Annotated in this window: 58 protein-coding genes (2 of these 58 running past the window's edge); 39 read left to right on the top strand and 19 right to left on the bottom strand. The window is 51.1% G+C overall.

Features of this window, described 5'->3' with window-relative positions; genetic code table 11:
* The 17 genes from C1712_RS10940 to C1712_RS10865 form a co-directional block, all read right to left on the bottom strand.
* Positions 1–1,512, bottom strand: partial view of a recombinase family protein gene (locus C1712_RS10940; RefSeq protein ID WP_180963134.1) — the 5' portion only. The gene continues 186 nt to the left of window position 1, outside the view; only the first 1,512 of its 1,698 coding nucleotides appear in the window; it begins with the start codon at positions 1,510–1,512; its stop codon lies off the left edge, out of view.
* An 84-nt stretch (positions 1,513–1,596) separates the two neighbouring features.
* Positions 1,597–1,776 (bottom strand): hypothetical protein, encoded by a 180-nt coding sequence (locus tag C1712_RS10935; protein ID WP_102269143.1) that lies wholly within the window; start codon positions 1,774–1,776, stop codon positions 1,597–1,599.
* Positions 1,777–1,956: 180 nt separating this feature from the next.
* Positions 1,957–2,160 carry a hypothetical protein gene (locus C1712_RS10930; RefSeq protein WP_219718865.1) on the bottom strand — a complete coding sequence of 68 codons (204 nt, stop codon included), beginning with the start codon at positions 2,158–2,160 and terminating at the stop codon, positions 1,957–1,959.
* 183 nt (positions 2,161–2,343) lie between these two features.
* Complete coding sequence (locus tag C1712_RS13060) at positions 2,344–3,069, bottom strand: sigma-70 family RNA polymerase sigma factor (RefSeq protein ID WP_245858150.1); 726 nt, start codon at positions 3,067–3,069, stop codon at positions 2,344–2,346.
* A 202-nt stretch (positions 3,070–3,271) separates the two neighbouring features.
* On the bottom strand, positions 3,272–3,544 hold the full coding sequence (locus tag C1712_RS13055) for a winged helix-turn-helix domain-containing protein (RefSeq protein WP_245858148.1): 273 nt from the start codon (positions 3,542–3,544) through the stop codon (positions 3,272–3,274).
* A 498-nt stretch (positions 3,545–4,042) separates the two neighbouring features.
* A complete protein-coding gene (locus C1712_RS10915; protein ID WP_180963133.1) occupies positions 4,043–4,678 on the bottom strand; it encodes a phosphatase PAP2 family protein in 636 nt (211 codons plus the stop codon).
* Between the two features lie 89 nt (positions 4,679–4,767).
* Positions 4,768–5,361, bottom strand: coding sequence for a CDP-alcohol phosphatidyltransferase family protein (locus C1712_RS10910; protein ID WP_102269141.1), 594 nt, complete (start codon positions 5,359–5,361; stop codon positions 4,768–4,770).
* An 85-nt stretch (positions 5,362–5,446) separates the two neighbouring features.
* Positions 5,447–6,163 (bottom strand): PAQR family membrane homeostasis protein TrhA, encoded by a 717-nt coding sequence (gene trhA / locus C1712_RS10905; protein ID WP_102269139.1) that lies wholly within the window; start codon positions 6,161–6,163, stop codon positions 5,447–5,449.
* Complete coding sequence (locus C1712_RS10900) at positions 6,164–7,390, bottom strand: hypothetical protein (protein ID WP_102269137.1); 1,227 nt, start codon at positions 7,388–7,390, stop codon at positions 6,164–6,166.
* A gap of 38 nt (positions 7,391–7,428) precedes the next feature.
* A complete protein-coding gene (locus tag C1712_RS10895; protein ID WP_102269135.1) occupies positions 7,429–9,426 on the bottom strand; it encodes a DegV family protein in 1,998 nt (665 codons plus the stop codon).
* 60 nt (positions 9,427–9,486) lie between these two features.
* Positions 9,487–9,624, bottom strand: coding sequence for a hypothetical protein (locus C1712_RS12785; protein ID WP_180963131.1), 138 nt, complete (start codon positions 9,622–9,624; stop codon positions 9,487–9,489).
* 13 nt (positions 9,625–9,637) lie between these two features.
* Positions 9,638–10,474, bottom strand: coding sequence for a DegV family protein (locus C1712_RS10890; protein ID WP_102269133.1), 837 nt, complete (start codon positions 10,472–10,474; stop codon positions 9,638–9,640).
* An 83-nt stretch (positions 10,475–10,557) separates the two neighbouring features.
* Positions 10,558–11,562 carry an NAD-dependent epimerase/dehydratase family protein gene (locus C1712_RS10885; RefSeq protein WP_102269132.1) on the bottom strand — a complete coding sequence of 335 codons (1,005 nt, stop codon included), beginning with the start codon at positions 11,560–11,562 and terminating at the stop codon, positions 10,558–10,560.
* A 94-nt stretch (positions 11,563–11,656) separates the two neighbouring features.
* Positions 11,657–12,148 carry a hypothetical protein gene (locus C1712_RS10880; protein ID WP_102269130.1) on the bottom strand — a complete coding sequence of 164 codons (492 nt, stop codon included), beginning with the start codon at positions 12,146–12,148 and terminating at the stop codon, positions 11,657–11,659.
* A gap of 123 nt (positions 12,149–12,271) precedes the next feature.
* Positions 12,272–12,952 (bottom strand): MgtC/SapB family protein, encoded by a 681-nt coding sequence (locus tag C1712_RS10875; RefSeq protein WP_102269128.1) that lies wholly within the window; start codon positions 12,950–12,952, stop codon positions 12,272–12,274.
* A 44-nt stretch (positions 12,953–12,996) separates the two neighbouring features.
* The gene (locus C1712_RS10870) at positions 12,997–13,617 is read right to left on the bottom strand and encodes a lysophospholipid acyltransferase family protein (RefSeq protein ID WP_180963130.1); all 621 of its coding nucleotides are present in this window, start codon (positions 13,615–13,617) and stop codon (positions 12,997–12,999) included.
* A 133-nt stretch (positions 13,618–13,750) separates the two neighbouring features.
* Entirely contained in the window at positions 13,751–14,815 is a 1,065-nt protein-coding gene (locus tag C1712_RS10865) for a glycosyltransferase family 2 protein (protein WP_102269123.1), read from the bottom strand.
* Between the two features lie 182 nt (positions 14,816–14,997).
* On the opposite strand from C1712_RS10865, the gene C1712_RS10860 reads away from it, so the two are divergent.
* On the top strand, positions 14,998–16,404 hold the full coding sequence (locus C1712_RS10860; RefSeq protein ID WP_219718862.1) for a phospholipase D family protein: 1,407 nt from the start codon (positions 14,998–15,000) through the stop codon (positions 16,402–16,404).
* 73 nt (positions 16,405–16,477) lie between these two features.
* Here C1712_RS10860 and C1712_RS10855 read toward each other — a convergent pair whose 3' ends face one another.
* Together C1712_RS10855 and C1712_RS10850 are read right to left on the bottom strand one after the other, a co-directional pair.
* Positions 16,478–17,545 carry a sensor histidine kinase gene (locus tag C1712_RS10855; RefSeq protein WP_102269120.1) on the bottom strand — a complete coding sequence of 356 codons (1,068 nt, stop codon included), beginning with the start codon at positions 17,543–17,545 and terminating at the stop codon, positions 16,478–16,480.
* Positions 17,542–17,898: a winged helix-turn-helix domain-containing protein gene (locus tag C1712_RS10850; RefSeq protein ID WP_245858144.1), complete on the bottom strand. Its 357-nt coding sequence runs from the start codon at positions 17,896–17,898 to the stop codon at positions 17,542–17,544. Before C1712_RS10850 ends, C1712_RS10855 begins: the two co-directional genes overlap by 4 nt.
* Positions 17,899–17,964: 66 nt before the next feature.
* Here C1712_RS10850 and C1712_RS10845 point away from each other — a divergent pair, with 66 nt between their 5' ends.
* The 38 genes from C1712_RS10845 to C1712_RS10665 form a co-directional block, all read left to right on the top strand.
* Positions 17,965–18,432: a helix-turn-helix domain-containing protein gene (locus C1712_RS10845; protein ID WP_083662738.1), complete on the top strand. Its 468-nt coding sequence runs from the start codon at positions 17,965–17,967 to the stop codon at positions 18,430–18,432.
* Between the two features lie 69 nt (positions 18,433–18,501).
* On the top strand, positions 18,502–18,666 hold the full coding sequence (locus C1712_RS12780) for a hypothetical protein (protein WP_015535538.1): 165 nt from the start codon (positions 18,502–18,504) through the stop codon (positions 18,664–18,666).
* Positions 18,667–18,811: 145 nt separating this feature from the next.
* Positions 18,812–19,660 carry a ParA family protein gene (locus tag C1712_RS10840; RefSeq protein ID WP_102269115.1) on the top strand — a complete coding sequence of 283 codons (849 nt, stop codon included), beginning with the start codon at positions 18,812–18,814 and terminating at the stop codon, positions 19,658–19,660.
* Positions 19,614–20,588 carry a ParB/RepB/Spo0J family partition protein gene (locus C1712_RS10835; protein WP_102269113.1) on the top strand — a complete coding sequence of 325 codons (975 nt, stop codon included), beginning with the start codon at positions 19,614–19,616 and terminating at the stop codon, positions 20,586–20,588. The genes C1712_RS10840 and C1712_RS10835 overlap by 47 nt, the downstream gene beginning before the upstream one ends.
* Positions 20,589–20,868: 280 nt before the next feature.
* Complete coding sequence (locus C1712_RS10830) at positions 20,869–25,098, top strand: SpaA isopeptide-forming pilin-related protein (RefSeq protein WP_102269111.1); 4,230 nt, start codon at positions 20,869–20,871, stop codon at positions 25,096–25,098.
* 141 nt (positions 25,099–25,239) lie between these two features.
* Positions 25,240–25,530: a hypothetical protein gene (locus C1712_RS10825; protein WP_245858143.1), complete on the top strand. Its 291-nt coding sequence runs from the start codon at positions 25,240–25,242 to the stop codon at positions 25,528–25,530.
* On the top strand, positions 25,523–25,765 hold the full coding sequence (locus tag C1712_RS10820; protein WP_102269110.1) for a hypothetical protein: 243 nt from the start codon (positions 25,523–25,525) through the stop codon (positions 25,763–25,765). The genes C1712_RS10825 and C1712_RS10820 overlap by 8 nt, the downstream gene beginning before the upstream one ends.
* A complete protein-coding gene (locus C1712_RS10815; RefSeq protein ID WP_102269108.1) occupies positions 25,762–26,385 on the top strand; it encodes a hypothetical protein in 624 nt (207 codons plus the stop codon). The genes C1712_RS10820 and C1712_RS10815 overlap by 4 nt, the downstream gene beginning before the upstream one ends.
* A complete protein-coding gene (locus C1712_RS10810; protein ID WP_083662737.1) occupies positions 26,382–27,020 on the top strand; it encodes a DUF7007 domain-containing protein in 639 nt (212 codons plus the stop codon). Before C1712_RS10815 ends, C1712_RS10810 begins: the two co-directional genes overlap by 4 nt.
* On the top strand, positions 27,020–27,976 hold the full coding sequence (locus C1712_RS10805) for a hypothetical protein (RefSeq protein ID WP_102269853.1): 957 nt from the start codon (positions 27,020–27,022) through the stop codon (positions 27,974–27,976). The genes C1712_RS10810 and C1712_RS10805 overlap by 1 nt, the downstream gene beginning before the upstream one ends.
* Entirely contained in the window at positions 27,973–28,518 is a 546-nt protein-coding gene (locus tag C1712_RS10800) for a hypothetical protein (protein WP_102269106.1), read from the top strand. Before C1712_RS10805 ends, C1712_RS10800 begins: the two co-directional genes overlap by 4 nt.
* A complete protein-coding gene (locus C1712_RS13275; protein WP_425436029.1) occupies positions 28,451–28,837 on the top strand; it encodes a hypothetical protein in 387 nt (128 codons plus the stop codon). Before C1712_RS10800 ends, C1712_RS13275 begins: the two co-directional genes overlap by 68 nt.
* Before the next feature lie 18 nt (positions 28,838–28,855).
* Positions 28,856–38,269 carry an LPD11 domain-containing protein gene (locus C1712_RS13040; protein ID WP_102269102.1) on the top strand — a complete coding sequence of 3,138 codons (9,414 nt, stop codon included), beginning with the start codon at positions 28,856–28,858 and terminating at the stop codon, positions 38,267–38,269.
* 11 nt (positions 38,270–38,280) lie between these two features.
* The gene (locus C1712_RS10785) at positions 38,281–38,616 is read left to right on the top strand and encodes a DUF3848 domain-containing protein (protein WP_102269100.1); all 336 of its coding nucleotides are present in this window, start codon (positions 38,281–38,283) and stop codon (positions 38,614–38,616) included.
* A 69-nt stretch (positions 38,617–38,685) separates the two neighbouring features.
* On the top strand, positions 38,686–39,018 hold the full coding sequence (locus C1712_RS10780) for a DUF6664 family protein (RefSeq protein WP_087168727.1): 333 nt from the start codon (positions 38,686–38,688) through the stop codon (positions 39,016–39,018).
* A gap of 131 nt (positions 39,019–39,149) precedes the next feature.
* Positions 39,150–40,121 (top strand): DUF3991 and TOPRIM domain-containing protein, encoded by a 972-nt coding sequence (locus tag C1712_RS10775; protein WP_102269098.1) that lies wholly within the window; start codon positions 39,150–39,152, stop codon positions 40,119–40,121.
* Complete coding sequence (locus C1712_RS10770; RefSeq protein ID WP_102269096.1) at positions 40,118–40,309, top strand: DpnD/PcfM family protein; 192 nt, start codon at positions 40,118–40,120, stop codon at positions 40,307–40,309. Before C1712_RS10775 ends, C1712_RS10770 begins: the two co-directional genes overlap by 4 nt.
* Positions 40,310–40,450: 141 nt before the next feature.
* Positions 40,451–40,564: a DUF3789 domain-containing protein gene (locus C1712_RS10765; RefSeq protein ID WP_015535520.1), complete on the top strand. Its 114-nt coding sequence runs from the start codon at positions 40,451–40,453 to the stop codon at positions 40,562–40,564.
* On the top strand, positions 40,561–40,890 hold the full coding sequence (locus C1712_RS10760; protein WP_058967064.1) for a plasmid mobilization protein: 330 nt from the start codon (positions 40,561–40,563) through the stop codon (positions 40,888–40,890). Before C1712_RS10765 ends, C1712_RS10760 begins: the two co-directional genes overlap by 4 nt.
* A 26-nt stretch (positions 40,891–40,916) precedes the next feature.
* Entirely contained in the window at positions 40,917–42,329 is a 1,413-nt protein-coding gene (locus C1712_RS10755; protein ID WP_245858137.1) for a relaxase/mobilization nuclease domain-containing protein, read from the top strand.
* 6 nt (positions 42,330–42,335) lie between these two features.
* Positions 42,336–43,148 carry a PcfB family protein gene (locus tag C1712_RS10750; protein WP_102269092.1) on the top strand — a complete coding sequence of 271 codons (813 nt, stop codon included), beginning with the start codon at positions 42,336–42,338 and terminating at the stop codon, positions 43,146–43,148.
* Between the two features lie 6 nt (positions 43,149–43,154).
* Positions 43,155–44,078 (top strand): hypothetical protein, encoded by a 924-nt coding sequence (locus tag C1712_RS10745; protein ID WP_075877501.1) that lies wholly within the window; start codon positions 43,155–43,157, stop codon positions 44,076–44,078.
* 14 nt (positions 44,079–44,092) lie between these two features.
* Positions 44,093–44,290 carry a hypothetical protein gene (locus C1712_RS10740; protein ID WP_075877500.1) on the top strand — a complete coding sequence of 66 codons (198 nt, stop codon included), beginning with the start codon at positions 44,093–44,095 and terminating at the stop codon, positions 44,288–44,290.
* Entirely contained in the window at positions 44,277–46,100 is a 1,824-nt protein-coding gene (locus tag C1712_RS10735; RefSeq protein ID WP_102269090.1) for a VirD4-like conjugal transfer protein, CD1115 family, read from the top strand. Before C1712_RS10740 ends, C1712_RS10735 begins: the two co-directional genes overlap by 14 nt.
* Positions 46,084–46,437, top strand: coding sequence for a hypothetical protein (locus C1712_RS10730; RefSeq protein WP_015535514.1), 354 nt, complete (start codon positions 46,084–46,086; stop codon positions 46,435–46,437). Before C1712_RS10735 ends, C1712_RS10730 begins: the two co-directional genes overlap by 17 nt.
* Before the next feature lie 73 nt (positions 46,438–46,510).
* The gene (locus C1712_RS10725) at positions 46,511–47,347 is read left to right on the top strand and encodes a VirB6/TrbL-like conjugal transfer protein, CD1112 family (protein WP_102269088.1); all 837 of its coding nucleotides are present in this window, start codon (positions 46,511–46,513) and stop codon (positions 47,345–47,347) included.
* 16 nt (positions 47,348–47,363) lie between these two features.
* Entirely contained in the window at positions 47,364–47,579 is a 216-nt protein-coding gene (locus C1712_RS10720) for a hypothetical protein (RefSeq protein ID WP_058967056.1), read from the top strand.
* Positions 47,580–47,583: 4 nt separating this feature from the next.
* On the top strand, positions 47,584–47,997 hold the full coding sequence (locus C1712_RS10715; RefSeq protein ID WP_102269086.1) for a PrgI family protein: 414 nt from the start codon (positions 47,584–47,586) through the stop codon (positions 47,995–47,997).
* A complete protein-coding gene (locus C1712_RS10710; protein ID WP_102269084.1) occupies positions 47,990–50,347 on the top strand; it encodes a VirB4-like conjugal transfer ATPase, CD1110 family in 2,358 nt (785 codons plus the stop codon). The genes C1712_RS10715 and C1712_RS10710 overlap by 8 nt, the downstream gene beginning before the upstream one ends.
* A complete protein-coding gene (locus C1712_RS10705; RefSeq protein ID WP_075877495.1) occupies positions 50,344–50,748 on the top strand; it encodes a DUF6075 family protein in 405 nt (134 codons plus the stop codon). The genes C1712_RS10710 and C1712_RS10705 overlap by 4 nt, the downstream gene beginning before the upstream one ends.
* Positions 50,749–50,774: 26 nt before the next feature.
* Entirely contained in the window at positions 50,775–51,527 is a 753-nt protein-coding gene (locus C1712_RS10700) for a DUF6674 family protein (protein WP_075877494.1), read from the top strand.
* Between the two features lie 18 nt (positions 51,528–51,545).
* Complete coding sequence (gene srtB, locus C1712_RS10695) at positions 51,546–52,334, top strand: class B sortase (RefSeq protein ID WP_075877493.1); 789 nt, start codon at positions 51,546–51,548, stop codon at positions 52,332–52,334.
* A 33-nt stretch (positions 52,335–52,367) separates the two neighbouring features.
* A complete protein-coding gene (locus C1712_RS10690; RefSeq protein ID WP_075877492.1) occupies positions 52,368–54,176 on the top strand; it encodes a CHAP domain-containing protein in 1,809 nt (602 codons plus the stop codon).
* A 51-nt stretch (positions 54,177–54,227) separates the two neighbouring features.
* On the top strand, positions 54,228–54,497 hold the full coding sequence (locus tag C1712_RS10685) for a TnpV protein (protein ID WP_268874594.1): 270 nt from the start codon (positions 54,228–54,230) through the stop codon (positions 54,495–54,497).
* A 157-nt stretch (positions 54,498–54,654) separates the two neighbouring features.
* Positions 54,655–55,302: a TetR/AcrR family transcriptional regulator gene (locus C1712_RS10680; RefSeq protein WP_087235873.1), complete on the top strand. Its 648-nt coding sequence runs from the start codon at positions 54,655–54,657 to the stop codon at positions 55,300–55,302.
* 135 nt (positions 55,303–55,437) lie between these two features.
* Positions 55,438–56,034 (top strand): MptD family putative ECF transporter S component, encoded by a 597-nt coding sequence (locus tag C1712_RS10675; RefSeq protein ID WP_075877490.1) that lies wholly within the window; start codon positions 55,438–55,440, stop codon positions 56,032–56,034.
* Positions 56,034–56,753, top strand: coding sequence for an energy-coupling factor transporter transmembrane component T (locus C1712_RS10670; protein ID WP_075877489.1), 720 nt, complete (start codon positions 56,034–56,036; stop codon positions 56,751–56,753). The genes C1712_RS10675 and C1712_RS10670 overlap by 1 nt, the downstream gene beginning before the upstream one ends.
* Before the next feature lie 11 nt (positions 56,754–56,764).
* Positions 56,765–57,671, top strand: partial view of an ABC transporter ATP-binding protein gene (locus C1712_RS10665; protein WP_075877488.1) — the 5' portion only. The gene runs 578 nt beyond the window's last position; only the first 907 of its 1,485 coding nucleotides appear in the window; the start codon lies at positions 56,765–56,767; the stop codon falls past the right edge of the window.

Below are 57,671 nucleotides of genomic sequence, written 5' to 3'. Positions count from 1 at the left end.
CAGCGTGTGTAAAAGTGTCTCCGTCAGCTCTGTAATGTCTGTGTAGTGTTCAACCAGTTCGGCAAATTCCTTAGCATTTCTTGTCTGTTTGCTGTAGCCGGAAAGCAAATTTTGAAGTTCACTGTATCGAGATTTCAAGGTTGCCGCTTCCGCTTCATACACTGCAGAAAGGCTTGCATACCGTTCATCAGAGATTTTGTGGTAAAGAACATTGTCCTCATAAAGTCGTTGGATCAGAGTATCAATTTCAGAAAGCCTTCGCTTGCAATTTTCAGCCTCTTTCTGGAATGACGATTTTTCGCCATCCCATTCCTGTTCTGACAGCCGCATCAGGTGAGCCACATACAAATCTTTATCCGCAGCGGCCAGTGTTGCATGACGGTGAATGTCTCCCAAAAGGATTTCATTTATCTGCTCCAACGTAATATAGTGATTGGAGCATTCCTTTCCGCCATACCTGCGGTGGGTGTTACAGCAAAAATGTCCTTTGGATTTTCGTCCTGTCCTGCGGGAATACACCATACGGGTACGGCAGTCATTGCAAATTAAAAGCCCCCGGTACATATTATCTGAATTTTCCCATGTCGGACGCTGCTTGACACTGATACGCGCCTGAACCGTATTGAAGGTAGCTTCATCAACTAACGCCTCATGGGTATTATCCACTGTAATCCAATCTTCTTCAGGTCTTGGCACAATTCTCTTATCTTTGAAAGAACGTGTCTGATAACGACAGCTTACCAGCTTGCCCAGATAAATGGGATTACTCAAAATCTGATACACTGTTGATTTCGCCCATGCGTATGGGTGCTTAACCTGTGCATTTGCCACGTATTTTCCGTACTTGTCGCATAGGAAAGCCCGTGGTGTAGGAACCTGTTCCGCCTCCAGCGTTTTGGCGATGTGATAACAGCTTACTCCTTCCAACGCCATACGAAACATACGTTTCACAATGGGCGCGTGTTCGCTGGGAATCAAATGATGTCTGTCATCCGGGTCTTTACGATACCCAAAAGCCGGGTAGCCTCCGGTATATTCTCCGTTCAGCGCTTTGGTTCTGAAAGCGGACTTCACTTTCTTGCTGCAATCTTTGGCGTACCACTCGTTAATGATATTTTTGAACGGGGCAAACTCATTGCTGCCTTTGCTCGTGTCCACATCATCATTGATAGCGATAAACCGTACATCATATTCAGGAAAAATCACTTCGGTGTAATAGCCTGTTTTCAGATAGTCACGACCGAGGCGGGATAAATCCTTTACAATGATTGCAGCGACCTTGCCGTCCTCTGCCAGTTTCATAAGACGCTTAAAGTCAGGACGTTCATAATTTGTACCGGAATACCCATCATCCACAAAAAACTCGCAATTTGCAAAGCCATGTTCTTTTGCATATTGGCTCAACATTGTTTTCTGTGTCTGAATACTGGCGCTGTCTCCGCTGTACTCGTCATCTCTGCTAAGTCTGCAATATAAAGCGGTAATTCTGATCTGTTGTTTTAATCTGCTCATAACCATCCTTTCCAACAACAGACCCAGTTGTTCGCACCTCTATTATATCGCATTCTCACAGAAAACACAGCAGCCTGCGGAAATTTAAGGTCTGTTAGTCATCCTTTCTTCCATAACTTTAGTTTCCAGCATTTGCAGAATCAATTTCTGCGGGGAATCCTTGCTTCGGGGATTACCAAAGGAAGTAACTTGAAATTTCACTTTCCCGATATGCTTCGCATAAGGTTCCGCCAGCTTTGCACCTGAAACTTCGATACGCCCCATAAAATCGCCTCCTTCTTAAATTTATTGGGTTTTCAAAAGCACATGAATAGGCCGGACCCATACTATAAAAAGTACAAGTCCGGCTCATTGTATCTGATTTCGATTTTACTTACCGTATTTGCCACGCCCCCCGGCAGCTCTGAATATACAAAGCGGGGTTGCTATAGGCTGCGGTTAGCTTCACCGCATCATAGCCCCGCATATGCCGCCGCTTTGCCAAAGCAAACGCACACCGCAGGGACTTCCCTTCAAGTCTGTGAGGGATTGTGAAAAAGTACCATTATGATCTGTGCTGTCATCGCGCCCAGCCTGCCACAGCCAGGTCAATGAGTTACGTTGATCGCTCGGACAGCCTGATTCATCACCTCCCTGGCTGCCTGTCATTGCGCCGCCCCATTTGCCGCTCGAAACACAGAATGACGTACCTATAGCAACGTATATTCAGTTGTCAAAGAGCAGCGAGGGTACGGCAGTTATGACATTTCACAGTTTGGGATGGACCGGAGCATTGCTGTCTGGCCGCACCCATCGGGCTTGTCCGCCGAATATGTCCCTCTATTATTCATTTCATTTTTGAGGCTTATTTTCGGGGGCTTCCTCCATTTTCTCCAAAATTTTTTTCAGACGTCGGAGTCCACGCTGTATTCCTTCATGCACGGAGCTGACAGCAGAACCTTCACTTTTGGCAATCTCTGATAAGCTCATTCCCAGCAGAAAATGTGAAGAAATACGATTGCGCTGTTTCTCTGGCAAATAGGCCAGAGCTTTATACAGCTTTTCGTTTTCTTCCTTCTGCTCGAAAATATCGGCAGGTGTCAGAACAATTACCAGAGCGTCCCGCTCAACATTTGCATCATAGTCCAGTGAGAAATAAGCCTTATGTCGGTATGTACGCAGGGCATAGGCAGCCTCGTTCAGCTTGTATTGATAAAGCAAATCAGCCACTTCGTCCGGTACTTCCACAATAGTCTCTGTTCTATAAAACGGGTAATAATCCCGCAGATTGATCTCTTTCATAGGTATCCTCCAATTTCGATTTTTAAGTTGGTTACTGGCAAAATCGAAATCAGAGGGAGGGGAGCGGCAACGTGTAAAAATGCTGCCATATTCCTGAAAAACGAGCACAAAAAAGCGCACCCATACGAATACGAGTGCACGACGAATCGGGATGTGCGGAAAAATATCAAATTTTGTCGAGTTAAAAAATGCCGCAATCCATATCACTTGGATTACGGCATATAAGGCATTATATAAAACACAACATTTTAGCTGTCCGGTATCTTTTGGCAGCATCCGCACATCCCTTCCCACGAAAGAGGCACAGAAGGTTTTATTATAATCAGCCTCCTTTGAGGAAAGATTATAGGGAACAGATTGCTTGAATTTTTCCTAAAGTATCCTGTTTTCGTTCAGGCTCATCGCAAATTGCGACAATTATTAACAGGACATATAACAAAACAAGGCCGTTAGGAAAGATTTTTTCCTAACGGCCCTATTATGGAAGTGCGAATTTATAGCCTATTCCGGTAACGCTTTTGATATAGTCGGAATCGTCTGGTCGTACTTTTAACTTTTTCCGAAGGTTACTTACATGATTATTGATTGCTTTCCGGGAATAGTAGGTATAATCCTCATTCCATACCAAATCCATGATAAGTTCATAAGTAAATACCCGATTTGGATTCATAATGAGCAACGCAAGAATGTCAAACTCTTTTACGGTTAAATATATTTCCTGCTCGTGAACAGTTACAAGTCGTTGTTCCAAGCAGACGTATAAATCGCCCTCCCGAATTTCGGTAAGAGGGTTGACTTGCTGCCAGCTATACTTTAAATGTGAGGACAGAACATCAACTTTTATCTTCTCTGTACTTTCAAGAAGGGTTTGAATAAGTTCCCTTTGTTGCTTTTTATTAAGCAGGAGAAGCAATTTTTCACCGATTTGTTTACCAGTTTCAGATATATCCAGTACAACTAATTTCCCATAAGATCACCTCTTTGAATATGTTTAATAGTTTTCATAATGTCTTTCGTACTATCGAACATATTTTTACTTTCAGTGTTCCATTCGTTTGGTAACATTCTCCTAACAAAATCAAACACTACAGCAAACATAAAAAAATAATTCCAGAGATGCCAAAGAGCTTTCCGCCGAACAACACTGCAATCAACGTATAGACCGGCGGGAGTCCCACAGAACTGCTTACCACCTGAGAAAATAATTTTCTCTTATGCAGAACTGCCTTTTTGATGAACCTCTTTGAGGTTAGCTCCAGTCGCTCGAACTTCTTTTACTTCTTCTTTCCCATAGGCAAAGTAATAGGCAAACCCACAGATTGGCAGAGCGACAAGTATATCCACTAGAGAATGCCATTCTCCATCCCTTGGTAGAAAAATGCCTGCTGTGCCATGCGCACGCCATAACCGCAGATGACCCAATTACATGGAGAGAGGGACACACATTTGTATTGGTATCAAACTGATAAAAACCTTCTATAAACCACGTAAGCAGGTTGTCATGTTCAAATGCCACAGGGCGCAATTCCTGACAGTTCGGGAATACCATATAGATGAGTATAGCCGCAGAGTAAGATAACATGATAAGCTTCATTAGTCTTTTGAACGACTCTACATCATATAAAAGGGTATAAAGATGAATGCCCACCAAAAAGGCAAACCAAAACAAATATGGAATCAAAAAATATTCGCAAAACGGGATGGCGTTGTCTAAAGAACAGGAAATTGGGTAATAGCTTTCACGAATCCACAAACGCTCCACCACCATAAAAAGGAGGCCGAATGCAGGCCAATACAGCAACAATATCAAATGCCGGTATTCCGGTGTATTCAGTTTAGAAAATTTGAAATGTCGATAATCCACTGCCGGCGGTCCGAGCCGCATTTTCATCACTCCTTCTGATTTGTATAAGCATTTATAATGTATTGCGTAATGATTTCTGCTGCATTTAAAATTGAATACCTTTCAGTATTTCATTTTGTTTTACCGGATGGTTTACCCTTTTGCCGCAACAGCTTAATATTCTTCGTCAGGTACAGGACAAGGGAAACACCGATCATCAGCGTACAAACGGCAATGAATGCTGTCGAAACAACTGGCGGGATCGAACCCCAAAACACATGGAGTACCATCGTGCCATACAGTAAAGCCGTGGCTATTTTCCCATGCCAGACGGCTTGGGGCACAATGCCAGTGTTCCGTATAAGCGCGATGCAAAGTACCGCAATACAAATATCTCTTATGATAAGTAAAGCCAGTGGAAACGCCATCAGGCGGAAACGGACCAGCAGGCAGATTAGCATAACCGCCTGTGTCAATTTATCTGCAACGGGGTCCAGTATCTTACCAAGGTCACTGATCATAGAAAAACGTCTGGCAATGAAGCCATCCAAACAATCGGTTGCTCCAGAAAGAAGCAGAAAGCATCCAGTTGCAAAACTATTCTGTATCACAATATAAAACCAGACGATAGCTGGAATCAGGCATAACCGAAACAAGGAGAGCATATTCGGTACAGTAAAAATTCTTTTCTTCTCATTGGTTTTCTTTTGCAGTTCCGGTTCCATCACACGCCCTCCTCGCAACAAATTTATGATGATATTTCATCAAATTCAGTTCCCTAACTGAATTTATTGTTTCAATCAAAACCACTCAAATTACAAATGCACCGACACAAACACAATGCAGTACGCTTCCCACCAAACACAAAACATGGAACACAGAATGCATCCATTTCCGTTTGGAACCAAGGCCATAGAATAATAAACCGATTAAATATACAACACCGCCTGCCAGCAGAAGCCACATTCCGGTATTGCCGATTATCTGAATAAACGAATCCGCCCGTATGACAAGCGCAGCTCCCATCAAAACGTACATAACAACTGCAATCGACTTATACTTCTTCATGTCGATGCATAGGAGCGTAATTCCACCAATCGCAAAAATCCACAATAACCCATAGAAAGCCCACTCGATGTCAACGGACTGATTGTCGATCAAATCCAAAATGAAAGGCGAACATGTTCCCGCAACCAGAATAAAAATGGAGCAGTGGTCAAAAAGGCGGAAAATCTTTTTCTCCTTCACATTTTCCGGCGATGTCCCATGATAAACACTTGACGCCAAATACAAAATAATCATGGAAACACCGAAGATAATACCGCCGTACATACCCATTTCAGAATGGTGATTTAAGATACTGAAAAAAAGCATTCCAATTCCCATAAAAATTCCCAATGCATGAGAAATGGTATTGAACATTTCTTCATTGCGTGTATAAATGGGAAATCCATCTCTTGTTTTCAACGCCCGGCCAAAGTATTTTCCCGTATAAGGAAAAATATATTTATCTAAAAACGCATCCATTTATTCAACCTCCTGTCTTTCAAAGTCGATTATAAGATTATGCAGAAGCTTTTCAACTTGTATTTCTAACAATGGCTCTTTTATCGTTCTTAAAAGCGTAAGGCACATTCTATTTTTTATGGAAATTAGAGAGCAGCTATAAGGAACCTCAGGTTTTACGCTGAAAGCCATTCCAAAATCCGAAATATATGTGCTCATCTTCTCTGGTAAATCAATAACTCCCATATTGGAAAACGTCATGGTGCAGCCCGCTGTTGATACATCCAGAGCGGTTTGCACCAAACGCTTTTTCGCAGATACAGGCAGCATTTTTACAAGACTACAATTATATAATTTAACTGCCGCTGCACACTGGCCTGCTAATTTCTTTGGTTCTACTGCTTTTTCCATGTATTGATGTATCTCCCCGCATATTGCAGATAAGTCCAACGCTTTCTCCGGATCGATTTCTGGTCGGACATTCAAAGTAAAATTCCTCATGGTGTTACTGGGAAAGTATGTGCGGAGATTTACAGGTACCAGCAATCTTATTTTCTTTTGCCTGTAGCTTTTATGATTCTCCCTTTGAATATTTGAAACGGCAATACAAAGTAATGCAGTCACAAGTTCTGTAATGCTGACACCATATCGTTTTGCAATTTGTTTCATACCATCAACAGACAAATGATACATGCTGATTTTCATTGGTCCTGGAGTACCCTTTATCCGGTAAGCAGCCCCATGGGATTTTCCTATTTTGAATCCTTTCGCATATTTCCGATAACCGTCTTCTTTCTGCTGTTGAATTGGATTCACAAAAATTCCTTCTTTGATGCTGTTATCATGGTATTTTAGAGCCAGATATTGCACTGTGAGATACCGCAGAAATTCCATCCCGCCTTTCCCATCTGACACACCATGAAAATAATCAAAAAAAATTGTTTTATCAGTGTAAGTAACCTTTGCTTCACAGTTCTCATGACCTTTCCACAGTTCCAGGCAGGAGACTTGTTCTTCTTCTCTGACCTTAGGTATGCCTTTTGCCTGTTCCGCCAGCAATCGGTTTCCTTCACTTCTGAAACATATAAAAAAGAAGGAATATCTCTGAGCAGCCTTATCCAGTGCAGCCTGAAGAACCTCTGAATCAATAGGCTGATATAATGACACGGATAACCGTATCAGATAATTTCGTTTATCGCTTCTCCCCAGCACAAACATTGCTGATGCACAATCCAACTCAAAACACATTTTGTTTCATCACCTCCTGACATCCGCAACGACGAATTTTACTCTGTAACGGAATAACCGGCCATTGCAAACGCCCCCGGTCCACCATGCGTTGTAATAACACCGCCGGCAGATATCCAGTAAATAGTTTGGAAGCCAAGTTTATGGGCGGTATCTTCTGCAATCCGTTTGACGTCTTCCGGTAAGCCTATGGTGGAGCCCAGCCAAATCATTTCTCTGTCCAGATTTTTTGATGTTGTAAATTCTTCCATAAGTTTAGGGATAGTCCGCTCCATCTTTCCTCTCAACTTTTTCACAGCAACCAAACGGCCACTTTTCAGCTCGATTACCGGATGAAGATGGAGTATATTCCCTATAAGAGCCGCAGCATTGCTAACTCTGCCTCCTGCGCGAAGAAAAGATAGGTTTTGGGGGGCAAAACACATTTCCGTACTTTTTATTACCTTCTGCGCAAACTGCACAGCCTCTTCCAAAGACCATTCTGGGTGTTTTTTCAGTTCCTGCGCAACCCGAACTGCTATCGCAGTCTGCCCTACGGTAACCTGCTTTGTGTCTACACAGGCAATATAGTCACAGCCTTCCGACGCAAGCACGGCGCTCTGATAAGAACAGGTTGTTACTGCGGAATAGGCAAGGTGCAGGATAGATTTTTTCGGATACTCTTTGTGGATTTGTTCAAATATGGTAATAAAATCACTCGGCGTGCTTCCGCTTGTTTTTGGAATATTCCCGGTTGTTTCGTAATAATCACAGATATCGGAGACCGGAAAAGAGCCGTCGTCTTTTGTTTGATTTCCAAATGTAATATGCATCGGCACCACACGGATACCGTAATACTGTGCCAGATCCTTAGGCATATCAGAACCCGACTCAACCGTTATAATGACATTGTTCATATCTTGATTTCCTCTAACTTTTGGGGTTCCTACAGATTCATGGACTTCCCATAATTCGCTAATTTGCCCAAAATTCTTTTTTGCATTTTTTACCAGAAGCGACAAAGCTTCGGTAATAAGTTTTCGTGTTTCTTCATCTAAGCTTCCAAGTGTAGACAAAATTACCATGGTACACTCAAACCATCGGTCATCCAGCTCTTGCAGCGTATGCGCCTTGGTTTTTGCGAGAATGGAATAAAGTGCATCCACAAATTTTTCTCGCTGACCTACATCCATATCAGCAATCCACCCCTTCAGGGTACGGTCGATAAACTGGCTGCTGTTCGTTACCTGATCGAGATAGAAAAGATGATCCCGTTCCACTTCCCAGGAAGAAATATCGTGCTGCATAACGGATTTTTCCATGCTTTTTACAATAATGTATTGTTCCTCATGTTCCAAAAGCAGGCCGACGATGGAATCCTGTGGGACGAAGGTTGTCATCTTACTGCAGATACGCTGATATTCAGGCGTGACAAGCACCTTTTCATTGAAACCAGGTCCGTCAAAGTTATATACGGCAGTAATTCGATCCTGCGTTTCTTTATTACAGAAGGCAGCGGCGTACATCGCCAGATTTCCGCCCTTGGAATGGCCGGCCACAATGAAATGACTGTCTGTTGCTGTTGATACATCCTCCAGATATTTCAATGCGCGTTTTTGTGCCGGAACAGGAAAGATAAAGCTCATATTAAAGTTTTCTTTCCATCCCACCAACGTGGCGTCCGTTCCACGGAATACAGCATAATTGAATTGATCTGTGACATGAACTGTAATCGCTGAAAACTGCGTTTGATTTTCTTCCTCAATTTGATTCACATAGTTCGTAAGCTGCATACAGCAAAACCGCAGGCTCCCGGACAGCTCACGCAGCAAATCTATATCGTCTTTAAGGTGAACGCACTGTTCGAGATCCGGCAGGGCAAGCAGAGAAAGCGCCGCAGCCCGAATGGAAATCGGCGTGGACTCAGATTGTAAAGAAATCTTTTCAAACGGTATGTATGACAGCTTCGCCAGAATCAGAGCATCTACTTCATTGAAAGGAAACTGTTCTATTGGTAAATCCCCGCGCCAATGCAGGTAATCGTGAATATTGGCCACGTTGCTATCCTCCTTACATAAGTTTTAGCTTGTGGATTTCAAACTGTTCCCACAGGGAAACTATATGAACATTGGTTCCTCATCACAAGCAATCTGTTTTCTCTTACAGTGCTCACTAATTGATAATGCCGCGCATATAAGTCCGCCGATCAAGGCCAGAGAACCCACTATCCTTGCTGCAATTTCCCAAGTTTTCATAACGCAATCCTCCTTAATAGCTCAAAATAAGTCCGCCGCGTTCGGCGTAGTAGCTGCAAAGACCCCTGGTTGGTAAAATTCGCACATCGCAGTTTTTCCAAAGCTCCTGTATTTTGCTTTTGAGCTTTTCTGCGAAAGCCGGATTCTGGCAATGGCTGATCATAACCTTCCCGCCTGAAAATCCGTTTTCTCTCATGTTTTCCAGAAGCATGGCAATCGCTTTTGCCGACCCACGGGCTTTCCCCTTGATTTCAATGGTTCCTTCCTCGCTTCCAAGGCCGATTCCCCACATACCGAGCTTACGTGCAACGAAACCGGCGATTTTGCTCATGCGCCCGTTTTTCACCAGGTTATTGAAAGAGGAAAGTGCAAACATAACCTTGGTTTTCTGTAGAAAAGCAGAAGCGCAGGACACGACGGTCTCAAAATCTGCACCGCTGTCAATTTGCTTTTTCATTTCTTCCACGCAAAGCGCCAGTTCCGGGCCGGTGGAACGAGAATCCAATACAGCGATTTTCTTCTCCGGATGCTGCTCCAGCACCATTTCCTTTGCAAGCATAGCACTGTTCATGCTACCGGAGAGTTTTGACGAGATTGTAATAGCAATGCTCTGATCTGCCCTTTCAAACTCATTGATCCATCCCTGCGGGGAAGGGCAGGAAGTATGGCTTGCCTCCGGGCACTGTTCCATAGCATTCAGCATGACCGAAGTATCCAAGCGCTCATCGTCCACAAAATCAGTTTTCCCGACGCTGATAATAAAGGGAACGCTGGAAATCTGCACTCCTCCGTTCTGACTGCTCTCCGGGAGCAGATCACAGCTTGAATCCATAATAATATTCCATCTCATTTTGTTTACCTCCTGATTAAAGGGAAATCCAATCCCTGAATTTGTTCATTATATTTTTGCTCGTATCATATGTGCCCTTATCTTCAACCTGCTTCCAACGGCACATTTTTCCCATTAAGAAATTGAATAGTATCGGTCATCGTGGCTCGCATATCCCGCGGCCGATATCCCAGTTCAGCAGTTGCCTTGTCATGAGAAAAATGCCCGTTGCTCGAAATCGTGTATAACGCATATTTCGTGAAAAGGGGCCTTGTATGGCTTACCTTTGCGCTCCACTCAAAAAGCGGGGCAACAGCATGGGCAAGGCCAATGGGCAGACAGATTTTTTTGCTGCCACCTGTAATTTTACGGGCATACCCCAGCAGTTCCTTGATTGTGAAATAACGATTGGAAAGGATATAACAGTTGCCGGTTTTTCCTTTCTCCGCTGCTTCCAGGCATCCCTTCGCCACATCCCGCACATCTACAAAATCGTAACCGCCAGTGACGCCTGCTGGGAGCTTGCCGGTAATGTACAGCTGAATCAGTTGGACGATATGATTTTTTCCTTTGTCATAAGGTCCTATAATTCCGGAAGGATGCACGATTACGGCATCCAAACCTCTTTTTGCAGCCTCCATGACCGCCTGTGTTGCTTCTGCCTTTGTAGAAGCATAAGCTCCTATAACCGAATTTTTTGAAAAAGTCACGGTTTCCGAAATGGTTGCTTTTTCATCCGTTTCCGGAATAGCATGAACGGAACTGACATAAACCAGCCGTTTGATGTGATGACGCAAGCACTGAGCAATCACATTGTGCGTTCCTTCTACGTTGACCTGATACAGCTGAGGCGAAACCTCATCTTCAATGCTGATCATTCCTGCGGCATGAATTACAATCACTTCATTACATTCGATATCTGAAAAGACAGCCTCTAAGCTTTCAGGTTTCGTAACATCGCCTTTGTAATAGGTAAGCTGAAAATCATCTTCGCCGTCCTCTGTTGGAAGGATCAGCCCCCGTATATGACAGTCCTCAGCCCGCAAATAACGAATGATTGTACTCGCTAAATGTCCTTTTGCTCCTGTGATAATATATAGTCGCTTCAATTTTAACGCCCCCATTCAGATTATGGCTGTATGATACAGCACGGTTGTTTATCAACTTCCCGATTTTTGTTAATGAGATATTAAACACCGAAAGTTAAACCACATTTGCAAGTTTGCAGATTCCCGGCCGACAATCCAACTCCCAACGCAGTTGTTCTGGAAGATACATGGAGGGTTTTTCCCACAAATATGCCGCTTGGGAAGACACCAGCATTTCCGCCACAAATTCCGAGCAAAAATAGTGCTTTCTTAGATGCAACGGAATGTGGAAAAAACACAGCGCAACACTTAAAAAGGAATATTTCATTTCCTGGCATCGAGCCTTGAATTCTTCCACTCTGCTCTGTATCGCATTATAGGCACTGTCGTTTACTTCAAATTCATACAGCATACTGCTGTTAACATTGTGCCGGCGGAATTTCTCATAGGTTTCACGGGCAAATCCCTTAATATTAAAGCTGTAAAACTCGCTCTTATCTTCTTCCAATGAAATGGACACATGGCTGTACTTGTGCCCGCGCAGCTTTGCAAGAAGATTGGAGAACCAGTCGTGCTGTCTTGTGAATAATACAGATATTTTTTTCATTCTCTGAACCCTCATTTCCTCTTTGATGCCTAAATGGTATCCCACGATTGTTTGTCAGTTTCTCGATTTTTGTTAATGAAATATGAAACGCAAAATAGGTTTGCAAAAAAATGTTCCGGCTATTTAAGCCGAAACATTCCATTTGACATCACGTACAGGCTCTAAACGCAGCAATTCACCGGCGATTCGTTCATTATTCTCTATATATTTCTTTCCTCTATAGATAAATTTCGCTTCAAACAGTATAGTTTGTGACGCCTGCTTTTGGCAGTTCAGAGAAATCAGGTCGTTTTTCTTCTTAGATAAGAGCGCTACAATCTTTTCACGCACTTCGATTTCGCCTTCTTGAGAACAAGCCAAATTTAAGCAGAAAAATCCACCGCTGTCATCCGTAATCTGCCAGTGTACAATCTCATGAGATAGCAAACGCAGACCAATGTTTACCGCAATCAGGCATCCAGTTACAGCGGCGGCATACAGATACAGACCAGCCCCGGCCATGACGCCAATACCAGCCGTACACCATATAGTCGCTGCCGTATTGATTCCACGGACATTAAACCCATCCTTGAAAATAATACCGCTGCCCAGAAAACCTACACCGCTTATAATCTGTGCTGCCATTCTGGACACATCGCCGTCCGGCACACAATAGGCAAAGGAAGTAAAAACGCTCGCTCCTATGCAAACCAGCACGCCGGTCCGAATGCCAATGGAATGCCCTGTAATCTGGCGTTCCAGACCAATAGCACCTCCCAGGCCAAGTGCTACGCCTATATTCAAGAAAAATTGAACTATCGTCATTTTTTCCACCTCCGCTGCAGCAGTTTTTCAAAAAAGAAGACGTCTTAAACTGGCTCTCCGTTTTGCAACAGTATGGTTTCCATCTCACACTGAATTTTTCCTTTTACGATTTGTGCAATTTCTGTAGTCGTCATTCCCTGATAGTCCTCCCACAACAGAGGCTTTAAGATATGAAGATGGACCGTTATATGGCCCGTTGTGTTCGTATCAAAGGGTTTGAATGAATCCACCAGTGCGATGGGAACAATGGGGCATCGGGTTTTTACCGCTGGTTTAAAGCTTCCCGGCTTGAAATCCAACATTTTGTTTCCCTGTTTGCTTCTGGTTCCCTCCGGGAAGATCAGACAAACTTTTCCGGCTTCCACCCGTTTCTGCACCTCCTGCAGCACGCACATCGACTGCCGGATATCATTGCGATCCATCGGCATTGCGTCTACGCAACTGAAAAGCTGTTTTATCAACGGATAGGACATCAATTCTTTCTTAATAAGAGGAGAAACCATAATCCCTGTCCCGTCAGCAACCGCAACCGCATCGAACAGCCCCTGATGGTTCGGATAAAAAATAAATCCTCTGTCTGATGGAATATGTTCTCTTCCAGATACCTTTACCGAGATGTCACCGCTCTTTTTAACTCGTTCACAAAAGTATCTGATCGGTTCCATCCGTTCTTCCTCCGTGTACATTTTAGGGACTTTGAGAATACGGTTCAGTTTTATCAATAGCCCCGGGATATGCCATATGTTTTTCAGAATGATCTTATTAAGTCTGCTCATCTTTTCATACCTTTGCGTCTCATCAGTTAAATTTAAAAATGCGCTGTGCGATATGGTATCCCCATATGACAACTGACTCTGCCCATTTTCCCGGTGGATTACTGGCAATACCTTGAATACTATAACGAATGTGATGGTACATTTTGGGATTTCCTTTCTTAAAATCATTCCAGAATGAACATCGTTTCACACGGTCTTCATCGGTTCCTGAAATAATCAGCATAACCGATGTAACAAGAGAAATCATAGCCAGATACTTCATCATATAATGTGCCAGAGACCGATTCTTTACGTCTTCTGGAAGGTTGTACGCATCAATCATCAAATTATTAACTCGAATCTGCTGGTCAATGCGTCCTATCATTACCCGTTCATTGACCGACTGATCCTCACGCCCAATATAATAACGATATAAATCCAAATCCATATAATACATCGTCTTTACATATGGCAAAGGTACATAAACAAACAGATTATCTACATAGAAGGTATGCTTTGGCAGCACCAATCCACAATCCCGCAGTACCTGTGTCCGATATATAACCGAATGCATCAAAAGGTTTTGGTCTATGCGGAAATGGCCGACATCCTTCCATCCAAAAATACAGTTCACCGGAAGAACATTGGTGTAACTGATCGTCTTAGATGTGTTGTCTAAGACGTGTTCATATACATAATTGCAGATCATCATATCCACACAGATATTTGCAGCATGAAATGCCTTCAACTTTTTAATTACCAGGAGAAGACTGTCGCAATCCAGCCAGTCATCCGAATCCACAACTTTATAATACAGTCCCATTGCATAGCGAAGCCCGGTATTCACCGCCTCGCCATGCCCTCCATTCTCCTGATGGACGGTCCTGCAGATATGTGGATAATTTTTTTCATATTCATCGGCAATGACTGCCGTATCATCTGACACAGAGCCATCATCTATAATAATGATTTCTGCATCAGTCCCGGCAACTAACAGTGAATCTATACATTTCCTCATATACGCAGCTGAGTTATAGCATGGCACAACAAATGATATGATTTTCAAAATAACTCCCCCTTCCAAAATTGGGACATTAAGATTTCTCATGACAGGTATAATAAAATGCGGATGTTAATCCTCTTCTCAATTTTTGTTAATGAGATATGAAACGTAAAATCTCCCGCATGAAACGGGCGTGTTTTACATTTCATTAACATAAACAAGGAATTAGAATAACATCCACCCATTATGATAGGCTTACACTACTCTTAATGGACGGAGAAACAGTTATGACAGAGACTATTCTTTTCGCAATCGGCGGGCTGATTTTATTTATGGGGATATGCTATCCGGCTGCCATGTTTATTCCCTATATCCGCCACAAAAAGATTTCCAATGCTTATAAGTGCAGCTTTGAAAAGCGCCGCTTTTATTCCAATATTCCGGGGTGCGAGCGTGTTGCCTATATTCGGGATAACACCGAAGCGCTGCTTTACAGGCTGCACATGATTGAGAGGGCGAAAAAGAGTGTAATTCTTTCTACCTTTGCTTTTCATGCTGACCATGCCGGAAAAGATGTTATGGCCGCTCTACTTGGCGCTGCAAACCGCGGCGTGGAAATAAAAATCATTGTGGACGGCATCAGCGGCTATTTTGATATGCGAAACAATCTTTACTTTCAGACGCTTGCCGCACAGAGAAATATCTCCATCAAAATATACAATCCCTTGAAACTCTATCGTCCATGGGATTTGCCTGCCAGGATGCACGACAAGTACCTGATCATTGACGATACCATGTACCTGCTGGGCGGACGAAACACCTTCGATCTCTTTTTGGGAGATTGCGCCGACAAACCAAACATAGACAGGGAGCTTTTTGTCTATCAAACAACCTCCTGTGAAGAAGCATCCATCTGTCAGCTTCGGACATATTTTGAAACAGTCTGGGGGATAGAAGAAAGCCGGTTCTTTTTCGGAAAAGAGGGGATACAGACAGATGCTATTTTTCTTGAATTATACGCTCGTTATAAGAAGATGAGGAATCAGTATCCGGCTGCTTACGAGGATTGGAACTATAAAAGTCGCACCCTGCCTGCAAGCAGAATTTCTTTGCTGACCAATCCAATCGAAGCAAAAAACAAAGAACCGTGGATGTGGTATTCTCTCTGTCAACTGATAAAAGTCGGCAGACAGGTCACAGTCTTTACGCCATACCTTATTTTCAGCAAGGAAATGTATGCCGACTTAACAGCCATTACTTCCTATGGAAAACAGGTAGAGTGTATTACAAACCATGTTGCCAGCGGCGCCAATCCATGGGGATGTACGGATTATATGAATCAGAAGCAGAATATCTGGAAAACCGGAATCAGGGTCCATGAGTATATGGGCGAGCATTCCTCCCACACAAAAGCCCTTGTGGTGGACGAGCGTTTAAGCATCGTCGGCTCCTATAACTTCGATATGCGAAGCACCTATCAGGATACGGAGCTGATGCTAGCGGTGGATTCCGCAGAGTTAAATGCACTTATTCGGAAGGAAGCCGAAATTGACAAAACGTATAGCAGAGTTATGAGTGACAACGGGAAATACAAATATGGTAAGAACTATATCTCCAGAAATCTGTCTGCATCTAAATCCGTTTACTACGAAATCATAAGGATTCTGATGCTTTTACTTCGGAGATTTCTGTGAAAGAATGCAAAAAGAGGAACATTCGTTAGATATCACAAATGTTCCTCTTTTTGCATTCGCTGATAGTCGTCCATTATATTTTTAGTTCAACCGTAAATACCGATCCCTTTCCAGGGGCGCTTTCTACCGATATATTCCCGTCTGCAATATCCACGACCTTTTTTGCAAGCGCCATACCTAAGCCGTTTCCCTCGGAAGCATGGGAAGCATCTCCCTGATAAAATTTTTCAAAAATCCGTTTGCGGGTTTCATCGTTCATACCACAGCCGGAGTCTTTTACTGTAACCAGCACGGTGTTTCCTGCAACTTTTGATGTGAGTGAAATCTGCCCGCCTTTGTCTGTAAACTTGATGGCGTTTGACAAAAGATTATTCCAGACCAGCTCTAAAAGGGATGCGTCATAATGTACAGCAACATCCGCCACATCTATTTCAAATTCAATATCCTTTGCCTGCCACTTATTCATGAAGGCCAACGCACAACGGCGTAGCTGCTCACCAAGCTGGTAGGTTTCAGGCTCCGGAAAAATCTGCTGATTTTCCAGTTTGCTGAGCTTTAATATGTTGGTGACAATCGTATTCAGCTTTTCGGTGGCATACAGAATCGTATCCCAATATTGCTCCTGCTGTTCAGGCGGAACATAACCGTCTCTCAATGCCTTTGTATAGCTTTGAATAACCGAAAGCGGCGTTTTGATTTCGTGGGAAACATTAGAAACAAAATCATTTTTAAGGACTTCGTTTCCTGCAAGCTCCCGCGTCATCGTATTGAAATCATCAATCAAAAGATCCAATTCATTTTTCTTTTTATCTTTTCTCGTCGGTTCAATCTGCACACTGAAATCACCCGCTGCAACCCTTCTTGCCGCCCGTTTAATCTTTCGGAGCGGTTTGTCAGTTGTGCGTTTCCAAAGCAGCCAAAGCAAGCCGGATAATACACCACATACAAAAACGAGATAACAAGTCAGCACCCCAACCATTGCGCCAATCCGATCATGGAAATATTCCAGAATAAACGTCTGGAAGGTAACCAGAAGGTACATAATTCCCAGAATACACAGGATCACACGCCAGGAAATAACAGGAGCTGTCACACGGGGATCTTCATTTTTCCATATCCTGAGCAGTTTTTTCCATTTCATTTCAGCACCGCCTTATACCCGAATCCGTGTACGGTGACGATTTCAAAACTTTTACACCCGGCAAATTCCTTGCGGAGCTTCGTAATGTAGACATCGACAGTACGCAGTCCGGTATCATTCGTCATGCCCCAGTATTCATCAATCAGCTCACTTCGTGTAAATATTTTTTTAGGGTGAGAAAGCAGCTTATAAAGAATATTGAACTCTCTTGGCAAGATAGGAATTTCTTCTCCATTCACATAGGCAGTCATTTCATCCCGAATCAAAACAAGGTCGCCAATTTCCATGCGGTTTTCATTTTTGATGTTGGCACGGCGAAGCAGTGCCCCTACACGCAAAACCAATTCGTCCATGTCTATAGGCTTACCGATAGTAATCTCAATCACACAGGGATTTACCTCTATTCTAAAGGCAAAATCATGATTCATTTGACCTTTGACTACAAAACCGATGAAAAATGCACCACACCGGGCCAATATCTGAAGTATCACCGGACATTCCAGGGTCTCACCACAAGGGAACTGGCAGAAAAGGTTGGCATTGTGCCCGCGACACTGGTTCTGTATGAGAATGACCGACACCCCATTAAGCACGATATAGCGGTGGCACTTGCAAATACGCTGGGGATTGACCGCAATAGACTTCTGGACGAATATACTACCTTTGTAGATTACCCGTATTCCTCTCTTTTGAAAAAGGTACGGCATGAGCTTTCCTTAACTCAAATGCAAATGGCAGAGGTGATTGGAATAGGTCAAACAACCTATTCCGGCTGGGAAAGGGAAGCCCGCGTTCCACGCCGTAAAGAACACGATAAAATCCTTGCCGCACTGAAAAAGCTAAAGGTAAATGTGGATACATACCTTTGCCAGTCAACTTCTATCTGATTGTAAATCGCACATTTGCAGTACAGTATTCCTTCTATATATACTGAAAGCGTAAAGGAGGAACGCCCTATGAAAAAACGGAAATTCAAGATATACCTCACCCCCGCCGAGAACAGCATTGTGATCCAGAGCCTCAACCACCTGCGCAATACTATGCTCCGGGAAAATCGGGACACCGGCTGCCTGGATGAACTTCTGCTCAAAGCCATGTGTGCCCCGGTGAAGAAGATGTAAAATTACATATCGCCGCCTTATGAGCCGCTTATTCTTTTCAGAAAGAGTAAGCGGCTTTTTTCATGTCCATCTTTCAGATTCCCGCATACATAGCCGTCCGTCTTGCCAACGGGCGGCTAAATCTACGAAGAAGGAGGACATGAAAATGCCGGAACAAAGAAGCCGCCCCAGGGATGGCCGCGTGATCGCGCTGGCCAACCAGAAAGGCGGCACAGGCAAAACTACCACGACGGTGAACCTGGGCATTGGTTTAGCCCGTCTGGGGAAAAAGGTGCTGCTCATTGACGCAGACCCCCAGGGCGACCTTACCACCTGCCTGGGCTGGCAAGACCAGGACAGCCTGCCCACCACCCTGGCCACCGTCATGGAAAAAGTGATCCGGGATGAGCCATTCACCACGGATGAGGGCATTTTGCACCACAGCGAGGGCGTAGACCTTATGCCCGCCAACATCGAGCTGTCCGCGCTGGAAATGAGCCTGGTCAACGCCATGAGCCGGGAGTTTACGCTGAGAACCTATGTCAATGAAGCCAAGAAGCACTATGACGTGGTTCTCATTGACTGTATGCCGTCCCTGGGCATGATTACGATTAACGCCCTGGCTGCGGCGGACAGCGTAATTATCCCGGTGCAGGCCCACTATCTCCCCGCCAAGGGCATGACCCAGCTTATGAAAACCATCAATAAAGTGAAACGGCAGATCAACCCGGCGCTGAAGGTAGACGGGGTGCTGCTCACGCTGGTGGATGGGCGCACAAACCTTGCCAGACAGACAGCGGATACACTGCGGCAGAGTTACGGGAGCGTGTTGAAAATTTATCGTTCCGAAATTCCCGTAGCCATCAAAGCCGCAGAAATCAGCGCCGCAGGCAAGAGTATTTACGCCTACGACAAGGGGAGCAAGGTGGCCCAGGCTTACGCGGAGTTTTCAAAGGAGGTGCTGGCGGATGGCGAAAAGCAGCGGGCTAAACTTCAATCTTCCCTCAGTCGATGACCTGTTTTCCACGGAGGAAGAACGGGCCGAGGCAAGGCTTGAAAAAGTCGTCAACCTTTCGTTCTCGGAAATCAGCGACTTCCCGAATCACCCGTTCAAGGTTCGTATGGATGAAGCCATGCGGGAAATGACGGAAAGCGTGAAGCAGTACGGCGTATTGGTCCCTGCCCTGGTGCGCCCAAAACCGGAGGGCGGCTATGAAATGGTAGCTGGACACCGCAGGAAAAAGGCGGCGGATTTAGCGGGGCTTGAGGAAATCCCCTGTATTGTGAGGCAGCTCACCGATGATGAAGCCACAATTATCATGGTGGACTCCAACCTGCAGCGGGAGCAGATTTTACCATCGGAAAAGGCGTTTGCCTACAAAATGAAGCTGGACGCTATGAAAAGGCAGGCTGGGCGGCCACCAAAAGAAAATGGTGCAACAGTGTTGCCCCATTTTTCCGGGAAGAAAAGTCGGGAAATACTTGCGGAACAATCTGGCGAGAGCCATGAGCAGATACGCAAATATATCCGCCTTACCCACCTCATCCCGGAAATCCTGGAGCTGGTAGATAATTCAGTTCTGAAAGACCAGGAAATGCTTCAGATTGCCATGCGCCCTGCGGTGGAGCTGTCCTACCTGCGAAAAGAAGAACAGGCCGACTTGTTCACTATCATGGACGAGATGGACTGTACCCCGTCCCACGCCCAGGCCATCAAAATGCGCCAGATGTCCGAAGCCAAGACCGGCGATGAACGGCTGGCCAAAGACGCACTCGTTTCCATTATGAAGGAGGAAAAGCCCAACCAGGTGGAGCAATTCAAAATACCAAAAAATAGAATCGCCAAGTTTTTCCCAGCGGGGACGCCCGCGCAGAAGATCGAGGACACCATTGTCAAGGCGCTGGAACTCTACCGCAAGCGCCAGCGCAGTTTAGAGAGATAACCTTACTGCCAAGGGAGCAGTGCGCCCATTTGCAGGGAACCGGCGTTTTCGCTGTTCCCCCTCTCCACACCTCACCCCCTCATACCACCTAAACAGCCTAAAGAAGAAGATATTTGGGGAGGATGGTTCTTTCAAGAATCCAAAGGTTTGGCAGATAGAACGGATGAGGTGGAGAACGCCTGGCGCACCTCTCTTTTTTAGAACGTAAACAGAATCCAGCCGTAAGCAGCACATCCAGAGCGATGTGCTTTTTTTGCGGCCATTTCAAGGAGGTAACACGATGAAAGCATTGAGAAAGCCTCTGTCCCTGTTCATGGCCCTGCTCATGTGCCTGGGCGTGTTCGTAGGGACAGGAACCACGGCTTTTGCCGCAGGCGAAACCATGACGACGTATATGATCGACCTGCCCCGTGCCAGCGACCCCAACAAGGCCGGATGGGGCCATCCCGCACTGAATTTCCTGGGCGGCTGGTCCACCGGAGAGAACGACAGCTTTTCCGTCCACACCCAGGACGCCTTCAATGGCAGGGCCATCTACTGTATTGAGCCGGGCGTCGGTGTGAATACCGGCGACCAGTACACGGGCCGGGGCGAAGATTTCTGGGATAACTACCCGTCCAACCTGAACCCCACCATCCCGCCGGATACCATCAAAGAATATATCGGGCGGATTATGACCTATGGCTGGCAGGGCAACGCCAGCACCTCATGGATGAGTGGGAACCCGGAGGACGCCAGCAAGATCGCGGGATATATCGCTACCCAGCTTCTTGTTTGGGAAACTGTCGTGGGTGAGCGCGACAGCCAGTTTAACCATGTGGACGCCAACGCCCAGGGCAAAAATAACGTGACGGAATATATCAGCGCCGACCATCCCCTGTACAGCGAGATTTTCAGCCAGTATTCCGCCATTGAGAGCGCGGTCAAGCGCCATACTATGCTTCCCAGCTTTTTCAGCAGCACCGTAGACGCCGGGGCCTATGAGCTGAAATGGGACGGCCAGCAGTATTCCCTCACTCTCACGGATACCAACGGTGTGCTGGGTGACTACACCTTCTCCAGCAGCACCACCGGCCTGAATTTCTCTGTGGATGGCAACCAGCTCACCATCACTTCCGCCCAGGCCATCAAAGGCTCTGTGACCATTAAGGCGGAAAAAGTGACTGCCCAGCGCAGCGGCGTTGTGGTTTGGACGGACGGCGTTACTGGCGGCGGCAAACAGGACTTTGCCACCTACGGGGAAACCGTTTCCGACCAGATGGTAGGCTATCTGAACCTGGAAGTGAAAACCGGCAACATGAAGCTGATTAAGACTTCCGAGGACGGTCAGGTAGCCGGGATCAACTTCACTATCACCGGCGAGGGGTACAGCGCCACCAAGACCACCAATGAGGCGGGCGAGATCGACATCACCGACCTCAACCCTGGCGTTTATACCGTAACCGAGCAGTCGATTGATAAGTATGAACCCCAGGAAACCCAGCGCGTGACCATCGTCAGCGGCCAGACCGCCACCGTAACTTTCAATAACAAGCTGAAGCGCGGCAGCCTGGAAGTGACGAAAACCAGCGAGGACGGGCTGGTGGAGGGCATGACCTTCCATCTGTCCGGCACATCCCTCTCCGGGCAGCCGGTGGACGAATATGCTGTGACGGATTCCAGCGGTGTGGCGCGCTTTGAAAACGTGCTCATCGGCACGGGCTATGTACTGGAGGAGGTGGATACCCCTATCCGTTATGTGGTGCCGGATTCCCAGACAGCCACCATCGAGTGGAATGAAGTGACCCACAAGAGCGTGAACAACGTGCTGAAAAAGTTCCGTGTCACCGTCACCAAGAGCGACGTGGAAACAGGCGCGCCCCAGGGCGATGGTTCCCTGGCCGGCGCTGTGTATGGGCTGTATAAGGGAGACACCCTCATCGACAGCTTCACCACGGACGAAAACGGCCAGTTCACCACCGGTTATTACGTCTGTGATTCGGACTGGACAATCCGTGAAATCGGCCCCAGCGAGGGCTACCTGCTGGATTCCACCATCCACAAGGTAGGCGCGGAGCCGGAGCTTTATACCATTGAGCTGAACGATACAGCCAACGATGTGACGGAGCAAGTCATCAAGGGCGACATTGCCATCATCAAGCACACCGATGATGGGGAAACCCAGATCGAAACTCCGGAATCCGGCGCAGAGTTCCAGGTATTCTTGAAATCAGCCGGCAGCTATGAAAATGCCAAGGAATCTGAGCGCGATGTTCTCGTCTGCGATGAGAACGGCTTTGCACAGTCGAAGAAGCTGCCCTACGGCACTTATATCGTCCGCCAGACCAAGGGCTGGGAAGGCCGCGAGCTGATGGACGATTTTGAAGTGTATATCGCCCAGGATGGTCAGACCTACCGCTACCTTATCAACAACGCCAATTTTGAGAGCTTCATCAAGGTGGTCAAGGTGGACGCGGAAACCGGCGTCACCATCCCCTATGCGGGGGCCGGGTTCCAGATTTACCGCCCGGATGGCAGCAAGGTGGAAATGACCTTCACTTACCCGACGCCCACCACCATTGATACGTTCTACACCAATTCCGAGGGCTACCTTGTCACCCCGGAAAAGCTGGAGTACGGCTCCGGGTACTCTCTGGTTGAAGTACAGGCCCCCTACGGCTATGTGCTGGACAGCACCCCGGTTTACTTTGATGTGACCGAGGACAATTCCAGCGAGGAAGGCGGCGTGACGGTGATCGAAGTTACCAAGCCCAACATGGCCCAGAAAGGAATCATCAAGGTCAGCAAAACCGGCGAGGTGTTCTCCTCTGTGGCAGAAAGCGAAGGCGTTTACCAGCCGGTGTACGAGGTGCAGGGCCTGCCCGGTGCGGTGTTTGAAATCACCGCCCTGGAGGACGTCTACACCCTGGACGGCACCCTGCGCTACTCTGCGGGCGAGGTAGTGGACACCATCACCACCGGCGAGGACGGGACGGCCCAGAGCCAGCCCCTTTACCTGGGCAAATTCCAGGTGAAGGAAATCCAGTTCCCCCACGGCATGGTGGATACCGGCGAGAACGTCACCAACGTGGAGCTGGTGTACGCAGGCCAGGAGGTGGAAGTCACCGAAACCTCTGCCAGCTTCTACAACCAGCGCCAAAAAGCCCTTGTGACGCTTGACAAGGTGCTGGAACAGGATGAAATCTTTGGCATTGGCATGAATGGCGAAATTTCCGCCGTGACCTTTGGCCTCTATGCCCAGGAGGACATCACCGCAGCGGATGGTTCCGTGATTCCGGCAAACGGGCTTCTGGAAATCGTTTCTGTGAATGAGAATGGCCAGGCCGTTTGCAGCACCGACCTGCCTTTCGGCAGCTTCTACTTGAAGGAGCTGTCCACCGACAGCCATTACCTGCTGAATGGCGAAACCTTCCCGTTCACCTTTGAGTACGGCGGGCCTTCCATTGCCGTGGTAGAGATTTCCGCCAATGATGGCGAGGCTGTCACCAACGAGCTGATCCGCGGTGAAATCAAGGGCCTCAAAACTGACGAAAACGGCACGGGCCTGGGCGGGGCTGTGATTGGTCTCTTTAAGAACGACGAAACCGAGTTTACCGCAGAAAATGCCCTGGCCACCGCTACCTCAGCGGAGGATGGCAGCTTTTCTTTCTCTAATGTGCCTTACGGAAATTGGGTACTGAAAGAGCTGGAAAGCCCGGAAGGGTTCATCCTCTCCGATGAAGTGATCCCCGTTACTGTGGAGGAAGATGGGCAGGTAGTGGAAATCTCCCTTGCCAACGAGCGCATTTATGGCGACCTGCGTTTGACGAAGGTGGATAAGGATTATCCCGACAACAAGCTCACTGGGGCCGAGTTCGAGGTGTACCGCGATACCAACGGCAACAAAGAGCTGGACGAGGGCGATGAGCTGCTGGGTAAGCTGGAGGAAACCAGCACCGGCATTTACGAGATGTCCCACATCCTCTACGGCGGCGTGTTCGTAAAGGAAACCAAAGCGCCGGAGGGCTTCTTGCTGGATGAAAACGCCTACTATGTGGAGATCACCGAGAACGGCAAGATTTACGATGTAGAGAACGAGGCAGGGATTGGCTTCACCAACATGGCCCAGATTGGTTCCCTTCGGATTGAAAAGACATCCAGCGACGGCAAGGTGGAGGGCTTCTCCTTCCGCGTGACGGGGGCCAACAGCTACGACCAGACCTTCAAAACCGATAAAAACGGTGAAATCTTCATCGAAGGCCTGCGCGTGGGCGATTACACTGTGTCCGAGGTGTCGGATGGGGCCAGCGCCAACTATGTGCTGCCTGCGGATAAGACGGTGACGATTTTTGCGGATAAGACCACCGTGGCGGAAATGCACAACGAGCTGCGCGACACCCCGAAAACCGGCGACGACAGCAAGCCCTGGCTGTGGGCGGCTCTGATGGGCGTATCCGCTATGGGCGCTGCCGCCCTGGGCGTTGCGGCCTATGTGGGTAAGCGCAAGAAGGGCAAAAACACCGTGAAATAACTGCGGCTTGATTCTGTGTTAGGAGGAATGATTTTATGGAATTGAAAACGATCATTGCCATTGCGCTGGTGGTATTCATCATCGGCGGCCTGATTTTCCTGAAAGTCAGAAGCCGGAAGAAGTAACCAGCCGGGGGCGGCCATGCGGGGCCGCCCCTTTTACATACCAAAAAAGAAAGGAGCTTTGCAAATGAGAGAACGATTTGAACAACGGCTGTTCCGCATATTCGCCCAGGCTGGTTATTCCCCGGTGCAGCTTCTCACCATCACCCCGGAGGAGATGGTGGAGATCCCCGGTATTACGGTCCCCAACATTCGGGCAGTGCTGTGCGTCCAGAACAAGGTGCTGGCAGACCGCAATAAAGTCCGCAGCGGCAGGCTGGTGGAGGAATTGCTGAAAGAAGCCGAAGAAAGCAGGTGCGGCCATGAGTGAACTGCACCTGCTGGACATACTGGCGGCCCGGCATGGCTGTTTCATCTCCGACTTAAATCTTTCGCCTATCCTGCGGCGGGCGGCCCTTTTGGACCTGTGCAGGATGGATGAGAACAGCTACCCGCTGTCCCAATGGAGAGATACGGTGCGCTACCTTACCGGGGATGAACGGGATTTTGCCAGCGTAAAAGAAATCAAAGCATTTATCAAACAGGATATGGAGGCAGAGGGATGAACGATGATTCCACAGAAAAACGCATGGCGGGTGATTATGAGGTCATCCAGGCGGTGTATATAGGCGACCGGGAGGTTGTCCTGGGGGAAAATCCGCAGGATGAAACCGGCATGAAGTATATGTGCGCCTTTTGCCGGCAAAACGCCTTATTTGCAGAATACAGCGAAGTGATGGCCAGTGATGATTTCCCGGAGATTGTGGAGCTGTTCGGCCAGCGAATTGCCGAGCAAGCGCAGAAAACCCACATAGAACTCAACAAGCCCCGCATACAGGGCATAGACGACCGCCCCATCACAGCGGAGGGCTGCACCCCCATTTCCCATGAGGATGATCTGCACGGGAAAATCGTGGTGATAAAGCCGGAGGTGCTGCGCCGGGAATACCGCAGAGCCACCCGTCAGCTCAAGCTCTGTATGGGAGGCTTTGGGGCTTCTCCGCACAGCAGGGGGTCAGCCTGTTACTGCGTTGACCTTTATACTGGCAAAGAGAGCCGCTATGAACGCATGGACGTGCTGGGAACGATACAGCCGGAGGACCTTCCCGGCTGGGCCAAGCATGGACTTACCTCGATTCAGCAGGAACAGGCTCAAAAGAAAACCACGAAGGAGCGTGAACGATGATGGATTACAGAGAAAATGCCGGATATATCATTACGGATTCCTGTCATGTGGGTGACAGCGAATTTGTCTTGGGCGTTCATTTGACAGCGCCCCAGCAGTTTGTCACCTGGAAATGCAGTAACCGGACGGACTACGATTGGGGCCACTATTTCAGCGACCTGTTTTCTGCGCAGAAGGATTTGGTGGCGCGGGCGCAGGAGGAGGTGCAGTGCCTGGAGGATCAGCGGCAGAACGCCATTGTGCCGGAGGCCCCTTCCTATTCCCCGTGGGGCAATATCCAGGAATGTGAAACGCTCTGCCCCGGCGTTTATTCCGTTTCCACCCCAGGGCATGGCGGAATTATGGTGCGCCGGGAATTGGCGGAAAAGATATTCCGAAAAGAAGCGATGGGCTGCGCCTTTGTTGAGGGCGGCTATCTCTGCTTCGAGGAGGACTGTGATGCGCAGGTGGCTCTCCGGGAGCTGATGGATAAAAAGATGATCCAGGCTCCGGTGAACGAGCACTTTGGCCCCGGCGCGTATGAGGCTGTTATCAATAGTAGTGTACAAATTCACCATCCCGAATATTGGCAGGCACGGGAAAAGGCCATATCGGAGCAAAACCGACAAGCGAAAAAGAAAGGACGTGAGCGATGATGGAGCTGAAAATTACCAGCATGACCCCGGAGGATCGCTTGTATGCGTACAACCAGAGCAGCCAGCTTGAAGGGCAAACCGGCTGTATCGGCCATCTGCGCGGGGATTTTGGCAGCGGCCAAGAGTTTTACACTTCCTGGTTCGACCACCGAAGGGAATACAAGACGGACGAGTTTAAGGCGGAGCTTGATGAGGTGGTCAATGCCCTGCGGGAGAAGGACGGGCTGCTCTACACCCGTGACAGCATGACCAGGTTTTGCTATCAGCGCCCGGAGGCTGAGTTTGAGGGAAACTACTGTGCTGAGTACGGTTTTAAGGTGCAGACGCCCCAGCACACCTATATGTTCCGGTGCAACCCCAATTATGGAGACTACAACTTTTACCTCTACGCCTACGTTGCCCGGTTCCTGGAACACCACATGGAAAAGGCTAAACAGGGAATCCGGTTTATCACGCCCGGCTACAAGGAGCTGTTCCGTATCCCCGATGGCGACCACATCCGCATTTTCACGGGCGGCGGAGAAACCCGCGACCGCACCTGCCGGTTCATCGACGAAACCCATTTTGAAACCAGCGGAGGGTATTCCAGCGCCCTGTATCATATTTGCGAATTTGCGGAGCGATTGGAGCAAACTCACGGGAGCGTGATCCCGCTGCGTTCTTCTCTGCCGGTGCAGTGTTTCAGCGTACTTCCCTCATCCGGGGAGCTGATTCTTCTGACCAGAGGGGAAAAAGGATACAGCCCGTGCTATGACTTTTCAACCCCTGACGCCCAACAGAACCGAGAGTTTGCAGATGACCTCAATGTGAAGAACGGCGTTACCAAGGCGCAGGAGGCTGCCATGCTTGCCGGCTCCATGTTTGGCTGGCAGACCCCCGCCGCCGATCCCAGAAACTATGACGAGCAGGGGCAGCCCATCAAGCCCAGGCAGAAAGACCGGGGTGAAGCCCGATGAAGGAGGAAAGACACGTTATCTGGAGCAATTATGGCTTGGACTATGAGGATTGGAGGGATGACCTGGAGGCGGACTACCCGGATTTATCCGAAGATGAGCGCATTTCCCTGATGTATGAAATCAATGGGGATTACCTGGATGATGAACGCGCCAACCTCACTGTGCAGCTTTCCCAGCCGATTTTAGTCGTAGGCGACCTGGGTCTGTGGAATGGGCGGCGTATGGGATATAAGGAAATCCCCAGCGGCAACATCCGGGACTGCCTGTATTCCGACACAGATTATTCCACCTGGTATGTGGACCGGCTGGGCGATCTGCGGTGCGACGCCATCCACCACGATGGCACGAACTTTTACCTCTACCGCGTTTACAAGGACAGCGCCAGCCCTTCTCAAATTGAACTGCTGAAAGAAAAACTATATCGCGGCATTGCAACCCGCGCCGATATTACGAGAGTGACCCGCAGGCTGGGCGATGACATTGCCAAAGTCTACGGGTTTTCCATTCCCCGGCAGCGGCAGACCGCAGCCATGGAAAGATGAGGTGATGAAAATGGCGTCTTTACCGCCCGTTATGCTGGACACGCACGAGGACTGGTTCAACTTGCTGATGACGGTTCTCCATCAGCAGGCAAAACAGAACCCCTATGAAGAATACCGGGAGATGGCTCAAAAGCTGATCGACCAGTTTATGCGCTACGGGAGGCCCTTTGTTGACAGCGACCATGCGCCCTGCGTGGCACTTCGGATGTACCCAAAGGAGGCCGGAAATACCATCTGGCTGTTGCTGCTCTCCCTGTGCAATCAATATGACCCTGATAAGGATTACAGCGCAGAACTGAAAGCTGCGAAAAAAGAATAAGAAAAGGAGGGGCAACCGATGGCGATACGATATAAAGCCTTGACGGAGCTGTACCAGGAAACGCAGCGCAGCGTGACAGCTCCCGACCAGTGGCGGGCGTTTCTGGCTTCTGCCTGCCGTAACTACCGGCTTTCTTTCGATGAACAACTGCTTGTCTACGCCCAGCGCCCAGACGCCACCGCCGTCCTGGAGATCGAGCGATGGAACCGGCAATTTGGGCGCTGGGTAAACCGGGGCGCAAACGGCATTGCTGTTTTTGACGGTGAACACAATGGCAAGCCCCGGCTGAAGTATTACTTTGATATTTCCGATACCCATGAAGCCCGGTTCCCACGGCCCGTCCCCCTTTGGACGGTGCGGGAGGAATACGCGCCGGACATCATCGAAACGCTGGAAAACAGCTTTGGAGAACTGGAGCACAAGGAGAATTTGGGTGAAGCCCTGCTCTCTACGGCAAAGAACGCCGTGGAGGATAATATGCCCGACTATCTTTCTGAATTGAAAACCCTTACGGAAGGCAGCTTTCTGGAAGAACTGGACGAGCTGAACCTGGAGGTGGAATACCGCAGGGCGGTGCAAAACAGCATTGGATATATGCTGCTGGTGCGCTGCGGCCTTGACCCGTCTGGATATTTTGAAGATGAGGATTTTCGGGGTGTGCTGAATTTCAACACCCCACAGACCCTGAACGCTTTGGGCGTGGCCACCGGGGACATCTCTCAGATGTGCCTTTCCGCCATTTCCCGCACGGTCCTTGCCCTGCAAAGACAGCCCCAAAAAGAAAATCGCACATTTGAACCCCAGCAGAAAAACCAGTATGCTGTAACTGAACAGGAAAACACACAGCCGGAAAGGAGTTTTGAATATGACCGAGATCACTTACACCAGGCAGGGCGACTACAATCTGCCGAACCTTCTGCCTCCCCAGGAGGAGCCGGTTCCCCATGGGAAATACGCATTGCTTCGGAAGAAGTTCCTCAAGGAGCACCGCAGGGTGACGTACACGAACCTGTTGACCAGCGGCAAACTGAACAGTCATCTGGCGGAGGTCCAGCAGACGGCCCAGCGCCGGATGGAGGAAATCGTAGCGCAGATGGCGAAAGCCCAGGGCGTGACGGAGGAACTGAAAGCCAGCGACCAGATGAAGTGGGTGCAGATGATGAACAACCTGCAGAACGCGGCGGAGGAAACGGTGCTGGCGGAACTGATTTACAGCTAAATGAAGAACAGGAAGAAAGCGCAGGCGGCGAACAGCTCCCTGCGCTTTTGGATGAAAAGCAGATCATGGCCATCATCGCCAACAAGGATGATGACCTGAAATATAAGAAAAATCAGATTGAGCTTTTCTTCTCGGTTCACAGCGACGTTCAGGAACGGGCGGAATATCTGAGATCTGCCTATCAGGACCGGTACACCGAAATCATCGCTGACGGGCAGCGCCTGGGATATAAGCCCCAGGAGAATGGCCTGCTCATGTGGGAAGGCTCTTACCCATCCCGCACCAAGGAATCCGTTTTTTCCTGGGATATTGTGGCCCAGTGGACTGCCCAGCTCATTGACAAAAAAGAATATTTCATTCAGACGGACATCCCGCAGCTCCTTACCCAGGAGAGCCAGCAGATGTCCCTTTTTGATTTTGCGGCGTTTCAGCAGCCAGCCCAGGCCGAGGGTACGGCCCAACCATCCATTTTCCCTCACCCGGCACTGCCTCAGCAGGTAATCGACGAGGCGCTGTGCATTGGTGCCAACGACCAAAACAGCCGCCTCATCATCTGCGCCTATTTCAAAAAGGATAAGCCGGACAATGCCCGGTTCCTGGCGGAGCACTATGGCGAGAACGGCGCGGGCTTTTATCTGGATGGCCGGCAGTATGCCATCTGGTACAACGCAGAGGGAATCCGCATTGCCCAGGGCGAAAGCGCCCAGCGTTCCAGCGCCACCCTCATCCCCTGGGAACAGGCGGCGGCCCGTATCCGGGAACTGCTGGATTTGGGCCGGTATATGCCCCAGAGCGAGCTGGACCGGGTGGACGGGTATGAACGCCAGCAACGGGCCGCGCAGCTATGGTATCTCCGGCAGGATTTTGCAGAAGGCACCGCCGACGCGGGCTATCTTCCCACGGTGAATGCCATTTACGGCAAAAATCATGGGTTTCCAGAGGAAAGCGCCGCCATCAGCGATTTGTTAGGCCATCCGGAGGGGCTGCAGAACCTGCGGGATGAGCTGGAGCAGTTTGTCCAGGCATACAGAGAGAACCGGGAACTGCTGCGGTTCCATTTCCACCGTCCGCAAAAATTGCTGGAGCAGCTTTCTGACCTGCAGCGGGAACCGCTGCACTTTACCGCCGCCGAAGGGTACGATCCCCAGCGGCGTTTCTTTATCTCCGGGGACGAGATTGACAACCTTCTGCGGGGCGGGAAACGCAGCACGGATTACCGGCTGGCCGTGTATTCTTTCTACCGCAACCACACAGAGCGCAAGGAACGGGAGAATTTCTTAAAGCACTACCACGGCGAGTACAGCGGCCATTCCAGTGGGAATGACGATGTGACCTACCAGCTCAGTAAAGGCGTTTCTTTCAGCCATGGCAGTATCACCGCCCCCTACGCCAAGGTGGAGCTGAAATGGCCCGCCGTGGAAAAGCGCGTCAGCGCCATGATCGCCCAGGGGCGGTTCCTCACCGATGAGGACCGCGCCGCCATGCCGCAGTATGAGAAGCACCAGCTTGCCCGGAATATCCGCACTTTCTTTGAGAACGTGCCACAAGAGCAGCCCCACCCCTATCCCTTTGGCTTTGACTATTGGGACGCAGTGAAGCTCATTGAGCCGCAGCTTGATGACCCGGCCCGTGTGGAAGAAATCTATCAGATGATGGTCCCCATTTGGGAGGCCACCCCGCAGGATGACAGGATGTACGCCCTGCGCCGGCAGGCGTTTGAAAACCTCGCCGCCTTCCGACAGGGAACCTTCACGCTCTTTGCGGAGCACAAGGAGCCGGTGGCTCCCACCATGCCGCAGGCGAAAGCCTACGACCTGGGCTATGGCCATCTGGGAAATGGGCTTACCGTGTGGAACCGGCTGGAGGAAGAACACGGGGACTACAAAACGGTTGCCCACATCGCGCCGGATCGCACGGTAACGATTTATGATGAGGAAATGCCCCAGGCAGTGCGGGAGGAAATCCAGTGGATTGCTGACACTTCGGAAATGACTATTTCCGCCACCCAGGACGCGCCGGTATTCGCCGTGCCGCCCAGGGTACAGGGACCGCCTCAAAAAGAAGAACTGGCAGACCCCTACCCGGAGCTGGCCGCCCAGGTGCTGCGCTTTGTGGGAGAGTTTGACGGTTCCCGCATGGGCTATGGCGAAGATGACGCTCAGGCGGTGGAGAATATCGCCCAGCAGCTTCACGACCCCGTTCAGCGGGAAGAAATCCGCAGACTGCTTCAATCCTTCCTGGACCATGCGGACCCGGAAGAAGAAATCGCGGTGGACATCTCCCTCTGTATGGAGCAGATCGCGGAGCTGCCCCCGGCCCTTTCCCCGGAACAGGCGCAGATAGCAGAAATCGCCGGTTATCTGGAGGAGGCCGGATATGCGGTATCCAGCGAACTGGTCGAAGAAGGTTTGATGGATTACCGTGCCCATGGCGGTAAAGGTAACAGCCAGGATGTTGCTGACTTCATTGAGCGAGGCTTTTTGTCCGAGGAGCCGGAACCTGCTTCTCTGGAGATAGCCAAAGAGTTTATCAACGATTTCTGCGTGGCCGAGTATGGCAGCCCAGCCGATTTCAGTGATCTGGAAAAGGTGGGCATTGCCTACACCACCGTCACCGATGAGGAAATCCCCATCCAGGTCAATGCAGATTTGGTCCATTACCGCATTGAGCGTTATCTGGACGGGCAGTTTTTGGAGCGCAGGCAGTATGAGAGCCTGGACGAACTCATCCAGAACGAGCTGGCCGAGCTGGATTTTGATGACCTCATTTCCGTTTCCGATGAAGAACTTGAATCCATCGGTGCCACGCTGGAGCAGCGTTCAGATGACTACCGTTTACTCAGCCGCCTGAAAGCCGACTGCGATTACTTCCTGGGCGCTGGCGGACGGGCGGAAAAGCACCTGTGGGCTGGGAACGTGCGAGAGCAAATCGCCAAAATGCGGGAACTCTATGACGCCCTGCCGGAAAAACCGGAATGGCTCACCATGGAGGACATCGACCGCTACGCCCAGCGCATGGAGCCGCCTTACGAAGTGGTGGTGTACCATCACTTTGAAAATGGCTTTGATGAACAGCTGGATTACCAAACGCTGGCGAAGGCCGAACAAGCTGCGCAGAAATATGTGGCCGGCACCATGGAGGGCGAGGATGGCTTTGCCTATGATGGCGCGGGTATCTATGACCTTCAGGAGAACAGATGGCTGCGGGTTTACGGGAACTTCCCTGATGAACGAGCCATTGAGCAGGCAAAACAAGCCCCTGCCGCAGAGGAACAGCCAGCCAGCCCAGAGCAGGCCGATTTACAGCCTAAAAAAGAAGAAGCACTCCCACTGCCGCCGAAGCACCCCCGCCGTGAGCGCATTACTTTCACAACCCTGCACCCGGAGGTCCCCAGGGATCAGCGCCATGATTTCCACATCACCGATGACGCCCTGGGCCACGGCATCCCCAGCGAGAAATACGCGGCCAATGCTGCCGCCATCCGCACCTTGAAGCAGATCGAAGCTGAGGAACGGCTGGCCACGCCCGAAGAACAGGAAATCCTGTCCCGCTATGTGGGCTGGGGCGGCCTTGCAAACTGCTTTGAGGAAACCAGCCCCCACTATGAGGAGCTGAAATCCCTGCTGGATTCAGAGGAATACGCGGCGGCCAGGGCCAGCACCCTCACCGCCTTTTACACGCCGCCTGTGGTTATCCGGGGAATCTACAAGGCCCTGTCCCAGATGGGCTTTACCCAGGGGAACATTTTGGAACCGTCCTGCGGCACCGGCAATTTCCTTGGCTTGCTCCCCACAGATTTGGCGGGCAGCAAAGCCTATGGCGTAGAGCTGGATTCCATTTCCGGGCGGATTGCGGGCCAGCTTTACCAGAATGCCAACATTTCCGTAAACGGCTTTGAAACTGTGCAAATGCCCGACAGCTTTTTTGATGTAGCCGTGGGCAACGTCCCCTTTGGGGATTTCAAAGTGCTGGATAAACGGTACGACAAGCACCACTGGCTGATCCACGACTATTTCTTCGGAAAGACGCTGGACAAGGTGCGGCCCGGCGGTATTGTGGCGTTCATTACCAGCAAAGGCACTCTGGACAAGGAAAACTCCAGCGTCCGAAAGTACCTGGCACAGCGCGCCGACCTGATCGGGGCCATCCGCCTGCCGGATAACACCTTCAAGCAGAACGCCGGAACGGAAGTGACCAGCGACATCATCTTTCTGCAAAAGCGCGACCACATCACCGATTTAGACCAGGATTGGGTGCATTTGGACACCGATGAAAACGGAATCCGCATGAACCGCTATTTCGTGCAGCACCCGGAGATGATTTTGGGCGACATGGTGATGGAATCCACACGGTTCGGGCCGGACAGCGCCTGCAAAGCCCGCGAGGGGGAAGATTTATCCGAGCAGCTTGCCAATGCCATCCAGTTTTTGCAGGCGGAAATCAAGCCCTATGAGCTGGAGGAGCTGGACGAGGAGGAAGATCGCTCCATCCCTGCCGACCCCACAGTGAAGAATTTCAGCTACACGATTGCAGATGGGCAAGTATACTACCGAGAAAACAGTCTCATGCACCCGGTGGAAGTCTCCGTCACGGCGGAAAACCGTATCCGTGGCATGATCGAGCTGCGGGAATGTACCCGCAGGCTTATTGAGTACCAGACCGAAGGCTACCCGGATGAGGATATTGCAGCCGAGCAGCAAAAGCTCAACGCCCTTTACGACAGCTTCACCGCCAAGTATGGGCTGCTGAACAGTCGCGGCAACAAGCTGGCCTTTTCGGAGGACTCCAGCTACTGCCTCTTGTGCTCTCTGGAGGTGCTGGATGAGCAGGGCAACCTAAAAAGAAAAGCCGATATGTTCACCCGGCGCACCATCCGGCCCCATGTGGCTGTCACCAGTGTGGATACAGCCAGTGAAGCGTTGGCGGTGTCCATTTCGGAAAAAGCCCGTGTGGATATGGACTATATGGCAGAGCTGTCGGGTAAATCCCCGGAGGAACTGGAAAAAGAGCTTGCCGGGGTGATCTACCGGGATATTCGCTGTGCGGAGAACCCGGAGGACATCCTGCCTTCTTTGGCGGATTTGAGCCGCTATCCTCTTGTCACGGCGGATGAGTACCTTTCCGGGAAAGTGCGCCAAAAGCTGCGGATGGCAAAAGCATTCCTGGAAGTGGCCCCTGACAATCAGAAGGAAACCGCCCGCCGGAATGTGGAGGCTTTGGAGGCCGTCCAGCCCCAGGACCTGGGCGCTGGTGAAATTGGGGTGCGCATTGGCGCGAACTGGGTGCCCATCGAGGTGTACCAGCAATTCATGGTGGAGCTGCTCACCCCCAATTACTATGTGCGGGACCGTATCAAAATCCTGCGCTCCGAAGCCACCGGCCAATGGAGCATCCGGGAGAAAAACGCCGACCGCAGCAATGTAAAAGCCAATACCACCTACGGCACCAAGCGGATGAGCGCCTACCACATCTTGGAGCAGACTCTAAATCAAAGGGATGTGCGGGTATTTGACTATATTGAGGACGAGAACGGCAAGAAAAAGCCTGTCCTCAACAAAAAAGAAACCGCGATTGCCCAGGACCGGCAGGAACTCATCAAGCAGAAGTTTGCCGAGTGGATCTGGAAAGACATCGACCGCCGGGAACTGCTGTGCCGCATTTACAACGAAACCTTCAACGGCGTCCGCCCCCGTGAATATGATGGGCGGCACATCCGGTTTGAAGGCATGAACCCGGAAATTTCCTTACGTCCCCATCAGATCAATGCCATTGCGCACATTTTGTACGGCGGAAACACCCTGCTGGCCCACGAGGTAGGGGCAGGCAAAACCTACGAGATGGTGGCAGCCGCCATGGAGATGAAGCGCCTGGGGCTTTGCACCAAGTCACTGATCGTGGCGCCAAATCACATCACGGAACAGTGGGCGGCGGAATGGCTTCAACTCTATCCCAGCGCCAATATCTTGGTTGCTACGAAAAAAGATTTTGAAACCCAGAATCGCAAGAAGTTTTGCAGCCGCATTGCCACCGGGGACTACGACGCCATCATCATCGGCCACAGCCAGTTTGAAAAAATCCCCATGAGCCTGGAGCGCCAGCAGGCCATTTTGGAGCGCCAGATTGAAGAAATCCTGGAAGGAATCGAGCAGGCCAAGGCACAGAAGGCGGAACGCTACACGGTCAAGCAGATGGAGCGTACCCGGAAATCGCTGGAGACAAGGCTGGCCAAGCTCAACGACCAGAGCCGCAAGGATGACACCGTCACCTTTGAGCAGCTCGGCGTGGACAGGCTCTTTATTGATGAGAGCCATTATTTTAAGAACTTGTTTTTGGCGACAAAAATGCGAAACGTGGGCGGCATTGCCCAGACCGAAGCCCAGAAATCCAGCGACCTGTTCATGAAAACGCAGTATCTGGACGAGTTGACCGGCGGGCGCGGCGTGATTTTTGCCACCGGCACCCCTATCTCCAACTCCATGGTAGAGCTTTACACCATCCAGAGGTATTTGCAGTACAGGCTCCTGCAGGAGATGGGCCTTGTCCATTTCGATGACTGGGCGGGGAGCTTCGGAGAAACGGTTACAGCCATCGAGTTATCGCCGGAGGGCACCGGCTACCGAGCCAAAACCCGGTTTGCCAAGTTTTATAACCTGCCGGAGCTGATGGCTGCTTTCAAGGAGGTTGCCGACATCCAAACAGCGGATATGCTTTGTCTGCCTGTTCCCAAGGCAAACTTCCACACGGAAGTGATCCAGCCCTCGGAGCTTCAGAAAGAGATGATAAGAGGGCTGGCGGAACGGGCAGAGAAAATCCGTGCCGGTGGGGTTGACCCCCATGTGGACAATATGCTCCGCATTACCAATGACGGGCGGAAATTGGCGCTGGATATGCGGCTCATCAACCCTCTCGCTGCCGACGACCCCAATGGCAAGGTGGCTGTCTGCGCCCGGAATGTGTTCCGCATCTGGGAACAGACTAAAGAAAAACGCTCTGCCCAGCTTGTATTCTGCGACCTGTCCACACCTACTACCGATGGCTCTTTCAGTGTTTATGACGACCTAAAAAAGAAACTGATGGACGCCGGTATCCCGGAAGAAGAAATCGCCTTTATCCACACGGCAGACAGCGAAGCCAAAAAGAAGGAGCTGTTTTCCAAGGTGCGCGCCGGGCAGGTGCGGGTGCTGCTGGGTTCCACGGCCAAAATGGGCGCAGGCACTAACGTCCAGGATAAGCTCATTGCCCTGCATGACCTGGACTGCCCCTGGCGGCCTTCCGACCTTCAGCAGCGGCTGGGGCGTATCGTCCGCCAGGGCAATGAAAATGAGGAGGTGGAAATCTATCGGTATGTAACGGAAGGCACTTTTGACGCTTACCTCTACCAGCTTGTGGAGAACAAGCAGAAGTTCATCGCCCAGATCATGACCAGCAAGGCCCCCGTCCGTGTGGCGGATGATGTAGATGAAACTGCCCTCAGCTATTCGGAAATCAAGGCATTGGCCACCGGCAACCCACTTATTATCGAGAAGTGCAACCTGGATATGGAGGTGGCGCGGCTCAATATGCTGAAAGCCAGCCACTTGAACCAGGTGTACGCTCTGGAGGAACTGGTGTATCGGAAATACCCGGAGGAAATCACCCGGCTCACGGAACGGATCGCGGGCTATGAGCAGGATGTGGCGCTGGCGGCGGCCCACCCCAAGGCCCAGGAGGGCTTCTGCGGCATGGAGGTGGATGGCAGGCACTACACCGAAAAAGAGGGCGCCGGCAAGGCTATCATTGATGTTTGCACCCGTATGACAGGTTCCGACGCTGTTCTTTTGGGGCAGTACCGGGGCTTTTCCATGGTGCTGGCTTATGATGGCAGGAGCAACGAGTATCGGATCACGCTCAAAGGCACTCTTTCCCATACGGTGACGCTGGGGGCGGATGTGTTCGGCAATATCACCCGCCTGGACAACGCTCTGGAAAACCTTGCAGGCAGCCTGCAGGCCGAGCAGAACAGCCTGGAGGAAACCAAGGCCCAGCTTGAAAACGCCCGCACGGAATTGGCTACACCTTTTGCCCGCGAGGAGGAGCTGGCGGAGAAAACAGCCCGTTTGAAAGAGCTGAATATTCTGCTCAACATGGATGAGAAGGACAAGACATTGATGGACGATACCCCAGACGAGGGCGAGGATGTGCCTGCCCGGAGGGTTGCGGAGCTGGCACGGTAAAGGAGGATACGATGACCAACGAAGAATTAAATACCAGGCTCTATGAGAAAATGTTTGCGGAACAGGAGCAGTTCCGGGATTGGCTGCTCTCCCAACCGCCGGCTGAGATTTTGAACCATGCCTATGAGTACACGGTGCGGGAGGACATCCTGATGTCTCTTGAATACCACGATCTGGAGGATAGTCAGGCCAGGGCGCTGCTGAAATCTGACAAGCCCTTGAAGCGGATTTTTGAGCGGTGGGAGAACCAGGAAACCTCTTATATGGATACGGTATGGGATACTGTCCAGGAACAGGCCAGGGCCGCCGAAGCCAAACAGAAAGCCAAAGCGCAGAAAGAAAGGTGATTGCACATTTGCCATTGCGCTGCGGGGCAGGTATAGTATAATAAAAATCGTGATAAGGGGTGATGATAGATGGACGATAGCTACTGCCTGCTCCCGGAGCGCATTTCCGAGCAGTTTTCTGAAATCGACAGCGACATTGTGATGGATTTGGCGGCTGCCAGCCCGGAATATACCGAGTTGAAGGCCCAGATGGAAGAACTGAAACGCCGAAATCCTGCGATTGGCGCTCTGCTGGAGGGCAAGGGAGAACTTTCCTTTACTGCGGAGGAGCATGAAGCCTTGAAGGAATTTATCCGGCTGTATATGCGTACCGATAATATGGAACGGGAACACATCTACTTTCGGGGCCATGCAGACGGGTTTGCTTATCTGAAGAAAATCGGCGCTTTCAAAACTGAATAGCCCTATGAAACGGTGCGGAGCGATCTGCACCGTTTTTTACATACTGAAACGAATATAGCCCCCTTTACATAGCCAGCTACCCCACATGGGGCGGCTAATCTACGGCTATGTAAAGGGGGCTGTATTTTTTTATGCCTTTTTACGATTCAGAAGCCATCGAACAGGCAAGGCGGGTGGACCTACTCACCTACCTGCAAACCTGCGAACCCCAGGAGTTGGTTCATGTATCCGGCAACGTCTACTGCACCAAGACCCATGACAGCCTGCGTATCTCTAACGGCAAATGGTGCTGGTTTTCCCGTGGGATCGGCGGTTACAGTGCTCTGGACTATCTCATCAAGGTCAATGGCTATTCCTTTCTGGAGGCCATGGAAACCATCTCCGGCAGGGCGGCCATCCCGCCGCCTTCCTTTGTGCCAGCGCCGAAAGGGGAAAAGCCCAAGCACTTGCTTCTGCCCCAGGCTGCCCCGGACAATCAGGCGATGATGGACTATCTCAAGGGAAGGGGCATTGACCAGGAGATTTTGGACTACTGTGTTCAGACCGGGCGGATTTATGAGAGCCGGAACAAGGGACACAGCAACGTGGTTTTTGTGGGCTTTGATAAAGATGGCAAGGCGCGGTTCGGATGCCTGCGCGGGATAAGCGAGGCTCGGTTCCATGGGGATTTAAGCGGCAGTGATAAGCACTTTTCCTTTACCCTGCCCGCCTGCGTGGAGAATCCGGCGGTCCATCTGTGCGAATGTGCCATTGATGTGATGTCCTACGCCACCCTCTGCAAGCTGGACGGGATTGACTGGCGGCGGCACAATCTGTTGTCCCTGGCGGGGGTGTACCAGCCGAAGAAAAAGATCGAGGAAAGCAAGCTGCCGGTGGCCCTTACCCGATTTTTAGAGGATCACCCTCATGTGAAAACCGTCTATCTTCATCTGGACAACGACACCGCTGGCCGGCTGGCGGCCAAGGCAATCAAGGCTGTTATGCCGGAGGGCTACCGGGTGGAGGACAAACCGCCGCCCCGTGGAAAGGATGTGAATGATTTTCTGTGCCACCGGCTGGGGATTCCCATTCGGGGCAGCCATGGAAAGGAGCATGAGCGATGAACCATTATGATGTTACCATCCGGGAAACGCTGGAGGTGAAAATGAAGGTGGCGGCAAACAGCCGGGAGGAGGCCGAGCAGTTTGCCAGGGACCAATGGAAACGTGGCGAGGTCGTTCTGGACGCCAGCCATTTTACCGGCGTGGAGTTCCAGGCAAAACGGTATTCCCGTGACCGGGGCGAGCGGTGAGTTCTTTTTTCGCCTGTCCCGGATTCCCCACAGGGGAATGGAATGTAGTTGTACCAGCAAGCATCGCCTTTGTGATACCACAAAGGCCGCTTGTTAGGGGGAACGCCCCCTAATACCCCTTTTGAAAGGATGGAGGTTTTCATGGAAGGATTGTTTTTCGCCATTGGATTTCTGCTGGGCGGTGTGGTCGGCGTGCTGATTATGTGCCTGCTTCAAATCAACCGCATAGGCAGAAAGGAGGATTCGGAAGAATGAGAAAACGCAACGTACACGTTCAGTTTTGGCTGGACAAAAAAGAGGCAGAAGCCTTCAACAAAAAAGTAAAGCGCAGCGGCCTTTCCCGTGAGGCGTACTTGCGCCATCTGGTGAACGGCCTGGTTCCCCAAGACGCACCGCCACCCGCCTACTACGACTTTATGCGGGAGCTTCACCGGATTGGCGGCAACCTCAACCAGATCGCCCAGAAAGCCCATGTGCTGGGCGTCATTGATGAGCGCCGCTATGATGAGGAAATGCGGAAGTTTGACCAGCTCGTCCGGGACATCACCAAAGCGGTGATCCTTCCCCGCGCTATGGAGTAACTTTGGCTACCACATCTATCTGGCGGGTGAACGGCTGGCTGGGCAAGGTCCTCATCTATATTGAAAATCCAGACAAGACCGAAAATCCTGATTTCTTTGAAAAGCAGAATATGGATGGCAAGGAGGCCCAGGGCCTATCCGATGTGATCGAGTATGCCGTCCAGCAGCAAAAAACAGGCAAGGCGGTGGAAAGCGAAGGCGAAACGGTCATGCGGCAGTTTGTTTCCGGGGTGAATTGCAGCCCCTCTACTGCCCGCGATGAGATGATAGCGGTAAAAAAGCGTTTCGGAAAGGAGGACGGGACTGTGGCCTACCACGGCTATCAGAGCTTTGCCCCCGGCGAGGCCACGCCGGAGCTGGCCCATGAGATCGGCCTTGCCCTGGCAAAAAAGCTGTGGGGTGAAAAATACCAGGTGCTGGTGGCTACCCATCTGGACAGGGAAAATCATCTGCACAATCATTTTGTAGTGAACACGGTTTCCTTCGTGGACGGCATCAAGTACCATCGTACCGAGCAGGATTATTTCGATATGCAGCGGGAATCCGACCGGCTGTGCCGGGAGTATGGGCTTTCCGTCATTGAGAACCCCCAGCGGGGAAAATCCAAGCACTACGGGGAATGGCGGGCCGAGCAGGAAGGCCGCCCCACCTATCTCTCCCTCATCAAAGCCGATGTGGATACTGCCATCCGCCAGTCTATGACGGAACGGCAGTTTTTTTATCGTCTGCGGCAGATGGGTTACGACATCAAAGTGGGCAAGGACATTACGGTTCGTCCGCCGAATTACCCCCGTGGGCGTAAGCTCATGCGCAACTTTGGCGAGGACTACTCTATGGAGAACATCCGCAAGCGGATTTTAGCCCAGCGCCGCCCCCAGCGGGAACACAGGCCGGAGCCGCTGCGGTGCAGGCTCCACGGGGATTTGAAACAGGCCAAAAAGGTGACGGGGTTCCGCGCCCTCTACTTCCACTACTGCTATCTGCTGGGGGTATTCCCCCAAAAGAAGAACCGCCCGCCCAGGCGGGTGCCCCATGCACTGCGGGAGGATTTGATCCGGGCGCAGGAGCTTACCGATGAAGCCCGCCTTCTTTCCCGCCACCGCATTGACACCCTGGAGCAGCTTAACGTCTATCGGTCTGATGTGGAATCTCAGCTTGCCGGCCTAACGGAACAGCGGAAAAGCCTGTACCGGCAACTTCGTACCAAGGCGGTGCTGGCCGACCCTGCTGGACAGGAGCACATCCGGGCTGAGATCTCCAAACTTTCTGCGCAGATAAATGAGCTGCGCCGGGAGGTGAAGCTGTGCGAGGATATTGCCCTGCGCTCCACTTCCATCAAGGATAAGATACAGGCCGCCCGTGAAGAAGTCTCCGGTAAGGATGAGAAAGCCCGCCAGGAGCCGGAGCAGGGCCGGGCGGCTCCCCCAGGAAGGAGATGATTTTTGATGTATAACTCAGGCGACGCGGCGGAGCAAGTGGTACGGATGAGCCTGGAGGGTGCTGAATTTGCCCTCAAGATCACCGGTTCTGCTGCTAAAAATCTGGCCGCCGCCCTTTACACGGTTTTGAAAGACCAGAAAAAGACCAAGGGCAAAGCCCGCATTGAAGCTATGCTGCGGGAAAAGCGCCCCCTAAAGGTTTACACCATCAAGAAGGAGGATTGCCCGGAGTTTGCCAAGCAAGCCAAGGGGTACGGGATTCTCTACGCACCCATCCCGGTGAAGAAAGGCGACGACACCATCGACATTCTGGTGTTCGAGGATGACGCTGCCAGAGCCAACCGGATCGTGGAGAAGTTCAAGCTCACCGTTGTGGATACGGCTTCGATCAAGGAGGATATTGAGAAATCCCGCGAACAGCGCGGCAGCGAACCCGCCGCGCCGGAGCAGGCCATGCCGGAAAAGAGTGTGGACGACCAGCTTTTGGATGAGCTGATGGAAAAGCCCGTCCAGAAGGAGAAATCTCAGCCGGAGAACCCTGCTGCAGAGAAGAACGCCCCTTTTGCTCCAGCGGCGGAAAAATCCCCTCCGTCCGAGCCTATCTCCGAGAGCAGCAGCAAGTCCGCAAGGGGTACTTCTGATGGGGCCGAGAAGCCTTCCGTCCGGCAGGAGCTGCGGGACATCCAGGCCCAGCGGAAGAAGGAGGCGGAGGCTGCCAGGGCCGAGGAGCCGGCTGCACCCCAGAAGAAGGCGGCTCAGAAAACTACCCGGCACCAGCCGCCGAAACCCAAAAAGAAACCCAAATCGAAAGAGAGGTAATCTGTGATGAATAATTTTGACGATCTGTTTGAACAGCAGCCCCAGGCGGAGGCTGCGCCGCAAAAGCAGGAAAGCCAGAAAGAGCGCCCCAAGCGCCAGTGGTGGCAGGTCCGGGAGGAAAAACAGCGAAAAGAAGCCTATGCCACCTTGGACCGGATTTTTGGAGAGTTCTCCGAGGGTACGGGCAGTATGGAGGCATATCTGGATGTGCAGAGCCGTTTTCCCTTCCACTCTGCCCGCAATGCGCTGCTGATTGGGGATAAGTGCCCCGACGCGGTGCGTGTGGGCGGTTACAAAGAGTGGCACGCCCAGGGGGTCGAGATTTTGGAGGATGAGAAGCGTTTGCCCATCATCATTCTGGAGCCGGGCAAAGCATACCGGCGTGAGGATGGCAGCGTGGGCCAGAACTTTTACGCCAAGGAAGTCTATGATATTTCCCAGACTACGGCGAGGGATCAGGTTCATCCCCAGGTGAGCTACGATGACCGCCTGCTCTTAAAGGGCCTGATCGCCAGTTCCCCGGTTCCCATCCGGGCCGTGGAGGAACTGCCCCAGGGCCGAGGTGCCATGTTTTCTGCAGAGCAGAACGCCATCCTGGTGAAAAAAGGCATGGACGCGCCGGACATCTTCCGCTGTGTTTCTCTGGAGGTTGCCAATGTGCAGCTTGCCCAAAGCATGGATGGCTATTCCAGAGAGACAGATGGCTACAAAGCCTATGCGGTCAGCTATATGCTCTGCAAGCGGTATGGCGTGGACGCCAAAGAGTATGAGATTTCCAAACTGGACGGCGTATTTCAGGGGCAGGTCCCCAGGGAGGATATTCCTGCGGCCCTCACTGATATGCGGGACGCCTTCAAATCCCTCAATGGCCGTATGGCCAGGGCTATGGGCCTCACCCGCGACAGCAAGCAAAAAGACCAGGAACGGTAAAGGAGGTATGAGCGATGGAAAGACAGGAAAAAGTCGTCCTCACCCTGGACAGCTATGAGCATGGGATTATGATTCGTGCCCTCAATGAGCTGCGCAACGATATGCTGGAGGAACAGCGCGACCCCGGCCCGGTGGAGGATGTTCTGCTGAAAACCATTGACGCCCCAGCCCAAAAAGACAAGAAAGCGAAGCGTCGGGATGAAGCCAGATAACAAGGCGGGCGGCCCCTGGCTCTATGCCCTGGGGCTGGTCCCGGTGATCTGGTTCGCCCTGCTGATTGCGCCTGCCACTTCCGGGGGACTTTCGGAGATTGTCAGCGCCCTGCCTGCGGCAATGAACAATCCATTCAAAATCGTGTGGTGTGAGGACAGTGTAAAAACTGTCCTCATTTTTATTGCCGCCTATGGGCTGGGCATTGGCATTTATCTCTCATCCCGGCGCAATTACCGCAGAGGCGAAGAACACGGTTCCGCCAAATGGGGCGATCCGCGGGCTGTGAATAAGAAATACCGGGACAAGGACCCGTTCAAAAACCGCATTTTCACCCAGCACGTCCGCATGGGGCTGGATGGCCGGAAACACCGCCGCAACCTCAACACTTTGGTGGTGGGCGGCAGCGGCGCGGGCAAGAGCCGGTTCTACGCCAAAGTGAACATCTGCCAATGCAATACGTCCCTTTTTATTTTGGACTGTAAGGGGGAGCTGCTTCGTGACTGCGGCAGCCTGTTGGAACGGATGGGCTATGAGATCAAGGTGGTAGACCTTCTGAACATGGAGAAAAGTCACTGCTACAATCCCTTTGCCTATCTGAAATCCGACAATGATGTGCAGAAGATGGTGACGAACCTGTTCAAAGCCACCACCCCAAAAGGGAGCCAGTCCAACGACCCTTTCTGGGATACGGCGGCCAGTATGCTCCTCATGGCTTTAGTGTTTTACCTGTGGTACGAAGCGCCGGAGGACGAGAAGAATTTCCCCATGATTATGGAGATGCTCCGAGCCGGGGAGGTGCGGGAGGATGATGATTCCTACCAATCGCCGCTTGACGAACTGTTTGACCGGCTGGAAATGCGCTCCCCGGATCACATCGCTGTGAAGTATTACAAGGATTATCGTTCCGGCTCTGCCAAAACGCTGAAATCCATTCAAATCACCTTGGCGTCCCGCCTGGAAAAATTCAATCTTTCCTCGGTGGCGGCCCTCACCGCCACGGATGAACTGGACCTTTCCAGCCTGGGTGAGAAAAAAGTGGCGCTTTTTGCGCTGATCCCGGACAACGACGCCAGCTTCAATTTTTTGGTAAGCCTGCTGTATGCCAGCACCTTCCAAGAACTTTTTTATTCTGCCGACCGGGTACACGGCGGTAGCCTGCCCGTACCGGTGCATTTTCTCATGGATGAGTTCGCCAACGTGAGCTTGCCGGATGATTTCGACAAGCTGCTGGCCACCATGCGCTCCCGGAATATCAGCGTTTCTATCATCATCCAGAACATTGCCCAGCTCAAGGCGCTGTTTGAAAAGCAATGGGAATCCATCATCGGCAACTGCGATGAATTTCTGTACCTGGGCGGCAATGAAACGTCCACCCACAAGCTGATCTCCGAGAACTACCTGGGGAAAAGCACCCTCTGGCTGGACACCTACGGCAAGAGCACCGGGCATTCCGGCAGCTACTCCACCAACAACCAGATTACGGGCCGGGAGCTGATGACGCCCGATGAGGTCCGTATGCTGGACAACAACCTGGCCCTGCTCTTTATCCGTGGCGAAGCGCCGCTGATGGATGAAAAGTATGACCTCTTGAAACACCCCAACATCAAGTACACCACCGATGGCGGCGCGCCCGTCTATTCCCACGGCGGCACCGAAAACGCCGTGGCGGATATGACCATTGGCCGCCTCACCCCCGGCGACCTTGCCAATATCCAGGAGCCGGAAACCCTTTACGAACTTCTGTCCGATGAGGACATGGAGAATATCTTTCAATTTAAGGAGGACACCAAAAATGAAACTGTTTCATAAGGAAAGCAAGCAGAAGAAAGAAACCCGCAGCCTGCCCATGGGAAAAAAGAGCCGGAGCGCCTTTGCTGTTTATGCAGCCCTGGTGCTCATGCTGTGCTGCTGCACCACTACGGCCTTTGCCGCCAGCGACCCGTTGACTGTTATCAACAACCTCAGTGATTTCATCTTCGGCCTGATCCGCGCCGTGGGTATGATTTTGCTGGGCTTCGGCGTCGTGCAGATCGGCCTTTCTCTGAAAAGCCATGACCCCAGCCAGCGAGCCAATGGTTTTCTCACCCTGGCCGGCGGCGTTGTGATTACGTTTGCGAAGGAGATTTTGACCCTGATTACCGGCTGATTCTAATAACGGCAGTGTGGGGGCAGGCCCGTGGCGGCCTGCCCCTTACCGTTGCCGGAAAGGAGGTTGTTGAATGTCCGATAACTGGGTTGTACAAAATTTGCAAAATGCCCTCGATACCTGGAACAAGTACCTGTCTGAGATCTGGCAGCTCATCACCCAAAGCCCGGAACAGTTTAAGGGCGGCTCCATCTGGGGCGTCATTGTCAACATCCATGACGCGGTGCGGGCCATTGGCCTTGCGCTTTTGGTGTTGTTCTTTGTGATTGGCGTCATGCGCACCTGCGGCAGCTTTGCCGAGGTGAAAAAACCGGAACACGCGCTGAAGCTGTTCATTCGGTTTGCCATTGCCAAGGGCGTTGTGACCTATGGGCTGGAGCTGATGATGGCCCTCTTTAATATCGTCCAGGGCCTCGTTTCAACAATAATGAACGCGGCGGGCTTTGGAACCGCCCAACAGACTGTGTTGCCCCAGGAGATCATTGACGCGGTGGAAAGCTGCGGATTTTTCGAGAGTATCCCCCTCTGGGCGGTGACGCTCATCGGCGGGCTGTTTATTACAGTCCTCAGCTTCATTATGATAATGACCGTTTACGGGCGGTTTTTTAAGCTCTATTTATACACGGCCATCGCGCCGGTGCCTCTGTCCACCTTTGCCGGGGAGCCGACCCAAAACGTGGGCAAGAGCTTTATCAAGAGCTATGCCGCCGTGTGCCTGGAAGGGGCCATCATTGTGCTGGCCTGTATCATCTTTTCCCTGTTCGCGGCGTCCCCGCCTGCCATTGACCCCAATGCGGCGGCAGTCACCCAGGTGTGGAGCTATATCGGGGAGCTGGTCTTTAATATGCTCGTCCTCGTGGGCGCGGTGAAAATGGCCGACCGCGTGGTGCGCGAGATGATGGGCCTGTAAAAAAGGAGGAAAACAAATGCGTTATCAAACCTATGTGCTGCACTTGATTGATGGAACCGCCATCCCAATGGTGGAGGATTACGACCTGCCCGCTGAAAAGGGAATTGTGGGCCACTTCTCCAAAGCGGCTCCAGACGAGATTTTTACCGTGGGCGACCGGCTGCTGGGCTTTGCCTATATTCCCAAGAGCAGCATTGTTTACCTTGAAACCGGCAATGTGATTGTGAGGTGATATTTTGGAAGTTAAGATCAACCGGGAAATCCGTAATTACACGGAGAGTATGTTTTTTGGATTGTCTATGCGGCAGTTCATCTTTTCTGTTCTTGCCTGCGGCGTGGCCGTGGGCCTTTATTTTATCCTGCGCCCCCACTTTGGGGTGGAAACCCTGTCCTGGATGTGCATTTTGGGGGCGGCCCCCTTTGCCATGCTGGGGTTTATCACCTATCACGGCATGACGGCGGAAAAATTCATCTGGGCGTGGCTGCGCTCGGAAATGCTGGAGCCGAAGGAGTTTAAGTTCGAGGACAGCAACTACTACTATGCTGCTCTGAAAGATACCATCGAGGAGCTGCAAACCGGGCGTCCCGGCAAGAAGCGCCGGCAGGAGCCGAAACACTTTAGCAAGCGAAAGGAGGCCAAGCATGATTAAGACCATCAAAACCATGTCCAAGCAGGAAAAGGAGCGTTATACCGTCCCCCGGAAGGTGCAGGATGTCATCCCCGTCCGCCGTATCTGGCCGGACGGCATTTTTCTTGTGGGGAATAAGTTCTCCAAAACCTATAAATTCAGCGACATCAACTATCTGGTGGCCAGCCGGGAGGACAAGGAATCCATGTTCCTCACCTACTCGGAGCTGCTCAATTCCCTGGATTCCGGCGCGGTGACAAAAATCACCATCAACAACCGCCGTATGAACAAGGCCAACTTTGAAACGTCCATCCTCATGCCCATGCAGGGGGATTTCCGGGATGAGTACCGTAAGGAGTACAACCAAATGCTGCTGGACAAGGCCACCGGAGCCAACGGCATTACCCAGGAGAAGTATATCACCATCTCCGTGGTGAAGAAGGACATCGAGGAGGCTCGCGCCTACTTTGCCCGCGTGGGGGCCGACCTGATTTCCCACTTTTCGGCCCTTGGCTCCAAGTGCGTGGAGCTGGACGCCACCGAGCGCCTGCGTATCCTGCACGATTTCTACCGCCAGGGCGAGGAATCCGAATTTGTTTTCAATGCCCGCGAGATGATGAAACGGGGCCACAGCTTTAAGGACTATATCTGCCCGGACGGGATCGAGAAAAACAGCGACTATCTGAAGCTGGGCGATAAGTTCTGCCGTGTGCTGTTCCTCAAAGACTACGCCTCTTATATTAAGGATAACATGGTGACTGAGCTGACGGATTTCAACCGCAATTTGATGTTCTCCATCGACATTGTGCCGGTGCCTACGGACGAAGCTGTGCGGGAGGTGGAAAACCGCCTGCTGGGTGTGGAAACCAACATCACCAACTGGCAGCGCCGCCAGAATGCCAACAACAATTTCAGCGCCGTAGTTCCTTATGATATGGAGCTGCAGCGGAAAGAAAGCAAGGAGTTTTTGGACGACCTCACCACCCGCGACCAGCGGATGATGTTCGCGGTAATGACCCTGGCCATCACCGCAGATACCAAAGAACAGCTTGACAGCGACACCGAAGCCGTACTCTCCGTGGCTCGAAAGCATATGTGCCAGCTTGCGGTGCTCAAGTTCCAGCAGCTTGATGGCCTGAATACCGCCCTGCCCATCGGGGTGCGGAAAATCAATGCGTTTCGCACTCTTACTACGGAATCTCTGGCCGTGTTTATTCCCTTCAAGGTACAGGAAATCCAGGATAAAGGCGGCATTTACTTTGGAGAGAACGCCATTTCCCACAATCTCATTATGTGCAACAAGGCGAACCTTTTGAACCAGTCGGCCTTCCTGCTGGGCGTACCCGGTGCGGGTAAATCCTTCAGCGCCAAAGAACTGATCGCGTTTCTCATGCTCCACCCGGATTACGCCAATGATGACATCCTGATCTGCGACCCGGAGGGAGAATTTGGCGCACTCGTCAAAGCCCTGGGCCGAGAAAAAGCGACGGTGGCCCATCTGGTGGCAGGCGGCAAAGACCGCCTCAACGCCATGTATATGGTGGAGGGCTACGGCGAGCAAAACCCCATCGTGGAAAAGAGCCAGTTTGTCATGTCCCTCATCGAGCAGATCGACAAGCGCGGCGTGGGACCGCAGCATAAATCCATCATTGACCGCTGCACCGCCCTGGTGTACCCGGAGGCGGAGAAGATTGGGCGGGTGGCTACCCTCTGCGACCTGCGGAATAAGCTGCTGGAGCAGCCGGAGGACAAGGCCAAGGAGATTGCCCTTTCCCTGGAGCTTTACACCACCGGCTCCCTGGACATCTTTGGCCGGGAAAGCACAGTGGATTTGAACAAGCCCTATGTGGTGTTCGACATCCACGGCCTGGGCGAGCAGCTAAAGCCTGCCGGTTCCCTGGTCATCACCGATACCATCCTGAACCGCGTCACCCTCAACTGGAAACGGGGCAAGCGTACCCATGTGTTCATCGATGAGTTTCATGTGATGTTTGAAAATGAGCAAAGCGGCATTTTCTTTAATTCCGCATGGAGGCAGTTTAGAAAGCGCGGTGCTTATCCCACGGCCATCACCCAGAACGTGGAGTACCTTTTGGATTCCGTCCAGGCCAGCACCATGCTCTCCAACTCGGAGTTTATTGTCATGCTGAATCAGGCGGCGTCCGACCGGGCAAAGCTGGCGAAGCTCCTCAATATCTCCAATGAACAGATGAGCTACGTCACCAACGCAGACGCGGGCTGCGGCCTCATCCGGTATGGCAGCGCCCTGGTGCCTTTCATCAACCGGTTCCCCCGTGACACAAAGCTCTATGCTTTGATGACCACCAAGCCCGGTGAAGGTGTATTCGGCGGCGAGGAGGTGCCGGCATGAGCAATATCCGTTTTGCGTCCCCGGAACACCGGGATTTCTTTTTGGATATGATGAGCAAGGCGCGGCGGAACGACTGTTACCACCGGGCCTTTTTCTATGTGATGGGGATTGCCCCGGAAACGCGGGCCAACATCCGCCAGATGTTTGATTTCAAGCAGGATTGCATTGAACCGGATGGTATGCACGGCGGCTGGCAGACCAGCGGCACCGTCCGGGTGTGCCGCCTTGCTTTCAATCTCTGGAACGGCTACACCGACCCGGAGCACAGCAACGCCTATTCCCCGGAGGATTTGTTCTGCTGCGAGTTTGCACCTTACTTTATGGAGGGCGTGAAAATCCGTTACCCGGAATACTGCCGGGAGCTGCCCCCTGCAAAAAAGCAGGCGGAACCGGAGCGATGATACGTTTGAGAATGGAGGAATGAACAATGGCTGAACCAGCTCTTGCGCTGCGGGACCATCCGCAGATCATAGACCTGATTTCTGTTTTGGAACAGAGCGGGCTTCAAAAGCAGAAAGAAGAAGTGCAGGCCCTGGTGGGCTATATCGACGGTATGGAAGAAAAGCTGGCGCAGATGATGGACGAAATGAAAGAAATGCGTCTGGAGGTGGGCAAGCTCCACGACAAAGGAATCCGCGCCCGGTGCTCCCAGCTTGTGGACACTGTGGAGGGTAAAGTCCACCAGACCAAAGTGATGGTTTCCACGGCAAAAGAAAACCTCATTTCATCTGCAAAGCAGATGGTGCAGACTTTCCGAGAGAAAGGGCGCTCCGCCCTGTGCCATGCAGCACAGGCCCTGCGTATCCCCTCGGTTCTTTCCCGGATGGGGCGGGGCTTTGCCCATGCCGGCAAAGGCATGGAACAGTGTTCCGTAAGGCTGGACGCCATGCGGGAAGAATTGCACCAGGCGGGCGGTCACATCAAAAATGCCGGGCTTGCCCTTGCGGGGGAGGAACCCCAGGAAAGCAAGGAATTATCTGCGGATAAGGGTGTGCTTGCCAAGCTGCGGAGCTTTGTGCTGTACTGCGGCAAGGCATTTTCTGAGATGGATCGTGACACGGCGCTCACGGTGGAGCGAATCAATGGAGGGCGCTCATCGGTGAAAACCGAGCTGCAGGGGCTGAAATCGGCCCAGGCCGGGAAGCGCCGCCAAGCGGCCAGTAAAGAACAGGCACGATAAGTACAGGAGGGTGAAAATATGAGTGACAAAGTTAAAAACAGACTGATGATCGCGGGGGCGGCCTTTTGTGCCGCCCTTTTCCTTTTCTCCGGGGCTATGCTCTGCCGGGAATACCTGGACCAGAAGCAAAGCGCCGAAGCCTTTGATGAGGTGGCCGAGCTGGTCAAGGAAGATGTGGAGCTGCCCACGCTGGAGCTGGCCGATGACCCGGCCCAGGAGCCGAAAGAACTCACGGCCTTTGAGAAATATGCGGATGTGTACGCCCAGAACAGCGACCTGGTGGGCTGGATTTCCATTCCCGGCACCCGGATTGATTACCCTGTCATGCAGACCAAGGATAGCCCCAACTTCTATCTGAAGCACGCCTTTGATAAGTCGTACAGCAGCTATGGGGTGCCTTATATGCAGGAAAACTGCGACATCGGCATTTCCGACAATCTGGTGCTGTACGGCCATCACATGAACAACGGCAGTATGTTCTCAGATTTGTGCAAGTATGAGAGCGAGGATTTCTACCAGGAACACAAGACCATCCGCTTTGATACTCTGGACAGCTTTGGCGAATATGAAGTGGTTGCCGCCTTTAAGACGGTGGCCTACTCGGAATCTGGCTTTAAGTATTACCATTTCGTCCGAGCCGAGCAGGAAGAAGATTTTGACGAGTTTATCGAGGGGTGCAAGGAACTGGCCCTTTATGACACGGGCGTGAGTGCGGAATATGGCGACCAGCTCATCACCCTTTCCACCTGCGAGTATTCCCGGACCAACGGGCGGATGGTGGTTGTGGCCAAGCTGCTGGAGGAATAAGGGCGGCCCCGCCCAGGGAAGGAGGTGAAGCCCATGGGCAAGGGCATTAAAACAAGAGTGGCCGAAAAAGGCATTAAAGCGATTGATAAAGCGGCGGTTGCTTCTGAACGGATGAAGGAGGCGTATATCCGCACCAAGGATAAGGCCGAGCATGGGATGTATGCCGAGGAAAGTTCCCCTGGCGAGTATGCGTCCGACCGCCTTTCCGCTGGGGTGGATAACGTCACCCATGAAGCGTTCCACCAGTTTGATAAACAGGGCCGCAAGGGGGTTCAGACAACCAGGGAGAACATCTCCAAGGTTAAGGAGAAAATCCAAAAGCGGAAAGCCGCAGCCGAACAGCCGAAAAAACAAGCGGAGAAACAGGCGGCTCGGCAGGCTGGACAGCCTACCACACGCTGGAGCGGGCGTCAGGCGGCGGATACGGTTTCCGAGCCAGCCAAGGCGGTCCGTCAGGAGCGCGGGGCCATCAAGACTTTGGACCGCAGCAAGAAAGGCATTAAGACAGTGGACAGGAGCCGCAAGACCATCAAGCAGGCTTCTTCCACTGCCAAGGGGACGGTGAAAACCACTACTAAATCCATCAAAACGGCGGAAAAGACTGCCAAGGCCAGTATCAAGACCAGTCAGCAGGCGGCCAAAGCCGCCCAGCACACTGCCCAGGCCACGGCGCGGGCTGCCAGGGCTGCGGCTCACGCTGCCCGCATAGCGGCCCGGACTGCGGTGGTTGCGGCAAAGGCGGCAGTTAAGGCTACGGTTGCGGCGGTGAAAGCCATCATTGCGGCGACCAAGGCGCTGATTGCGGCCATCGCCGCTGGCGGTTGGATTGCTGTGCTGGTGATTATTGTGATCTGCCTCATCGGTATGATTATCGGCTCCTGTTTTGGTATTTTCTTTTCCGGCGAGGATTCCGGCACCGGGCAGACCATGCAGACTGCCGTACAGGAGATCAATACGGATTACCAGGAGAATCTGGATGAGATCAAGGCGTCCCACAGCTATGATGTGCTGGAGATGTCCGGTTCCCGCGCTGTGTGGAAAGAGGTTCTGGCGGTTTATGCTGTCAAAACCACCACCGACCCGGACAACGCCCAGGAAGTGGCCACCATGGATGATGAGAAGCTGGAGCTTTTGAAGGACATCTTTTGGCAGATGAATGAGATTTCATCCAGTACGTCCACCCAGACGGAAACAGTGATTGAAACATCCGATGATGGTAACGGCAATATCGTGGAAACGGAAGTAACCGTCACCCGCACCTATCTGTATATCACCGTCAGCCATAAGACCGCCGAGGAAATGGCAGACCAGTTCGGCTTTAACGAGGACCAGCGGGAACAGATGGCGGAGCTGCTGGCCGACGAGAACAATTCCCTTTGGTCCCAGGTGCTCTACGGCATTACCGGAGGAGATGGAGAAATCGTCACGGTGGCGCTCTCCCAGGTGGGGAACATCGGCGGCGAACCGTACTGGAGCTGGTATGGTTTTAGTAGCCGTGTGGAATGGTGCGCTTGTTTTGTGAGCTGGTGTGCTGACCAATGCGGCTATATTGAAGCCGGCGTTATCCCGATGTTTGCGGCCTGTGCGTCCCAGGGCGTTCCCTGGTTTCAGGAGCGTGGGCTATGGCAGGATAACAGCTATGAGCCGCGCCCCGGCGACATCATCTTTTTTGACTGGGATGATGGAGGCCAAGACGGGCAATCTGACCATGTGGGCATTGTGGAGAAAGTAGAGAATGGACGTGTCTACACCGTAGAAGGCAACTCTGGCGATTCTGTGCGTCAGAACAGCTACCCCATTGGGTACTATGAGATTTACGGGTACGGCACCCCGGCCTATTAACTTCCTCAAAAAAGAAAAGCCCAGCCGCGTAGTGCGGCTGGGTACATAACTTTGTATGGCCGTATGCGGCAACGCTATCTGAAGGAACACCGGCCCAGCCTTTACAGCAGCTTGATTTTGAGCGAAAAGCTGTACCCGCACCTGTTGGAGATTGATCGGGCGGCGCGTGAACGGATGGACGCCATGTTGCCCCGCATGATGGAGGCGGCGGGCGTCACCGAGGAACTGAAATCCCGTGACCCCATGCGCTGGGTGGGGCTGATGAACACGCTGAAAGCGCAGGCGGAGGAAATTGTTTTAGATGAGTTAATTATGGCTTAACAGCATCGAACAGGCGGATTTTTTCCGCCTGTTACATTATTTTCCGTTAGCATTAACAACCAAACATAGAAAGACCATCTTGACTATCTGATCTTTCTATGCTATATTTAGACCATCGGTTTAGACCGATGGTCTAAAACAAGAAGGAGGTGAGCCTATGGCCAAGATGATTGAAGGCGTAACGGAGAATATTCTCAAGTGTGCCAAAGAAGAATTTCTTGCCAATGGATACGAGAACGCTTCTTTGCGTAATATTGCCGAAAAAGCAGGCACAACGAAAAGCTCCTTGCTCTATCGGTATTCGGACAAGGAGGCGTTATACCACAGTATTGTCCAGCCTGTTGCTGATGGCTTTTGCGAGTTGTTACAAAAAACGCTGGCCGGGTTTGAGGCTTTAGAGCCGGAAGAACAAAAAGCACAAATCAATAGCTACTCCAATGGCAAATTTTCAAAGCTGATGGATTTTGTTTTCGCTCATCTTGATGAATTCAAAATCATGCTTCTCAGCGGCGAAACAAATTGCTATCAGGAGTTTATGCACAGAGTGGTTGCGATTGATATACAGACCACTTTGCAATATATTGAAAAGACTGGAAACGATGCGATTTCTTCTGGCCGGTTGACAATGGAATTGGCCCACCTGCTATCGAGCGCTTTTTATACGGGCCTTTTTGAAACCGTTATCCATGATATGACCAAAGAAGATGCTAAAAAGCACATACAAAGTATGAGCTGGTTCTTCAATGCCGGATGGAAAACGATTTTTGAAGGCGGGAAAGTAGGTGATGTCATGTGGCCGGATTAAAGCCGCCCGAATGATCTGCGTATAGGCGCTTTCACACAATCTTACAGCCGATGGTTTGATATGAGAATATTCAAAGCGTCGGCTACATTTTGACAAATAGGTTAGCAGCAACTAACAAACAAAGGAGGATATTTTATGGAAAACAATGTGCAAACCTCAAAAATTGGCGTGCGCGATCTTGTAAATGTCGCAATCTTCACGGTCATTTATTTTGTGATCTTCTATGTGTGTGCAATGACCGGCTTTGTTCCGGTGATGGCTGTTTTTTATCCTGTGCTGACAGCGATCATTGCAGGCATACCCTGCATCCTTTTCTACACGAAGGTAAAAACCTTCGGCCTTGTGACAATCATGGGTGTGCTTCTGGGCCTTATCTTTTTCCTGATGGGATATGGATACTACGCTCTGATTACCGGCATTGTCTTTGGCTTGCTGGCAGATGTCATTATGAAGGCTGGAAAATATAAAAGCTGGAAAGCGATGCTGGCAGGCTATGCAGTATTCAGTGTTTGGCAGGTCGGGACACAGCTCCCCATGTTTATCATGGGCGATGCTTATGTTGAAATGTATCGTGCCAGCCAGGGTGATGCCTTTGCAGATAGCCTCGCAGCCTTAGTGCAGGGCTATATGGTTCCAGTTGTCATTCTTGCAACTGCTGTCGGCGGTGTCATCGGCGCTTTGATTGGCCGCGCTGTCCTAAACAAGCATTTCAAACGGGCGGGAATTGCATAATGAGTGGTAAGGTATCAACGAATACGCAGCAAGCCGTTATCAATCTTGACCCAAGGACAAAACTATATACCTTAATGGTGTTCAGTCTTGTCATGGTTCCATCGTCTGAAAGCGAACTTGATACCATTTTGAAAATCGTGTTTGCAGGGCTGGCTTTCCTGATGTTGATAAACATCAGGAGGCCCGGCCTTGCCGCGGTTTATGCGGCGGCCTATTGTGCCGCTTATGGGGCAAATGGGCTACTGGCGTACATATCTGGAATGAGCCTTTTAGGTATTATCATTCGCTTGTTAGTCGAGGTGGTGCTTCGTATGATGCCCACCCTGTTTATCGCCATGAGTTTTTTACAGACAACAAAAGTCAGCGAGTTTGTGGCGGCGATGGAAAAAATGCACATTACCAGAAAAATCACAATCCCTTTCGCTGTGATATTTCGCTTCTTTCCTACGGTGGCGGACGAGTACCACAGTATTCAGGATGCAATGAAAATGCGCGGTATTGGAGTTAGTAAAGGGCCGATTGCCATGTTGGAATACAGGCTCGTACCGCTGATTGCTTCTGTTGTGCAAATTGGTGACGAACTATCCGCTGCCGCCGTTGCACGCGGCCTCGGCGTAGATACGGAAAGAAGTAATTATTGCAAAATAAAGATCAAAGGATTGGACATCCTTTTGATGGTTCTGTTAACTGCTGCACTTATTCTCTATTACTTGTTTTAAGGAGGGGCACGATGATCGAACTGAAAAATGTGTCCTTCCGCTATAAGGACAGCGAACAGGACAATTCTCTTACGAATGTAAATCTGTCTATTCACGATGGAGAAGTTGTCCTTATATGTGGAGGATCAGGGTGCGGAAAAACAACAATCACACGGCTATTGAATGGCCTTATTCCCAGCTTTTATGAGGGGCAGCTCACTGGTGAAGTCCTGCTTAATGGAGAAAACATCTCGAAGCAGCCGATCCATAAGGTAGCCCGAAAGGTTGGCTCTGTTTTTCAAAACCCGCGCACACAATTTTTTAATATTGACTCTACCAGTGAACTGATTTTTCGATGTGAAAATCTGGCTGTACCTGTTGAGCAAATCAGCCAGTATTTAGAAAACGCAATCAATGAATTTGGAATTGGAGAACTTGTTGGGCGAAATCTATTCCATCTGTCTGGCGGTGAAAAGCAAAAGATAGCCTGTGCCTCAGTTTCCATTCCCATGCCGGACATTTTTGTTTTGGATGAACCCACTTCTAATTTAGACTGGCGCTCAATCTGGATGCTGAAAGATATTATCATGCGATGGAAAGCCCAGGGAAAGACCGTTATTGTTGCTGAACATCGGCTTAGTTATTTGAAGGGTGTGGCAGATCGGGTTGTTTATATGAACGATGGAGAAATCAAAGAAGATATGCCCGCTGATACATTCTGGGGCCTGTCAGCAGATGAAATCAAGCGCCGTGGGCTGCGATCCATATCGCCAGTGTCTTTTGACTCCAATGCCAGAACACCGTATAGTTCGGACTGCTATTCTGTGAAAGATTTATCGTTTCATTACAAGGATGGCGTTGGGATTGAAATACCGACCTTATCTATTCCGAAAGGTGCGATTGTTGGAATTATCGGGGAAAATGGAGCTGGAAAAACAA

The sequence above is a fragment of the Massilicoli timonensis genome (assembly GCF_900199515.1).
Taxonomy (GTDB): Bacteria; Bacillota_I; Bacilli_A; order Erysipelotrichales; family Erysipelotrichaceae; genus Massilicoli; species Massilicoli timonensis.
This window is presented reverse-complemented; position numbering and strand designations above follow the sequence as displayed.

Excerpts from the sequence above, each read along its gene's own strand:
- C1712_RS10935 (WP_102269143.1), bottom strand. The coding sequence starts at position 1,776 with ATGGGGCGTATCGAAGTTTCAGGTGCAAAGCTGGCGGAACCTTATGCG.
- C1712_RS10930 (WP_219718865.1), bottom strand. The coding sequence starts at position 2,160 with ATGACAGGCAGCCAGGGAGGTGATGAATCAGGCTGTCCGAGCGATCAA.
- C1712_RS13060 (WP_245858150.1), bottom strand. The coding sequence starts at position 3,069 with ATGCTGCCAAAAGATACCGGACAGCTAAAATGTTGTGTTTTATATAAT.
- C1712_RS10915 (WP_180963133.1), bottom strand. The coding sequence starts at position 4,678 with ATGCGGCTCGGACCGCCGGCAGTGGATTATCGACATTTCAAATTTTCT.
- C1712_RS10910 (WP_102269141.1), bottom strand. The coding sequence starts at position 5,361 with ATGGAACCGGAACTGCAAAAGAAAACCAATGAGAAGAAAAGAATTTTT.
- trhA (WP_102269139.1), bottom strand. The coding sequence starts at position 6,163 with ATGGATGCGTTTTTAGATAAATATATTTTTCCTTATACGGGAAAATAC.
- C1712_RS10900 (WP_102269137.1), bottom strand. The coding sequence starts at position 7,390 with ATGTGTTTTGAGTTGGATTGTGCATCAGCAATGTTTGTGCTGGGGAGA.
- C1712_RS12785 (WP_180963131.1), bottom strand. The coding sequence starts at position 9,624 with ATGAAAACTTGGGAAATTGCAGCAAGGATAGTGGGTTCTCTGGCCTTG.
- C1712_RS10890 (WP_102269133.1), bottom strand. The coding sequence starts at position 10,474 with ATGAGATGGAATATTATTATGGATTCAAGCTGTGATCTGCTCCCGGAG.
- C1712_RS10880 (WP_102269130.1), bottom strand. The coding sequence starts at position 12,148 with ATGAAAAAAATATCTGTATTATTCACAAGACAGCACGACTGGTTCTCC.
- C1712_RS10875 (WP_102269128.1), bottom strand. The coding sequence starts at position 12,952 with ATGACGATAGTTCAATTTTTCTTGAATATAGGCGTAGCACTTGGCCTG.
- C1712_RS10870 (WP_180963130.1), bottom strand. The coding sequence starts at position 13,617 with ATGGAACCGATCAGATACTTTTGTGAACGAGTTAAAAAGAGCGGTGAC.
- C1712_RS10865 (WP_102269123.1), bottom strand. The coding sequence starts at position 14,815 with ATGAGAAATCTTAATGTCCCAATTTTGGAAGGGGGAGTTATTTTGAAA.
- C1712_RS10860 (WP_219718862.1), top strand. The coding sequence starts at position 14,998 with ATGACAGAGACTATTCTTTTCGCAATCGGCGGGCTGATTTTATTTATG.
- C1712_RS10855 (WP_102269120.1), bottom strand. The coding sequence starts at position 17,545 with ATGAAATGGAAAAAACTGCTCAGGATATGGAAAAATGAAGATCCCCGT.
- C1712_RS10850 (WP_245858144.1), bottom strand. The coding sequence starts at position 17,898 with ATGGACGAATTGGTTTTGCGTGTAGGGGCACTGCTTCGCCGTGCCAAC.
- C1712_RS10845 (WP_083662738.1), top strand. The coding sequence starts at position 17,965 with ATGATTCATTTGACCTTTGACTACAAAACCGATGAAAAATGCACCACA.
- C1712_RS12780 (WP_015535538.1), top strand. The coding sequence starts at position 18,502 with ATGAAAAAACGGAAATTCAAGATATACCTCACCCCCGCCGAGAACAGC.
- C1712_RS10840 (WP_102269115.1), top strand. The coding sequence starts at position 18,812 with ATGCCGGAACAAAGAAGCCGCCCCAGGGATGGCCGCGTGATCGCGCTG.
- C1712_RS10835 (WP_102269113.1), top strand. The coding sequence starts at position 19,614 with ATGGCGAAAAGCAGCGGGCTAAACTTCAATCTTCCCTCAGTCGATGAC.
- C1712_RS10830 (WP_102269111.1), top strand. The coding sequence starts at position 20,869 with ATGAAAGCATTGAGAAAGCCTCTGTCCCTGTTCATGGCCCTGCTCATG.
- C1712_RS10825 (WP_245858143.1), top strand. The coding sequence starts at position 25,240 with ATGCGGGGCCGCCCCTTTTACATACCAAAAAAGAAAGGAGCTTTGCAA.
- C1712_RS10820 (WP_102269110.1), top strand. The coding sequence starts at position 25,523 with ATGAGTGAACTGCACCTGCTGGACATACTGGCGGCCCGGCATGGCTGT.
- C1712_RS10815 (WP_102269108.1), top strand. The coding sequence starts at position 25,762 with ATGAACGATGATTCCACAGAAAAACGCATGGCGGGTGATTATGAGGTC.
- C1712_RS10810 (WP_083662737.1), top strand. The coding sequence starts at position 26,382 with ATGATGGATTACAGAGAAAATGCCGGATATATCATTACGGATTCCTGT.
- C1712_RS10805 (WP_102269853.1), top strand. The coding sequence starts at position 27,020 with ATGGAGCTGAAAATTACCAGCATGACCCCGGAGGATCGCTTGTATGCG.
- C1712_RS10800 (WP_102269106.1), top strand. The coding sequence starts at position 27,973 with ATGAAGGAGGAAAGACACGTTATCTGGAGCAATTATGGCTTGGACTAT.
- C1712_RS13275 (WP_425436029.1), top strand. The coding sequence starts at position 28,451 with ATGACATTGCCAAAGTCTACGGGTTTTCCATTCCCCGGCAGCGGCAGA.
- C1712_RS13040 (WP_102269102.1), top strand. The coding sequence starts at position 28,856 with ATGGCGATACGATATAAAGCCTTGACGGAGCTGTACCAGGAAACGCAG.
- C1712_RS10785 (WP_102269100.1), top strand. The coding sequence starts at position 38,281 with ATGACCAACGAAGAATTAAATACCAGGCTCTATGAGAAAATGTTTGCG.
- C1712_RS10780 (WP_087168727.1), top strand. The coding sequence starts at position 38,686 with ATGGACGATAGCTACTGCCTGCTCCCGGAGCGCATTTCCGAGCAGTTT.
- C1712_RS10775 (WP_102269098.1), top strand. The coding sequence starts at position 39,150 with ATGCCTTTTTACGATTCAGAAGCCATCGAACAGGCAAGGCGGGTGGAC.
- C1712_RS10770 (WP_102269096.1), top strand. The coding sequence starts at position 40,118 with ATGAACCATTATGATGTTACCATCCGGGAAACGCTGGAGGTGAAAATG.
- C1712_RS10765 (WP_015535520.1), top strand. The coding sequence starts at position 40,451 with ATGGAAGGATTGTTTTTCGCCATTGGATTTCTGCTGGGCGGTGTGGTC.
- C1712_RS10760 (WP_058967064.1), top strand. The coding sequence starts at position 40,561 with ATGAGAAAACGCAACGTACACGTTCAGTTTTGGCTGGACAAAAAAGAG.
- C1712_RS10750 (WP_102269092.1), top strand. The coding sequence starts at position 42,336 with ATGTATAACTCAGGCGACGCGGCGGAGCAAGTGGTACGGATGAGCCTG.
- C1712_RS10745 (WP_075877501.1), top strand. The coding sequence starts at position 43,155 with ATGAATAATTTTGACGATCTGTTTGAACAGCAGCCCCAGGCGGAGGCT.
- C1712_RS10740 (WP_075877500.1), top strand. The coding sequence starts at position 44,093 with ATGGAAAGACAGGAAAAAGTCGTCCTCACCCTGGACAGCTATGAGCAT.
- C1712_RS10735 (WP_102269090.1), top strand. The coding sequence starts at position 44,277 with ATGAAGCCAGATAACAAGGCGGGCGGCCCCTGGCTCTATGCCCTGGGG.
- C1712_RS10730 (WP_015535514.1), top strand. The coding sequence starts at position 46,084 with ATGAAACTGTTTCATAAGGAAAGCAAGCAGAAGAAAGAAACCCGCAGC.
- C1712_RS10725 (WP_102269088.1), top strand. The coding sequence starts at position 46,511 with ATGTCCGATAACTGGGTTGTACAAAATTTGCAAAATGCCCTCGATACC.
- C1712_RS10720 (WP_058967056.1), top strand. The coding sequence starts at position 47,364 with ATGCGTTATCAAACCTATGTGCTGCACTTGATTGATGGAACCGCCATC.
- C1712_RS10710 (WP_102269084.1), top strand. The coding sequence starts at position 47,990 with ATGATTAAGACCATCAAAACCATGTCCAAGCAGGAAAAGGAGCGTTAT.
- C1712_RS10705 (WP_075877495.1), top strand. The coding sequence starts at position 50,344 with ATGAGCAATATCCGTTTTGCGTCCCCGGAACACCGGGATTTCTTTTTG.
- C1712_RS10700 (WP_075877494.1), top strand. The coding sequence starts at position 50,775 with ATGGCTGAACCAGCTCTTGCGCTGCGGGACCATCCGCAGATCATAGAC.
- srtB (WP_075877493.1), top strand. The coding sequence starts at position 51,546 with ATGAGTGACAAAGTTAAAAACAGACTGATGATCGCGGGGGCGGCCTTT.
- C1712_RS10690 (WP_075877492.1), top strand. The coding sequence starts at position 52,368 with ATGGGCAAGGGCATTAAAACAAGAGTGGCCGAAAAAGGCATTAAAGCG.
- C1712_RS10680 (WP_087235873.1), top strand. The coding sequence starts at position 54,655 with ATGGCCAAGATGATTGAAGGCGTAACGGAGAATATTCTCAAGTGTGCC.
- C1712_RS10675 (WP_075877490.1), top strand. The coding sequence starts at position 55,438 with ATGGAAAACAATGTGCAAACCTCAAAAATTGGCGTGCGCGATCTTGTA.
- C1712_RS10670 (WP_075877489.1), top strand. The coding sequence starts at position 56,034 with ATGAGTGGTAAGGTATCAACGAATACGCAGCAAGCCGTTATCAATCTT.